Below are 56,375 nucleotides of genomic sequence, written 5' to 3' on the forward strand. Positions count from 1 at the left end.
TCCCACTGGTCGTCCCGAAGCGCGTCGCAGTTCATCACTGATCCCCAAAAATCAGCGTTGAATCTGATTTGCCGGCCCGTGGGAATCCCAATTCCTTAAATCGTCACTACGGCCTAGTCCTTCAGGAATTCCGGTCCCTCGCCGATGATCTTCTTGTCGGGCTTGCCGATGGCATCGAGGTCGCGGCCGTCATAGGGCAGGGAAAGCAGGATACGTTGCATCACCGCGAGCCGGGCGCGGCGCTTGTCGTTGGCCCGCACGACGATCCAGGGCGAGAACTCCTTGTGCGTGCGCTCGATCATCTGGTCGCGCGCCTTGGTGTAGTCGTCCCACTTGCCGACGCCGGCGATGTCGATCGGCGAGAATTTCCAGTTCTTCAGCGGCGACCAGCGGCGGTCATGGAACCGTTCGAGCTGGGTCTCGCGGCCGATGTTCAGCCAGAATTTGAAGAAATGGATGCCCTCGTTGGAGATCATCCGCTCGAAATGCGGCGTCTCGTCGAGGAATTTCTCGTGCTGCTCCGGCGTGCAGAACCCCATGACCGGCTCGACGCCGGCGCGGTTGTACCACGAGCGGTCGAAGGTGACGAACTCGCCCGAGGTCGGGAAATGGTCGACATAGCGCTGGTAATACCATTGCCCCGCCTCGGTCGGCGTCGGCTTGGTCAGGGCGACGTTGCGCGCCGTGCGCGGGTTCAAATATTGCCGCAGCACGAAGATCGTGCCGCCCTTGCCGGCCGCGTCGCGCCCTTCGAAAAGCGCCATCACCCGCTTGTCGGTGGCCTGCAGCCAGGCCTGGGCCTTGACCAGTTCGATCTGCAGAGTCTCGAGTTCCTTTTCGTACTCCTCGCCTTTCATCTTCTTGTCGTAAGGATAGCCGCCGGCGGTGAGCTTGTTGTCCTCGATCCAGTCCGGGAGCACCGGATTGTCGATGTCGAACTCGCGCTCCTTGCCGCCGATCTTGATCTTGATCGGTGTCGTGACCGGCACCGCTTCAGCCGTTTCCTTGGCCTTTTTCATCCAGACGAACCTTTCCAGTTTGCGGACTCATGCTATGGAGCCCGTGCAGCGCAGCGCGCATTCGGGCGCAAAAACGCTGTAGCATTTTGATTTTGCGCATGAACCTTCGCGAAAATCGATCCTGATTTTCACGGTCCCATGCGTCAGGCCGGTCCAGCGAGCCGCTGGCCGGTCGAACGGGATGCGGGGTGGCGCGGGGCCTATGGCAGAGACGGGCGCGGGACAAAACAACAGGGGGCAGGCATTGGCGGCGCGGCTGTCACGCAACCGCTGGCTGCTTGGCGCGGGTGTTCTCGCGGTCCTTGCCGTTTATTTTTTCGCCGGCGTCTCCGTCTATGTGCTGATGCTGGCCCTGGCCGCGCTGGCGGCCGCCGCGATGCTGCCGGCAAATGCCGAACGCCAGCCAGCCGATACGGGAGCAGCGATCGAGGCAAGCGGGCTGCAGCGGCTCTCCGGCGAGTATCTGGCGGCCGCGGTCGCCGATCCGCTCATCATATTCGATCGCTCCGCCGCCATGGTTCACGCCAACGCCGCCGCCTTCGCCGCCTTCGGCGGGCTGGCTCCGGGGATGTCGCTGGCATTGAAGTTTCGCGCGCCGGAAATGCAGGCGCTGCTCGACGGCATTCTGTCGGGGCAGGTCGCCGCCGATGCGGTCGACTATACCGAGAAGCTGCCGGTGGAGCGGACATATCGGGTCAGCGCGTCCACGGTCGGCCATGCCACCGGCCTTTACGTGCTGGTGTTCAAGGATCAGAGCGAGACGCGTCGCATCGATCGCATGCGAGCCGATTTCATCGCCAATGCCAGCCATGAGCTGCGCACGCCGCTCGCCTCCATCGCCGGCTTCATCGAGACGCTGCGTGGGCCGGCCCGCAACGATCCGGCGGCGCGCGACCAGTTCCTGCAGATCATGCAGAACCAGACCGGCCGCATGGCCCGTCTGATCGACGATCTGCTCTCGCTGTCGCGGTTGGAGATGAAACCCTATCTGAGGCCGGGCACGGAGGTCGATCTTCGCCAGACGATCGATAGCGTCATCGATTCGCTCGGGCCGCTGGCCGGTGAGAACGGCGTCGTCATCGAGCGGGAGTTCGCCAACGGGCCGCTCGTCGTTCCCGGCGATCGCGACGAACTGTTCCAGGTCTTCGAGAATCTCCTAGAGAACGCCTGCAAATACGGCCAGTCAGGCGGGCACGTCACCGTATCGATCGCCGGCGGCGAGGATAGCCAACAGCCGGGCTTCGACGTCACGATAAGGGACTATGGTCCGGGCATTGCCGAAGAACACATCCCGCGCATCACCGAGCGCTTCTACCGCGTCGATGTCGAAAACAGCCGCACCCAGAAAGGCACCGGGCTTGGCCTTTCGATCGTCAAGCATATATTGACCCGTCATAACGCAAGATTGTCGATCAAGTCGGAAGTCGGCAAGGGCGCGGCGTTCACGGTTCATTTGCCGGCTCGCTGATCGTGTATCGGTTGCCAACCGGGATTTTCTTCTTTCTGTCATGCGGTTCGCGTATCAGCGACGGATTGAGGGAACGCACCAGCCGGCACAAACCGGGAAGGCATATCCATGCAGTCCGTCCATATCGCCAGTGCCTATGATGAAGAGCTGAAGTTCCTGTCGAAGCGCATCGCTGCGATGGGCGGCCATGCCGAGCGCATGGTCGAACAGGCGGTCGCGGCCCTGGTGAACGTCGACCATGGCCTCGCGCAGAAGGTCATCCAGGACGATCTCGTCCTCGACGAAGGACAGCGCGAGATCGACGACAAGGCCATCATCATCATCGCCAGGCGCCAGCCGATGGCGACGGACCTGCGCGAGATCGTCGGCGCGATCCGCATCTCGGCCGATATCGAGCGCGTCGGCGATCTGGGCAAGAACGTCGCCAAGCGCGTGGCCTCGGTCGACGGCCGCCAGCCGAATAGCCTTTTCCGCGGCCTGGAGGCCCTTGCCAATCTGGCGCTGACGCAGCTCAAGGAAGTACTCGACGTCTATGCCTCGCGCTCGGTCGAGAGGATCGGCCTCGTGCGCGACCGGGACGACCAGATCGACGCCATGTACACCTCGCTGTTCCGCGAGCTTTTAACCTACATGATGGAAGATCCGCGCAACATCACGCCTTGCACGCATCTTCTGTTCTGCGCCAAGAACATCGAGCGCATCGGCGACCATGCGACCAACATCGCCGAGACGATCTATTACATCGTCACGGGCGACCAGATGCCGGCCGATCGGCCGAAGGGGGACAAGACCGACAAGGTCGTGCTTCCCGCCACGGTGCCGGCTAAGTGAACCGGCGCCTCTCGAACGGCTTCCTGATTTAGGATAAGCTCCTCCAGGGACAGCGATTTTGTCAGTCGCAGTCTCGGGAGGTTTGCGATGGAACAAGTTCGGAACCTGACCCCGGCCCCAACGTCGGGCATCATTGCATCCAGCGTCTATTCGGGCGGCAAGCGCGTCGCCGACATCGCCGTCGAACAAGCCGGCGAATGGGCGGCAAAACCTGGCCATGTCGTCTGGATCGGCCTGCTCGAGCCCGATCGCAACCTTCTGCTCCGTGTGCAGGCGCAATTCCACCTGCATGATTTGGCGATCGAGGATGCCGAGCATCCGCATGCACGCCCGAAGATCGAGCAATATGGCGACGCCCTCTTCATCGTCGCCCGCACCGCGCAATTGATCGACGGCCGCGTCACGTTCGGCGAGACTCATCTGTTCGTCGGCGCCGGCTACATCGTCAGCGTCCGGCACGGCCCGTCGACCTCCTACGCCGCCGTGCGCCAGCACTGGGAGAGCTGCCCGCATTCGCTCGCCAAGGGCGAGGACTTCGTCCTCTACGCCATCCTCGATTTCATCGTCGACAATTACATGCCGGTGCTGGAGCAGATCGAGGACGAGGTCGAGGCGATCGAGGACAAGGTGCTTTTGAAGCCGATGACCGGTTCCGATATCGAGCGGCTCTACATGCTGCGCCGCGATCTGCTGCGCCTGCGCAATGCGGCGCTGCCGCTGGTCGAGGTCTGCCGTCGGCTGACCAGTGCCGAACTGCCGCAGATCCATGCGGCCATGCATCCGCTGTTTCGCGACGTGACCGACCACATCCGCACCGTGCAGGAAAAGATCGACTCACTGCGCGAGGTTCTGGCCTTCGCCTTCGAAGCCAGTCTGCTGGTCGGGCAGAGCCAGGAAACCGCAATATCCAAGAAGCTCGCCTCATGGGCCGCCATTCTGGCGGTGCCCACGGCCTTCGCAGGCATCTACGGCATGAACTTCTCCGACATGCCGGAACTGAAGATGGAATACGGTTATCCAATCATCCTGCTGGTGATGGCCGCGATCTGCTCGTTCCTGTACTGGCGGTTCAAGAAGAATGGGTGGCTGTGAAGAGAGCGAATAGCGAATAGGGAACAGCGCAAAAAACGGCTTGCTCCCTGTTACAGAAGCCAAGCCGTTCTATTCGCTATTCGCTATTCGCTATTCGCTATTCGCTATTCGCTATTACCTTGCCCGCCGCCGCTCCCCCGCCGGCTGGAACGCCACCCGGGAATGATACTTGCAATAGGGTCCCGTTTCGGCGGCGTCGTTGCCGCAGAAGTTGAAGTCTTCCGACAGCGGATCGCCGTTCGGCCATTTGCAGGTGCGTTCGGTCAGTTCGACGAGCTGCAGATGCCGCGAGATCGGCACGACCACGTTCTCGACCGGTCGGATATAATGGCGCGTGACCGGCTCTGCGTCGAACTGCACCTGCAGCGCGGTGGCGCCGATGGTGGCCGTCACGTGACGCGTAGCACTTGCGGCGCGGGTCACCGATTTCTGCATCGTGGCGCCTTGCGTCGCCTTTTTCTGTCGCGCCGGGGCGGCCGTCGCGCGGCCGCGGCCCGACAGCTTCAGGCGATGCACCTTGCCGATGACGGCGTTGCGGCTCACTCCGCCAAGCTGTGCGGCAATCTGGCTGGCGCTCAGGCCCTCCGACCACAGTTTCCTGAGAAGTTCTACCCGCTCGTCAGTCCAGTTCATGGGGCCGCGCTCCTGCTGAGGCGTGCGGTAGTCAGAATCCGTTCCCGACCCGGCTCCCGCCGGGCAAACGACACCACATATACCGGGTGATTAGGTCCGCCGCACGAAATCTAGTTATTTCTCGACTACAAATACCTTATGCGCTGACTCGGTGACAAGAGTCCCCAGGGCAACACGATTCGGTTTTCCCCAACTTGCCGGTCTACTTATGAGCCGGCGTGGCGTCGGAGCTTCGCCACGCGCTTCTGCGTGACGTTTTCGTTGACTTCATGGCCGAAAAACATGATAAGCCGCAAAGGCCGCCGCATTGGCGGCTTTTTTGATTTCCGGTTCCGGAGACGCATATAATGAGCGGTTCGGCGCTTTACGAGACCTTTGCTCGCGCCCCCCTGGCTTTCGACCGCGGGGAGGGGACCTGGCTGGTCACCGACAAGGGCGAGCGATATCTCGACTTCGCGGGCGGCATCGCGGTGAATTCGTTGGGCCACAGCCACCCGCATCTGGTGGCGGCGCTCACCGAGCAGGCCGCCAAGCTGTGGCACGTCTCCAACCTCTATGAGATCCCGGAACAGCGCCGGCTGGGCGAGCGGCTGGCCGAAGCGACCTTTGCCGACAAGGTGTTCTTCACCAATTCGGGCGCCGAGGCGCTGGAATGCGCCATCAAGTCGGCCAGGCGCTATCAATTCGTCAAGGGCCATCCCGAGCGTTTCCGCATCATCACGTTCGAGGGCGCCTTTCACGGCCGCACGCTGGCGACGATCGCCGCCGGCGGCCAGTACAAATATCTCGAGGGCTTCGGCCCGAAGGTCGAGGGGTTCGACCAGGTGGCTTTCGACGACATCGACGCCGCGGAAAAGGCGATTACGCCGGAGACCGCGGCGATCCTGATCGAGCCGGTGCAAGGCGAGGGCGGCATACGCCCGGTGCCGACGCAGTCCTTGAAGCGGCTGCGGCAACTCTGCGACAAGCATGGCCTGCTGTTGATCTTCGACGAGGTCCAGTGCGGCATCGGCCGCACCGGCAAGCTGTTCGCGCATGAATGGACAGGCGTCACGCCCGACCTGATGGCAATCGCCAAGGGCATCGGCGGCGGCTTTCCGATGGGCGCCTGCCTTGCCACCGACGAGGCGGCGACCGGCATGACGGCCGGCGTGCACGGCACCACCTTCGGCGGCAATCCGTTGGCGATGGCCGTCGGCAACGCCGTGCTCGACATTGTCCTGGCCGACGGCTTCCTCGAGGACGTGCAGCGCAAGGCGCTGCTTCTGAAGCAGGGCCTTGCGGCGGTGGCCGATGAATTCCCCGACGTCATCGAGGGCATCAGGGGAACCGGCCTGATGCTCGGCCTGAAATGCGCCATGCCCAACACCAAGGTGAACATGGCGCTGCGCGACCAGCACCTGCTTGCCGTGCCGGCGGGCGACAACGTCATCCGCCTCCTGCCGCCGCTCACCGTCACCGACGAGGAGATCGGCGAGGCGCTGGAGCGCATTCGCGGCGGCGCCAAGAGCCTGACCGACGCAATTGCGGCCGAAGCCGCCAAATAATTTCTGGAACCTGCCGATGAGTGTTCGCCACTTCACCGATCTATCCGCCGTTTCCGCAGGCGACCTGCGCATCATGCTGGACGACGCGGTGGCGCGAAAGACCAGGCTCAAGGCGGGCGAGCGTTCAAAACCGCTCGATGGCAAGGTGCTGGCCATGATCTTCGACAAGCCGTCGACGCGCACGCGCGTTTCCTTCGATGTCGGCATGCGCCAGCTCGGCGGCGAGACCATCATGCTGACCGGCACCGAGATGCAACTCGGCCGGTCGGAGACGATCGCCGACACGGCAAAGGTGCTGTCGCGTTACGTCGACGCCATCATGATCCGCACCACCTCGCATGACCGGCTGCTGGAGCTCACCGAGAGCGCCACCGTTCCGGTGATCAACGGGCTGACCGACGACACGCACCCCTGCCAGCTCATGGCCGACATCATGACCTTTGAGGAACATCGCGGGCCGGTGGCCGGCAAGACCTTCGCCTGGACCGGCGACGGCAACAATGTGCTGCATTCGCTCCTGGAAGCCTCGGCGCGGTTCCGCTTCAATCTCAATGTCGCGGTGCCGGAAGGCAGCGAGCCGTTCGAGAAGTATGTCGACTGGTCGAAAGCCAATGGCGGCAAGGTCCGGTTTTCCAGGTCCGCCGAGGAGGCCGTCGACAAGGCCGACTGCGTCGTCACCGACAGCTGGGTCTCGATGGGCCAAGAGCATCGCGCCCGCGGCCACAACGTCTTCCTGCCCTATCAGGTCAATGCGGCGCTGATGGCAAAGGCCAAGGCCGATGCTTTGTTCATGCACTGCCTGCCGGCGCATCGCGGCGAGGAGGTCACCGACGAGGTGATCGACGGGCCGCATTCGGTGGTCTTCGACGAGGCCGAGAACCGGCTGCACGCCCAGAAGGCGGTGCTGGCCTGGTGCCTGGGCGCTTGAGAAGGGCCGACCTGACCGCTTCCGGCCCGATCGGGCTCAACTTGATCTGGGGATATGTGATGCCTATTTGCGGGCCATCACGTAAATTGAACGCGCTTCGACGCATGCGGCTCATCGGGTTGCATGGCTGCGCCCCGGAGTTTTGTCATGTTGGAAACCCAGACCTTGGCTGAGCATAAACCCCAACTCGGTGAATTTGGCTTCGCCGGCGACGATCACGTCGTGCCTTACGAGGTCGCGCCGCTCGATGTGCGCGGCCGCACCGTGCAGCTCGGGCCGATGCTCGACGCTATTCTGAGCCGCCACAATTACCCAGAGCCGGTCGCCCGCCTGCTGGCGGAAGCCTGCGTGCTCACCGTGCTGCTCGGCACCTCGCTGAAGTTCGAAGGCAAGTTCATCCTGCAGACCCGCACCGACGGTCCGGTCGACATGCTGGTGGCCGATTTCACCACGCCGCATGCGCTGCGCGCCTATGCGCGTTTCGATGCCGACCGGCTGCAGGCGCTGACCGCCGCCGGCGAGACCTCGCAGCAGACGCTGCTCGGCAACGGCGTCCTGGCTCTGACCATCGACCAGGGCGCGCATACGCAGCGCTACCAGGGCATCGTCCAGCTCGACGGCACCTCGCTCGAGGATGCCGCGCGCACCTATTTCCGGCAGTCGGAGCAGATCCCGACCGATATCAAGATGTCGGTCGCCAAGCTGGTCACGCCCGGCCCGGCGGGCGCGCACGAGCAGTGGCGCGCCGGCGGCATCCTGGCGCAATTCCTGCCGCAATCGCCGGAGCGCATGCGCGTTCCCGATATTTCCGGTGGCGACGGCGATCCGCGTGACGTTGCGGACCACCCGGCCGACAATTCCTGGCAGGAGTTGCTGGCGCTGCTCGGCACGATCGAGCCGACCGAGTTGATCGACCCGACGGTGGGCGCCGAGCGGCTGCTTTACCGGCTGTTCCACGAACACGGCGTGCGCGTCTTCCGCGGCGTGCCTGTCGCCGACCAGTGCTCCTGCTCGCGCGACAAGATCCGCGGCATTCTCGAAGGCTTCTCGGCCCAGGAGATCAAGGACTCGACCGAGGACGGCGGCATCCACGTCGCCTGCGAGTTCTGCTCGACGCAATACGACTTCGACCCGGCCGAATTCGTGAAGTAGGAACCTTTCCTTCTCCCCATTTCACGGGGAGAAGGTGTCACGAAGTGACGGATGAGGAGCGGCGCTGTCGCTGGTGAAGATGGCTTCCGCCGTGGTGTCGCTTAAGATCTCGAGAAATCGGCGCTGCCCCTCATTGCACTGCCGGGTCTTTCTCCCCGTGAACGGGAAGAAAGACGCCGACGCCTAATTCACCGTGCGCCTTGTCCCCGGCATATCGAGCGAGAAAGCCGGAATGGCGATATCGAACGTCTCGCCGCGGCCGTTGCGCATCGTGTAATGGCCGACCATGATGCCCGACGGCGTCGAGAGCGGGCAGCCCGAGGTGTACTGGTAGCTGTCGCCGGGATTGAGTTCCGGCTGGTCGCCGACGACGCCGGCGCCGCGCACCTCCTCGACCCGGCCCCGACCATCGGTGATGTGCCAGTAGCGCGACACAAGCTGCACGAACTCGTCGGAGCGGTTGTCGATCGTCACCTGATAGCCCCAGACATAGCGGTTCTCGGACGGATCGGAGCGGTCCTCCAGATAGAAGGGCCGGACCAGCACTTCGATGTTGCGCGTCACTGCGCGATACATGGACCACTCCGGTTGCCGCCGCGGAACATTCGTTGCGCTTCGCTGTTGGGCGCGCAACGCCGACCATCCTGCCAGCCTTGTAGCGCACGTGCCGAAAAACAATGTCATTTAAGTGACACATGACAATGTTGGTGTGCACAAACCGTGCCGGGCGACTCGGGCGCTCTGTAACTGATGAAATGGGCGCATGCGGCCGAGAGCAATTCCAGGAAAAGTGTGGGCAGTTTTCCGTCCGGAATTGCGTGAAAACAAAGAGATAGAGAGTGACCAGATCTCGATGGAACTGACTATCGCAGCCGGCCTGGCTTCGTCAGCCCTTCTTTTGTCCAATCTCACCAGCATCCTGCTCGCCGCGTCGCGGCTGAAATGGCGGCATGTCATTGCGCCGCCCGTCGGCGCACAGCCGGTCTCGATCATCGTGCCGTCGCGCGGCGTCGAGCCGTTCACACAGGAGACCCTGCAGCGCGCCTTCTCGCTCGATTGGCCGCGCTACGAGCTGATCTTCTGCGTCGCGCATGCCGAAGACCCGGTGGTCAAACTGATCGATGCGGCGATCGCGCGCTATCCGAAGGTGCCGGCGCGACTCCTGATCGGCGACGACCGCGTCAGCGCCAATCCCAAGCTCAACAACTGCATCAAGGGCTGGCAGGCTGCGCAGCACGATTGGGTGGTCCTCGCCGATTCCAACGTTCTGATGCCGAGGGACTATGTCCAGCACCTGATGGCGGCATGGCGCCCGGATACCGGCCTCGTCTGCTCGACGCCGATCGGCTCGCGGCCGGATGGGTTTTGGGCCGAAGTCGAATGCGCCTTCCTCAACACGCTGCAGGCGCGCTGGCAGTATGCCGGCGAGGCGCTTGGGCTCGGCTTCGCCCAAGGCAAGAGCATGCTGTGGAACAAGCCGATGCTCGATGCCAATGGCGGTATCCAGGCTTTGGCCGCCGAGATCGCCGAGGACGCCGCCGCCACCAAGCTGGTCAACAGCCTGGGCCTGCGCGTTAATCTCGTCGCTTCGCCTTTCGAGCAGCCGCTCGGCCAGCGCCGGCTCGCCGAGATCTGGTCGCGCCAGGCGCGCTGGGCGCGGCTGCGCCGCGTCACCTTCCCGCTGTTCTTCGCGCCGGAGATCCTGACCGGCGCCGCAGTGCCGCTGCTGCTGGCGCTGATTGCGGCGGCAAGCGCCGGCGTCAGCCTGCCCACGACGGCCTTGGGCGTGCTGGCGATCTCCTACCTGCCGGAATGCCTGCTGGCCTTTGCGAAGGGCTGGTACCTGTCGCCGCGCAGCGTCACCGCGATGCTCACGCGCGACGCGATGCTGCCCGCCATCTGGGCGCGCGCCTGGTTCGGCGGCGCCGTCGAATGGCGCGGCAACGCCATGACCATCCGCACCAAGGCGATGACCGAACTGGAAGAGCTTGCCTAATGCATGTCGCGCAAAAGTGTGCAGCGGTTTTGCGATAACGACATGCATGAAAACAAAGCCTTAAAGCGCGTCGCCTGAATCCGCTTCAGCGCGACGCGCTTTAAAGTCCTGTGGCGACGGTCGCCGCTACAGGTCTTATTTGGCCGCCTTCAGCGCCTGCTCGATGTCCTCCAGCAGGTCGTCGGCGTCCTCCAGGCCGACGGAGAGCCTGAGCGTGCCCGGCCCGATGCCGAGTTCGGCCCGCGCGTCGTCGCTCAGGTTCTTGTGCGTCGTCGTCGCCGGATGGGTGATCAGGCTCTTGGCGTCGCCGAGATTGTTCGAGATCAGCACGATGTCGAGCGTGTTCTGAAAGGCGAAGGCCGCCTGCTTGCCGCCCTTGACGTCGAGGCAGATCAGCGTCGAGCCGCCCGACATCTGCTTCTTGACGATATCCGCCTGCGGGTGGTCGGCCCGGCCCGGATAGATGACGCGGGCGATCTCCGATCGGCCAGCGAGGAAATCCGCGATCTTGCCGGCGCTTTCGGTCTGCTGGCGCACGCGCAGCGGCAGCGTCTCCAGGCCTTTCAACAGCGTCCAGGCGTTGAACGGCGACAGGCTGGGACCGGTGTGGCGGAAATAGTCGTGCAGGTTCTCGTCGATCCATTTCTTGTCGGACAGGATGACGCCGCCGAGGCAGCGGCCCTGGCCGTCTATGTGCTTGGTCGCCGAATAGACGACGATATGGGCGCCGAGCTGCAGCGGCTTCTGCTGCAGCGGCGTGGCGAAGACATTGTCGACGATCACGCGCGCGCCGATGGAATTGGCGAGCTTGGCAACCGCGGCGATGTCGACCACTTCCAGCGTCGGATTGGTCGGGCTTTCGAGGAAAAACAGCTTGGTGTTCGGCCTTATCGCCTTTTCCCAATTGGCGATGTCGGTGCCGTCGACCAGTGTCGCCTGGATGCCGTAGCGCGGCGCCAGCGTCTCGACCACCCAGCGACAGGAGCCGAACAGGGCGCGCGCTGCAACGATATGGTCGCCGGCCTTGGCGCTGCAGAGCAACGCGGCTGAGACGGCCGCCATGCCGGAAGCGGTGGCGCGGGCATCCTCGGCGCCTTCGAGCGCGCACATGCGCTTTTCGAACATGTCGACCGTCGGGTTGGCGTAGCGCGAATAGATGAAACCGGGCTCCTCGCCCTTGAAGCGGGCTTCCGCGGCTTGCGCGGTCTCATAGACATAGCCCTGGGTGAGATACATCGCCTCGGATGTCTCGCCGAAGCCGGAACGCAGCGTTCCGCCATGCACGAGTGCCGTCTGAGGTTTCCAGTTGCGCTTCTTGGTGCTCATAGCCCTGCTTCCAGACACAAAAAAACCGGCCGCGAAGTCGCAACCGGTCCATATAGCCTTGCGGCTCGACGGTCCTTTAGCGACTTGTTTAACGTGGCTGCAAGCCGACCGGCCAAATCACCACGGGATAACGACGCTTTAAACCCGCGCCGCGCTTGCGTCAATTGCCGGCTTCATTAAGAGGTTTGTACCAGCAGAGCGGAGTTAAGACTTTGCGGCAGACAGGCATTCTTCCCGACCAGGATATTTCCGCGCTGTTCCAGTCCGGTGCGCTGAAGTCGCCGCGCGCGCTGGACACCAACCAGATCCAGCCGGCCAGCCTTGACCTGAGGCTCGGCGACACGGCCTTCCGCGTGCGAGCCTCCTTCCTGCCCGGCCCCGATCATCGGGTAGCCGACAAGCTCGAGCGGCTGAAGTTGCATGAATTCAGCCTCGCCGAGGGCGCGGTGCTGGAGACGGGTTGCGTCTACATCGTGCCGCTGCTCGAAAGCCTGGCGCTGCCCTCGAATGTGTCCGCTTCCGCCAATCCCAAGAGCTCGACCGGGCGCCTCGACATCTTCACCCGGGTGATGACCGATCGTGGCCACGAGTTCGACAAGATTGCCGCCGGCTATCACGGGCCGCTGTATCTCGAAGTCAGTCCGCGCACCTTCCCGATCGTCGTGCGGGCCGGCTCGCGGCTGTCGCAGATCCGTTTCCGCACCGGCAACGCGGTGCTTTCGGAGAGCGAGCTGCGCGACCTCCATCGCGCCGAGATGCTGGTCGCCACCGAGCCGCCCAATATTTCAGGCGGCGGCATCGCGCTCTCCATCGACCTCGACGGGGACAAGGACGGCCTTGTCGGCTATCGCGGCAAGCACCACACCGGCCTCGTCGATGTCGACAAGCGCGCCGCGCAGGATGTCGTCGATTTCTGGGAGCCGATTTACAAGAGCGGCGCCGGCGAACTCGTGCTCGACCCCGACGAATTCTACATCCTGGTCTCGCGCGAAGCGGTGCACGTGCCGCCGCTCTACGCCGCCGAGATGACGCCTTTCGATCCGCTGGTCGGCGAGTTCCGCGTCCATTATGCCGGCTTCTTCGACCCGGGCTTCGGCCACTCCGCCGCCGGCGGCAGCGGCAGCCGGGCGGTGCTGGAAGTGCGCAGCCACGAGGTGCCGTTCATCCTCGACCACGGCCAGATCGTCGGCCGTCTCGTCTACGAGCACATGCTGCAGCGCCCGCAGGCTCTTTACGGTACCGATCTCGGCTCGAACTACCAGGCGCAGGGCCTGAAGCTCTCCAAGCATTTTCGCGCCGCGCGCTAAGGTCTGAGCTGCTGATCTCCCCCTTGGGGGAGATCACGCTCTCACAGCGCCTTCACCGCCACCTTGACCGGCTTCTCGATCTCCAGCGGGTTGCGCAGCGGCAGGCCGAAATCCTGCGCTTCGATCTCGAACGTATCGCCGGCCTCGGTCCTGATGCCATCGGCGAAGGAGAGCGTCGCCGTGCCGAACATATGCACATGCACGTCGCCCGGCTGGCGGAAGGCCGAATATTTGAAATGATGGTGCTCGAGATTGGCGATGGTGTGCGACATGTTCGCTTCGCCGGACAGGAACGGCTTTTCCCACAAAAGCTTGCCGTCGCGCCAGATGCGCGATCCGCCGCGGATGTCGGCCGGCAGGTCGCCGATCAGGATCTCCGGACCGAACGAAGCGTTGCGCAGCTTGGAGTGGGCGAGGAACAGGTAGTTCACCCGCTCCGTCACGTGGTCGGAGAATTCGTTCGACAGCGTGAAGCCGACACGGAACGGCGCGCCGTCGTCGCCGATCACATAGATGCCGGCGATCTCCGGCTCCTCGCCGCCGTCCTGCGCAAAGGCCGGCGACATCAGGGGCGCGCCGGGAGCCACCGCCATCGTGCCGTTGCCTTTGTAGAACCATTCAGGCTGCACGCCGACCTGTCCCTTGGCGGGCTTACCGCCTTCGAGCCCCATGCGGAACATCTTCATGGAATCGGTGAGCTCCTCCTCGCCGCCCTCGCTGAGCTTCTTGTGCATGGAATCGCGCGTCGCCGCGGAGCCGAGATGCGTCAGGCCGGTGCCGGTGAGATGCAGATGCGCGGGATCGGGGTGGTTGATCGGCGACACCAGCCTGCCCCTCTTGTAGGCGGCATCGAGATCGACCGTCTCGCCATAGCCCTTGCGCTCGATCAGCGCTTCGAGCCCGGTGCCGGTGCGCGCGGCCTCCATCGCCAGCGAATAGACGCTGCGCGCGCCGTTGATGATCCTTGTCTTGCCGCCGCCGTTGCGGGCGACGACGCGGATCGTCTCGGCGTCGTCGAGGATCTGGGAGATCAGCATGTTGAAATCCTCTCTCATTTTGCCGGCCGCCCGCGGGCAAGCCTTGACTGGCGCGGCGCGGAGCAATCCCCGCCACGGTTGAAACGCTTCGTCCGGATTGCGTTCGCGAGCCCGGGTCCTTGCTGGACTCTCGGCGCCGACGGGTTGCCGGCAGCTTCGCGATCTGAAACCCGTATGCCTCCTTAAATCCGCTTCCGGCCTTCAGGCCTTGTTCTTGTTGTAGACGTCGAAGATGACGGCGCCGAGCAGCACCAGGCCCTTGACCACCTGCTGCCAGTCGACATTGACGCCCATGATCGACATGCCGTTGTTCATCACGCCCATGATGAAGCCGCCGACGACGGCGCCGATCACCTGTCCGACGCCGCCCATCGCCGAGGCGCCGCCGATGAAGACGGCCGCGATGACGTCGAGCTCGCTGCCGAGACCCGCCGCCGGCACCGCCTGGCCGAGGCGCGCCGCGATGATCAGGCCGCCCAGCGCCGACAGCACGCCCATGTTGATGAAGACCAGCAGCGTCAGCCTCTCGGTGTTGATGCCCGAAAGTTGCGCGGCCTTGGCGTTGCCGCCCATGGCGTAGATGCGGCGGCCGATGGTCATGCGCTTGGTGACGAAGACGAACAGCGAGATCAGCACGCCCATCACCAGCAGCACGACCGGCAGGCCCCTGTAGCTCGCGAACTGGAAGACCAGGAACAGCGCCAGCGCGCTGCCGACCAGCGTCTTGACGACGAACAGCGGGAAGGGCTCCGCCTCGTAGCCATGCCGCTCGCGCTTGCGCCGCGTCCTGAAGCCGAAATAGGCGTAGGCGAGCACCGCGACCAGACCCAGCACGATCGTCGTCATGTGCAGCGTCAAGCCGCTGCCGACGATGGTCTTGCCGGCGGCATTGACCGTCGGCGGGATCAGCGTCAGCGGACCGATCACGTCCGGGATGAAGCCCGAGCTCAGCGCCTTGAAGTCGGGCGGAAGCGGGCCGACCGAAGAGCCGCCGCCGAGCAGCGCCTGGCAGATGCCGCGGAAGATCAGCATGCCCGCCAATGTCACGATGAAGCTCGGTATCCGGTGATAGGCGATCCAGTAGCCTTGCGCGGCGCCGATGAGGCCGCCGACGATCAGGCAGATGATCGAAACCACCAGCGGATTCGAGAATATCCCGAGCGGCCAGATCACCATCATCATCGCGGCGAGCGCGCCGATGAAACCGGCGACCGATCCCACGCTGAGATCGATATAGCCGGAGACGATGACCAGTAGCATGCCCAGCGCCATCACGATGATGAACGAGTTCTGCTGCACCAGATTGCTGAGGTTGACCGGTTTGAACAGCGTTCCCGACGTCGTGTACTGGAAGAACAGCATGATGACGATCAGTGCGATGATCAGGCCGTATTCGCGCAGATTCGTCGTCAGCGCCGAGACGGCGACGCGCTGTCCCTGCTTGACGTCCTCGGCGACGCCGCTTTGCGGCGCGGGAGCGCTGTCTGTGCTCATGATGCTTTTCCTTCTCCGCGAACGATGGCGCGCATGATTTTTTCCTGGCTTGCGTCGCTTGCCGCCATTTCGCCGACGATACGCCCTTCATTCATGACATAGATGCGGTCGGAGATACCGAGCAGTTCAGGCATTTCCGACGAGATGACGATGATCGCTTTGCCCTCGGCGGCGAGGCGCGCGATGATCGTATAGATTTCGTACTTCGCGCCGACGTCAATGCCGCGGGTCGGCTCGTCCATGATCAAAACCTCCGGATCGGCGAACAGCCATTTGGACAGCACGACCTTCTGCTGGTTGCCGCCCGAAAGGTTGCCGGTGAGCTGGTAGACGCTGGAGGCGCGGATATTGGTCTTCTTGCGATAGTCGTTGGCGACGCTCATCTCGCGCATGTCGTCGATGACGCCGCGGCTCGAAACGCCGCCCAGATTGGCCAAAGTCACATTGTGCTTGATGTGGTCGATGAGGTTGAGGCCGTAGGTCTTGCGGTCCTCGGTGACATAGGCGATGCGGTTCTCCACCGCCTTGCTCACTGTCGAAAGATCGAGCGGCTTGCCCCTGAGCAGCACCTCGCCGCTGATGCGCCGACCGTAGGTGCGACCGAACAGGCTCATAGCGAATTCGGTACGGCCGGCGCCCATCAGCCCGGCGATGCCGACAACCTCGCCCTTGCGCACATTGATATTGATGTTCTTGATCACCTGCCGCTCGGCATGGATCGGGTGGTAGACCGACCAGTCCTTGACCTCGAAGATGACCTCGCCGATCTTCGGCTCGCGCGGCGGGTAGCGGTCGTCGAGCGAGCGGCCGACCATCGAGGTGATGATGCGGTCTTCCGAGATGTCCTTCCTCGGCAGGGTCTCGATGGTGCGCCCGTCGCGGATCACCGTCACCTTGTCGGCGACGCGGTTCACCTCGTTGAGCTTGTGCGAGATCAGGATTGAGGTCATGCCCTGGCGCTTGAACTCGAGCAGGAGGTCGAGCAGCGCCTGGCTGTCCTTTTCGCTGAGCGACGCCGTCGGCTCGTCGAGGATCAGAAGCTTCACTTCCTTGCTCAGCGCCTTGGCGATCTCGACCAGCTGCTGCTTGCCGACGCCGATGTTGGTGATCAGCGTCTTGGGGTCTTCCTTGAGGCCGACCTTCTTGAGCAGGGCGCTGGTGCGCGTCTCGTTGGCGTCCCAGTCGATGACGCCGTAGCTGGCGTGCTCGTTGCCGAGGAAGATGTTTTCCGCGATCGACAGCATCGGCACCAGGGCAAGCTCCTGGTGGATGATGACGATGCCGATATGCTCGCTGTCGTGAATGCCTTTGAAATTGCATTCCTGGCCGCGGAAGATGATCTGGCCGTCATAGGTGCCGGACGGATAGACGCCCGACAGCACCTTCATCAGCGTCGACTTGCCGGCGCCGTTCTCGCCGACGATGGCGTGAATCTCACCTTCCTCGACGCTGAGATTGACGTTCGACAACGCCTTCACGCCGGGAAACGTCTTGGTGATGTCGCGCATCTCCAAAATCGTCGAGGCCATCAGGATCTGCTCCCTGGCGCACGGCTCCCAAATCGGTATCGATCGTGGAAAGGCCTGTGCGCAAAATCAACATGCTGCGGCGGCTTCGCGTTGCGGATCGGCGCGTGACGCTGCGGAAGCCGGCAAAAACAATACCGGGGTCGGCTCTGAACGAAAAGGGGCCCTGCGTTGCGCAGGACCCCTCCCTTCGAGGCTGGATTACTTCAGCTCGTCGGCCTTGATGTAGCCGGAGTCGACGACCTGCGCCTGATAGTTCGACTTGTCGACCTCATGCGGCGTCAACAGGATCGAGGGAACGACCTTGACGTCGTTGTTGTAGGTCTTTTCGTCGAGGCCGTCCGGCTTGCCGCCGGAGAGCACCTTGTCGACCAGCTGCACGGTGGCCTTGGCCAGTTCGCGGGTGTCCTTGAACACGGTCGAATACTGCTCGCCCGAGATGATCAGCTTGACCGAGGCGGTTTCGGCGTCCTGGCCGGTCACGATCGGCCAAGGCTGCGCTTCCGTGCCGTAGCCGACGGCGCGCAGCGAGGCGGTGATGCCGCGCGACAGGCCGTCATAGGGCGACAGAACGCCATCGACGCGGCTGCCGTCCGAATAGTTGGCCGAAAGCAGGTTGTCCATGCGCGCCTGGGCGGTGGCGGCGAGCCAGCGCAGCGTGCCGACCTTGTCCATGCCCGTCTGGCCGGACTTGATCTTGATCGAGCCGTCATCGATCAGCGGCTGCAGGACCGACATGGCGCCGTTGTAGAAGAAGAAGGCGTTGTTGTCGTCCGGCGAGCCGCCGAACAGCTCGACGTTCCACGGCTTGGTGTTCGGGAAACGCTCCTTGAGGCCCTTGACCAGCGAGTTCGCCTGGATGACGCCGACGCCGAAATTGTCGAAGGTGGTGTAGTAGTCGACATTGCCCGTCTTCTTGATCAGCCGGTCGTACGCGACGACGACGACGCCTGCGTCATTGGCCTTCTGCAGCGCGTCGGCCATGGTGGTGCCGTCGATCGAAGCGATGATCAGCGCCTTCGGGCCCTTGGTGATTTCGTTTTCCAGCTGGCTGAGCTGGTTCGGGATATCGTCCTGCGCATATTGCAGGTCGACGGTGTAGCCGAGCGCTTCGAGCTGGGACTTGACGGCGTCGCCGTCATTGATCCAGCGCTGCGAGGTCTTGGTCGGCATCAGCACGCCGACGAGACCCTTGTCGGCGGCATGCGCCGAATAGGTCATGGCGGCGATGCCAAGGGCCGCGACGGCGGCCAGCGTCTTGATGATCTTCACGATTACTCTCCCTGGTTGATGGACGCGACACCTCGGGGCTTCGCGGGCCGCGCAACCGAACAGGTGCGCTGGCGCGCCACTGTCGGCTTTATCGATCTCCGGTATCCTCCCAATCGGCCCCGCGGCGCAGTTTAAATCGATACGAATTTGCTCGTTGCCGACCGTTGCGCCTCGGAACGCGCGAAGGGTGGGTCCCTTTGACATAACTGTCAAATGCGATCTTTGCTGGTTGCTATATCGAAACTGATATAGCTTAAGGAGCTGATAGAACCCGGATAAGAGACCGAAAACCATGGCGGCATTGCGCGATCCCGATGGGATTTCAGGGAGTTACGAGAAGTTGCCGGGAGATGGCGAGACGCTGCTGCGCAGCGGCCTCAGTCTTCGCCATATGCGCATGATCACCGCCCTGGACGATCACGGACGGGTGAGCGCCGCCGCCCAGGTCATGAACATCTCCCAGCCGGCCGCCTCGCGCATGATCGCCGAGATGGAGGCGGTGCTCGACGTGAAGTTGTGCGAACGGCTGCCGCGCGGCGTGACGCTGACCCCTTTTGGCCAGGCGCTCGCCCGCCGTGCCCGCTCCATTTTGCTCGAGATGCGGGAGGCCGACCGAGAGATTTCCGAGCTCAAGGCCGGCAAGGGCGGCTCGGTCTTCCTCGGCGCGGTGACGGCGCCGGCGATCGAATTGGCCGTGCCGGCGATCCGTGAGATCCGCCGCATCTATCCGCGCATCGAGATTACCATGCAGGTCGAGACCTCGAACGTGCTTGCCCGCGAGCTGATCGCGTCGCGTCACGACTTCATCATCGCCCGCATCCCCGACGACCTCAATCCGCGGCTCTTCGAATCGCGCGTCATTGGCGTCGAGAAGGCCTGCCTCATCGTGCGCCGCGGCCACCCCTTGGCGAGCGGCCGGATCGTGCGGCTGGAGGAGACGGCGGGCTATGACTGGGTGTTCCAGTCCGGCGGCTCGCCGCTTCGCCAGGCCATGGAAAGCAACTTCTTGAACCGCGACATTCCGCTGCCCGACCGCATCCTCAACACCTCTTCGCTGTTGCTCACCTTGGTGATGGTGGCGCAGTCCGACGCCATCGCGCCGGTCTCGATCCAGGTCGCCAAGTTCATCCAGGGCGGCGACGGGCTGGCCGGCGCCATCGATGTCGTGCAGACCGAGTTCGACATCGAGGTCCGGCCCTACAGCCTGATCACGGTCAAGAATCGCGTGCTCTCGCCCGCCGCCAAAATGCTGCACGACTTCATCCTGCGCGAAGTGGGGTAATGGAACGAGAATGCTACTTGTGCGTTCAAACCGATCGGCCGCTCGCTGGAGCCCGTTGCGGGTGAGGGAAGGCTGCCGATGCTCAACAGCTCGGGAGGTTTCGATGGAACGTCGGTTGTTTCTGACTGGAATGCTTGGGGTTGCGGGGGCGGCAGCGCTTGCAAGCCTGGCCGGACCAGCCAAGGCGGTTGCCGGCATCCCCAAAGGCAACGGGATTCTCGATGAATTGGACAAGCCGGATCCGGCCATCTACGAGGAGGATGACCAGGCCGATCTGCTGCAGCCAGCTCAGTATTACCGCCGTCGGTATTACCGTGACCGGTACTACCGCCGCCGCCGTCGGCGCGTTTGGAGACGGGTCTGCCGCCGCTACTGGCGCTATGGCCGGCGTCATGTCCGCTGCTGGCGCCGCCGCGTCTGGATCGGCTTCCGGCTCTAGGTCGATAGCAACTACCTTCCCCGGGGCCTACCGGGTGAATCGCTGACTGGGTCTTGCATGGGTGTGCAAGGCCCAAACGTTCGCTTACAAACAGCCGAAATCACCCTCGCGCAAACTGCTCGGCCTGAGGGTCGACCCAATGCAATTGCGCCCCGCGATCCCCGGCAGGCGATCCGAATTGGTCGCGCAATTTGGTCCCTTGGTGAGGTCTGACTCAAACCCTTGCGCCGCAAGGTGGAGCGGGTAGCGGGAATCGAACCCGCGCGTTCAGCTTGGGAAGCTGACAAGCTACCATTACATCATACCCGCGTCGGCCACCTCGTTAACATGAGGCCCGGGCTGCAAGCAATCGGCAAAGCAGTGCTGCCAATGAAGGCACCCCCTTGACCTCCAGCAGCGCCGCTTGATGGCGGACAAGCGAATGCGTATTTCTGGGCCACGCTGCCGAATCGGGCGGCTCGAACCGGAGAATGGCCTTGTCCGCACTGACGCGCTTTCTTGGCGACACGCCGCTCAGGGTGTTCCTGAAGCTGCTGGTGGTCTCCTTCCTCGTCGGCCTCGTCATGCATGCCTTCGGCTGGTCGCCGATGGACGTCTTCTATGGCATCCGCCAGTTCTTCGTCGATCTGTGGAATCTCGGCTTCCACGCCATCGACCGCTTCCTGGGCTATATCCTGCTCGGCGCGGCGATCGTGGTGCCTGTGTTCATCCTGCTCAGGATCGCCAGCTACAGGAAATAGCTCGGCGGGGCATCACGCATATCGGGAGGCGACCTCGAACAGGATGGCGTGCCGCGCGGCCAGCGCCGGTACGTCGGTCGAGTAGCCGCCGCCGATGACGCCGCAAAACGGCACGCCCTGCTCACGGAAATGGCCGATGACCATGTCTTCGCGAGCGCTGAGGCCATCGTCGCTTAGTGCCAGCCGGCCCAGCCTGTCCTCGGCATGGACATCCACGCCGGCATTGTAGAAGACGAGGTCCCAGCGCCTTTGCCGGGATAGGTCCGGCAGAATGGCGGCGAGCCGCTCGAGATAAGCGCCGTCGCCGGTGCCGTCCGGCAAGGCGACGTCGAGGTCTGAGGCGATCTTGCGCACCGGGTAATTGCGCTCGCCATGCATGGAAAAGGTGAAGGCGCGAGGCTCGTCCTTCAGGATGTCGGCGGTGCCGTCGCCCTGATGCACGTCGAGGTCGACAACCAGCACATTTTCGACGGCGCCTTCGGCCAGCAGCGCCAGCGAGGCGACGGCGACATCGTTGAAGGTGCAGAAGCCGGCGCCTTGCGCGCGCCTGGCATGATGGCTGCCGCCGGCCGCGTTGCAGGCGATGCCGTGTCTCAGCGCCAGCCTGGCGGCCAGCACCGTGCCCGCGGTGGCAAGCTGCGCCCTCAGCGACACGCGCGGACCGACCGGAAAGCCGATCTCGCGCTCTATTGTCTCCGGCACCTGGCAGGCGATTACCTGATCGACATACTCGGCCGCGTGCGCGAGCTTCAGCCGCGCGGCCGGCGCCGGTTCCGGCATCGAGAGCGCGCCCGGTGCGGCCAGCCCGCGCACATGCAAGGCCTCCATCAAAAGCGGATATTTGCTCATCGGAAAGCGGTGGTTGACGGCGAAGCCGGCGTCATAGTCGGGGTGATGGACGATCTGCAGCGGCATGGATCGGGAGGCCTGCGCCAGCTCTGAGCAATTCCAGGAAAAGTGTGAGACGGTTTTCCGTCCGGAATTGCGTAAGACCAGCAGAAAATTCGGTTGGCAGTTCGGCGGATGGTGGTTGCGTGGCGCCGGCAAACTGAGGCACATCGGGTTCTCGATCAAGCCGCAATCAGCCAGGCAGCAATGGACGCAACCCAAGCCAGCGCCAGATCCTTCGCCGTCACCAACCGCTCGGTGCTGGCGATCGCCGTGCCGATGACGCTTGCCTATCTGACGACGCCTCTGCTCGGCATCGTCGACACGGCGGTGGTCGGCCAGTTCGGCGACGCGGCCCTGCTTGGCGGCCTGGCGGCGGGATCGCTGGTCTTCGACGTCGTCTTCACCACGTTCAATTTCCTGCGCTCCGGCACCACCGGCCTCGTCGCCCAGGCGTTCGGGCGCGGCGATCCGCTGGAGGAACAGGCGGTGCTGTGGCGCGCCGTGCTGATCGCGGTCGTCGCGGGCGTCATACTTGCCGCTCTTTCGCCGCTCTTTGCCGTCGCCGGCCAATGGTTCATGGGCGCCGAGCCGCGCGTCAGCGCTGCGATGTCGGTCTACATCCGCATCAGGCTGCTGGCAGCGCCTTTCTCGCTCATCAACTACGCCATACTGGGATACGTGCTGGGGCGCGGCGAGGGCGGGCTCGGGCTGATGCTGCAGGCCGTGCTCAACGGCATCAACATCGCGCTCTGCTTCCTGCTCGGCCTCGAGCTTGGCTGGGGCGTTGCCGGCGTCGCCTGGGCGACCGTCACCGGCGAGTTCCTGGCCATGCTGCTTGGCCTTGCCATCGTGCTCAACCGTTTCCGCAAGCTCGAGCGGCCGTCACGCCGCCGCATCCTCGACCTCCCGGCCTACCGGCGCATGCTGTCGCTCAACCGCGACATCATGATCCGCTCCTTCTCGCTGCTTGCCGCCTTCGCGCTGTTCACCAGGCAGGGCGCGCAATTCGGCACCGTGACGCTCGCCGCCAACGCCGTGCTGATGAACTTCTTCCTCATCGCCGGCTATTTCCTCGACGGTTTCGCCACCGCCGCGGAGCAACTGGCCGGTCGCGCCATCGGCGCGCATGCGCCTGCTCCGTTCCGGCAGGCCGTCCGGCTGACGCTGATCTGGGGTTTTTGTCTCGCCGGCATCGCCACGCTCATCCTATTGACCGCCGGCACCAGTCTGGTGGCACTGGTGACGACGTCTCCAGAAGTCCGCGCGGTCGCTGACACCTATTTGCCCTGGGCGGCCTTCACGGCGCTGAGTGGCGTGCTGGCCTTCCAGATGGACGGCGTCTTCATCGGCGCTACCTGGTCGCGCGACATGCGCAACATGATGCTGTTGTCGTTCCTCGTCTTCAGCGCCGCGCTCATCACCCTGGCGCCGGCCTTCGGCAACAACGGCCTATGGGCATCGCTGCATGTCTTCCTGCTGGTAAGGGGGGTGAGTTTGCTTGCGGTGCTGAGGCTCAGGGTGCGAACGGCATTTTAGGGCCGATTGTTCAGCTTCGGCTGGGCGCCGGCGTTTCTCAGCTCCAGAGATCGGTCGAGAGGTACTTCAGGCCGGAGTCGCAAATCACGACAGCGATCGTCTTGCCTGATTGATCGCCGCGCAGGAGACGCAGCGCGGCGGCCACATTCGCTCCCGAGGAGAAGCCGCCAAAGATACCTTCGCTGCGCACGAGCAGGCGCGTGGCCTCGCGTGCTTCATCGCCGGAAATCTGAAGATAACCATCGACGGGCGCGTTGTTCAGGAATGCCAGGTCTGGCATGGCGTAGCCGCCGCCTTGAATGGGGTGCTCGGGCTGGGTGACCGTCTCTCCCGCGGCGGCCGCGGCGCCCTCGGGCTCGACGATGAAGCACTTGATCAGAGGGTTGCGTTCCTTCAGCGCCCTTGCCACCCCGGCATATGTGCCGCCCGAGCCGATGAAGTCGACGAATGCATCGACGGCGCCATGGCTGGCGTCCCAGATTTCCGGCCCGGTTCCGTGATAATGCGCAAGCCAGTTCCCGTCGCGATGGAACTGGTCGGCGCGGTACGCGCCACGTTCCGCCGCAACCGCTTTGGCGGCCTGCTCGACGAGCGCGAGATCGCCACCCGAGACCTGCCCCGGCACCGACCCCGGCAGCTGGTCCACGAGGAAGACTTCCGCGCCGAGCGCCGTCATCATGCGTGCACGCTCTTCGGAATTGCCCTTCGACATCACCGCGACGAAGGGGTAGCCCCTGACGGCGCAAATGATGGCGAGCCCCGTGCCCATGTTTCCGGAGGTAAGCTCGACCACCGTTTGACCCGGCTTGATGGCGCCGGATCTCTCAGCCTCCTCGATTATTCCAAGTGCCGCTCGGTCCTTCTTGGAAAAGCCCGGATTGAGATATTCCAGCTTGGCCAGGATTGCGCCGTCGACGCCCGCCTGCGCCGTCAGCCTGTCGAGCCGGACCAATGGCGTTCCACCGATCGAGTCCACGACGGAGTCCAGAATTTCGGCCATCGTTTGTCCTCCTGATTTGGTGGGAACTATCAGAGTCGTTCGGACCAGCTTGCGCAGCCGGTGTCGCGCAGCTCTCCGATGGATTTGAGGTGTTCCCTCTCCGCAAAGCGCGCCATGCCGGCAACGATGCGCCCCGGCAGCGCCGGGCCGGCATAGATCATGCCGGTGTAGAGCTGGACGAGGTCGGCGCCGGCGCGGATCTTTTCCAATGCGGCCTCGGTGGAATCGACGCCGCCGACACCGATAATGGCCATGTCGGGTCCGAGCAGCTTGCGCATGCGGGCCAGCACAGCGGTGGAACGCCCGAACAGCGGCTTGCCCGAAAGGCCGCCGGTTTCGCCGGCCGCGGTCGCGCTCCGCAACCCCGTCCGCGCCAGCGTCGTGTTGGAGACGATGACGCCGTCGATTTTCTTCTCGGCGACCTCGGCGGCGATGTCTTCAAGTTCCGCCTCGACGAGATCCGGCGCGATCTTGAGGAAAACCGGCGGCTGTGCCGGCGCGGCCGCACGCGCGGCCATCACCCGCGACAGCAATTCGCCGAGCTGCTCGCGCGCCTGCATGTTGCGCAGGCCTGGCGTGTTGGGCGAGGAGATGTTGACCGTCAGATAGGAGGCATGTTGCGCGAAGCGGGCGACGCCGCACTCGTAGTCGGCGATGCGGTCGGCGCTGTCCTTGTTGGCGCCGATGTTGACGCCGACGATCCCCGGTCGCCCCTTGCGCGCGGCAAGCCGTTTTTCGGCCGCCGCGTGGCCTTCATTGTTGAAGCCCAGCCGGTTGATCACGGCCTCGTCCGCCGTCAGCCGGAAGATGCGCGGCTTCGGGTTGCCGGGTTGCGGCAGCGGCGTGACGGTGCCGACCTCGGCAAAGCCGAAGCCAAGCCCCAGCAGCGCGTCCGGCACTTCGGCGTTCTTGTCGTAGCCGGCGGCCATGCCGAGCGGGTTCGGGAAATCGAGGCCGCAAAGGCTCAGCTTGAGCCGCGCGTCGCGCGGCGTCGTCGCCCCAACCGGAAGCCCGCAGCGCAGCGCCGCGATCGACAGGCCGTGAGCGGTTTCCGGATCGAAGGAGAAAAGCAGTTTCTGGCCGATCCGGTCGAGCACGCTCATTCGCCCTCCAGCGCCGGGAATTCGTGGCCGCCGGCGCCGTGCGGCAGCGGTTTCACCCAGAGAACGGCATCGAGAGCGAACGCGGCGTAGAGATGCGGGAACAAGGCACCGCCGCGCGACACCTCGTATTTCAGCGCCTCGCCCAGTTTGGTCCCGTCGATGGCGATCAACAGCAGGTCCGTCTGTCCGGCGAAATGCTTGGCCGCCGTCTCGCGCACCTGGCCGGCGGTGGAGAAATGGATGAAGCCGTCGGCGATGTCGATCGGCGCGCCGATGAAGCGCCCGTTCCTCTCAGCTTCGCGCCAAAGCGCCTCGGGGGCAATCTTGTAGATAATCTGAGACATTGTCGCGCTATAATCCGAACCGAAGGTGGGAGGAAGGCTCAAGCTCGACTCTTCCCCATTTCCGGCGCAAACCTGTGATATGGCGCCTTCACTGGCTCATGGAGGAACAACATGCGTCTGCAGCACATCCTGATCCCCGCGGCGCTTTGCTCGCTGGTTGCCGCTTCCGCCTATTCCGAGGAGACCGACCACTACCGCTTGGAGAAGTCCGCCGACGGTTATGTCCGCATGGACACCCGAACCGGCGCCATGTCGATCTGCGAGGAGCGCTCCGGCCAACTCGTCTGCAAGATGGCCGCCGACGAGCGCGCCGCCTACCAGGACGAGATCGACCGGCTGGACAATTCGGTCAAGGCGCTCGACGCGCGCGTCGCCAAGCTCGAGAATTCGCTCTCCGCCCGGCTGGAATCCAACCTGCCCAGTCAGGAGGATTTCAACAAGTCGCTCGGCTACATGGAGCAGTTCTTCCGGACCTTCAAGGACATCGTCAAGGACATGGACAAGGACGATGGCGACGGCGGCACCAAGCTGAATCAGAAGACCTGAACGGGGCGCGCGGCCGAGCCGTCCTGGGAAAAACCCCGCGCGCGGCCTTTGCCGCTTGAAAACGCGCCGCGTCGCCGCATAATCGGTCCGGTCCCCGCAAGAAGCACACAATGATGATGGGATCGGGGGAGGAATATTTGCCGTCGGGCCACACTTTCGTCATTGCCGACGACCATCCGCTTTTTCGCGGCGCGCTGAAGGAGGCGCTGGCCGGCATCGGCGACGTTGCCGCCATCCATGAGGCCGGCGATTTCGAAAGCGCCAAGGCGCTGGTGCTCGCCAACGAGGATGTCGACATGGTGCTGCTCGACCTGTCGATGCCGGGCGCCAGCGGCCTGTCCGGCCTGATTGCGCTGCGCGGCATCCATCCGGCGGTGCCGCTGGTGGTGGTATCGGCGCATGACGATCCCGTCACCATTCGCCGCGCGCTTGATCTCGGCGCTTCCGGCTTCATCTCCAAATCGGCGAGCATGGAAGAAATACGCGGCGCCGTGCAGGCGGTGCTTGCCGGCGATATCGCCGCGCCCACCGGCGTCGAGCTGGGCGTCGAGCGCGATCCGGAAATCTCCGACCTGATCAAGCGGCTGCAGGCGCTGACGCCACAGCAGACGCGGGTGCTCGGCATGCTGGCGGAGGGCCTGCTCAACAAGCAGATCGCCTATGAGCTCGGCGTTTCCGAAGCCACCATCAAGGCGCATGTCTCGGCCATCCTGCAGAAGCTCGGCGTCGACAGCCGCACCCAGGCCGTCATCCAGCTTTCGAAGATCGGCGGCGACCCGCTGCAGCCGGTTGGCTGATCATTCCGCCGCCGGCGCCAGCGGCCTGACGCGCGCCATCATCGAGCGCAGCACCGCCGGCTTCAGCGGCTTGTTGATGAGCGGAATGTCGAGCCGGCCGGCAGCCGCGCGCACCTCGCTGGAGCGGTCGGCGGTGACCAGCACGCAGGCAAGGTCCCGTCCGTAGGCGGCGCGCAATGTGGCGATCGCATCGAGCCCGGTGCCGCCGTCGAGATGATAGTCGGCAAGCACCAGGTCCGGCTTCGGCGCGCCGGGTTTCAGCAGATCGCCTGAGCCCGAAGCCGTCTCGACATGGCATCCCCAGCCTTCGAGCAGCAGCCGCATGCCGTCGAGGATGCGTGCGTCATTGTCGATGCACAGCACATTGAGCCCGGCAAGCGTCGAGGCGGAGCGGGCCGGCGCCTTGCCGGCCTCGCGCGGCGGCGCGGCGACCGCCGCGACCGGCAGAATGACGGAAAAACGCGTGCCCCTGCCGGGGTTGGAGTGGATGCGGATCTCGAGCCTCAGCACCCTGGCGATACGGTCGACGATGGAGAGCCCCAGGCCAAGGCCTTCGGCCTCTCGCACGCCCTCGTCGAGGCGCGTGAACTCGTGGAAGACCGTGTTGAGCTTGTCGCCGGCAATGCCGATGCCGGTGTCGATCACCTGGATCTCGGCCAGTTCGCCACGCCGTCGCACGCCGACCAGGATGCGGCCCTGGCGCGTGTATTTGATGGCGTTGGAAACGAGGTTCTGGATCAGCCGGCGCAAAAGGTTCCGGTCGGTCATGACGCTGAGCGAGGATGGGATGATCGTCAGCTCGAGCTTCTTTTCAGCGGCAAGCGGACGGAAATCATTGCCGATCTGGCCGAGCAGTCCGCCGAGGTTGAAGGCGGCGTTCTCGGGCTTCATGGCGCCGGCGTCGAGCCGCGAGATGTCGAGCACGGCGCCGAGGATGGTCTCGACCGATTCCAGCGAGGATTCGATATTGACCGCGGCCTTGCCGGCCGGTCCCTTGCCCGCCTTCTCGATCAGCGACGAGCAATAGAGCCGGGCGGCGTTGAGCGGCTGCAGGATGTCGTGACCGGCGGCGGCCAGGAAGCGCGTCTTGCCGAGATTGGCTTCCTCGGCCAGCATCTGCGCCTGCGCCAGCTCCTCGTTGACGCGCGTGAGCTCGATGGTGCGGGTCTTGACCCGCTGCTCCAGCGATTCATTGGCCCGCTTCAGCGCCAGGTCCTGCTCGACACGGCCGGAAATGTCGGCATAGGTGGCGACGATGCCGCCGTCGGGCATCGGGTTGGAGCGCAGCTCCAGGATGCGGCCGCTGGTCCTCAGCTCCATTTGCCACGGGCCGTCGAAACTGGTCAGCCGGTTGAGCGTCGTCACGCGCTGGTCGGCGGGGATATCGCCGCGCTCGGCGAGATGGCGAAGGATACGGTCGAGCGAGACGCCGACCTGGCCCATTTCGTCCGGCAGGTCGAACAGCAGCCGGTATTGCCGGTTCCAGCAGATCAACCGGAAATCGCGATCGAAGACGGTGATGCCTTGCTCCATCTGGTCGAGCGCGATCTGAAGCAAGTCGCGATTGTGCTGCAGCGCCTCGGTGGCGTCGTCGAGCAGCTTGAAGGCATCCTTGGAGTCGCGGTCGTTGCGGCGGAAGAGCAGCGACAGGATCAGCCGCGCCGAGGAAGAGCCGACAGCGCTTGCCAGCAGCTGCTCCGAGAAGCGGATGACATCCATGCTGGCCTGTTCGGTGCCGTGCAGGGAGACTTTCGCGTCCCTTTCGAAGGATTGGAACGAGCGCTCCGTGCGCTCGACGCCGAGATAGCGCGAGATCGTATCCTTCAGGTCGTTGACGGTAACGGCAGTGCGGAAGCGTCTGAGGCTCGGCATCGGGCCGGCCTCGCGCGGCACGAAGATCGCCGCCTGGATGCGCTCCAGCGGCACGGATGCGCGGGAGAGGGAGCCGAGGACAAAAAACAGCGCGTTGACCGAGAGGCTCCACAGCACGCCATGGTTCAGCGGCTCGCCGACGGTGCCGAACAGCGCCTGCGGCCTCAGCGCCTCGAAGCCGAACAGGCCGTGGGCCACGATGTCGGAAGCGGGACCGACGAGCGAGGGGAGCAGCAGCGTGTAACCCCAGACGGCGATGCCGGCGACCATGCCGAGCGCGGCGCCCCGGCCATTGGCGCGGCGCCAGATCAGGCCGCCGATCAGCGCGGGCGAGAATTGGGCGATCGCGGCAAAAGACATCAGGCCGATCGAGGACAGCCGCGCGCTGTTGGTGCTCTCGCGATAATAGAGGAAGGCGATGAACAGCATGATGAAGATCGAGGCGCGGCGCACATTGAGGATGAGCGTCGACCAGTCCTCGTTCTCCGAGGAACTGGTCTTGAGCACGCGCCGCACGAACAGCGGGATGACGAGATCGTTGGAGATCATGATCGACAGCGCGACGCTCTCGACGATCACCATGGCGGTCGCCGCCGACAGGCCGCCGACAAAGGCGGCCATCGCCAGCAGGTCATGCCCGCTGAGCAGCGGCAGCGACAGCACGTAAAGGTCGCTGCTGGTCCTGGCGCCGACCAGCGACAGGCCGGCAAAGGCGATCGGCAGCACGAAGAGGTTGATCGCCACCAGGTAGAGCGGGAACACCCAGGTCGCCGTGCGCAACTCCGCCTCGCTGCGGTTTTCGACGATGGTGACGTAGAACTGTCGCGGCAGCATCAGCACGGCAAAGCCGCTCAGGCCGGTCAGCACCAGCCAGGTGGCCAAAGAGGTGCTGTAGCTCATGGCCTGGCGCACCTGGCCGTTTCCGGCGAGCTTGGCGAACATGTCGCCGGGCCCGCCGAAGATCAGGAACGTCACCATCAGGCCGATGGCGAGAAAGGCGGCGAGCTTGACCACGGTCTCGACCGCCACCGCGAGCACCAGGCCGTCCTGATGTTCCGTGGCGTCGGCATGGCGGGTGCCGAACAGCACCGCGAACAGCGCCAAAAGCATCGCCACCACGAGCGAGATATCGCTGACGAACGGATCGAAGGAGGGCGGCGAGCCGGTATAGTGCTCGATCATCAGGCTGACGGAGCCCGAGATCGCCTTCAGCTGCAGCGCGATATAGGGCACCGCGCCGATGGTCGCGATCAGTGTCGCGATCGCCGCGACGGTGAAGCTCTTGCCGTAGCGGGCGCCGAGGAAGTCGGCGATCGAGGTGATCTTCTCGCTTTTTGCCAGCCGGATCATGCGGCTGAGCAGCGGGAAGCCGAACACGAAGACCAGCACCGGGCCGGTATAGATGCCGAGGAATTCAAGACCGCGTTCGGAGGATAGGCCAACCGAGCCGAAAAAGGTCCAGGACGTGCAGTAGATGGCAAGGCTGAGCGCATAGATGAAAGGCCGTGCCCGGCCCAGGCCGATGGTTGCCGCACGCCGGTCGCCGACGCTGGCGATGGCGAAAAGCAGCGTCACATAGGCGATCGCGATGATGACGACGAACCAGCCTAACACGGTCCGCACTTCCTCCCTGGCCGTTTGCCTCCTCCGGCAATCACGCAACCACAGCCTGGCGCCTGAGTCCATCGCGGCTTTCGGCGCATATGTGCTTGATGACGCTGCGTAAACACAAAGCGGTGCTTTGGCCTATTTTCCGGTTTTGCAACTGGGGGTTTTTGTTATGGTGGCCTGGGGCCGGCGCCGAAGGACATTGGTGAGGCGGCAGCGCGGTCCGTCACGGAGGGTCGAATGCTGAAAGAATTCCAGGAATTCATTTCCAAGGGCAATGTGATGGACTTGGCCGTGGGCGTCATCATCGGCGCCGCCTTCGGCAAGATTGTCGATTCCTTGGTCAACGACATCATCATGCCGATCGTCGGCGCGATCTTCGGCGGGCTGGACTTCAACAATTACTTCTTCGGACTGTCCTCGAACGTTCATTCGACCGCGCTGGTCGATGCCAAGAAAGAGGGCGCGGTCTTCGCCTATGGCAGCTTCATCACCGTGGTGCTGAACTTCCTGATCCTTGCCTTCATCATCTTCCTGATGGTCAAGGCCGTGAACAATATGCGCAAGCGTCTGGAGCGCGAAAAGCCCGCGCCTGCCGCTGCGCCGCCGCCGGCCGACGTACAGTTGCTGACCGAAATCCGCGACCTGCTCGCGAAACGGTAACTCCGCAACGAGCGCCCTGGACCAAAACCCCGGCCGCTTGCGGCCGGGTTTTCTGTTTGCGGCTGTCGTAAAAGAGGCTAGCAGTCACGAAAAACCGGACGGATTCTTGCATGACCCTGATCCAGACCTTGCGCACCGAAGCCCGAGCCGCACCCGAAAGCGGCATAGTCGCCGTCGTCAATCACGGCCGCTTGCGTGAAGGCCTGATCCCGCTCTGGGCCGGTGAGGGCGATCTGCCGACGCCTTCCTTCATCAGCGATGCCGCCGCCAAAGGGCTGGCCGACGGCGAGACGTTCTACACCTGGCAGAAGGGTATTCCCGCGCTCAGGCAGGCGCTCGCCCGCTACTACGCCAGGCACTTCGGCGGGACCTTCGCCGAGGAAGAGTTCATCGTCACCGGATCCGGCATGCATGCCATCCAGCTGGCCATCGACGCGATCGCCGGCAGCGGCGACGAGGTGATCTACCTCTCGCCCGCCTGGCCGAACTTCGCCGCGGCCGCCGGCGTGGCGGGCGCCGTGCCGGTGCCGGTCACCCTCGACCAGTCCGGCAATGGCTGGTCCTGCGACGTCGACAAGATCGCCTCCGCGATCACGCCGCGCACGAAGCTGTTGTTCATCAACACGCCGTCCAACCCGACCGGCTGGACCGCCGACAAGGAGACGCTCCAGGCGATCCTCGATCTCGCCCGCCAAAAGGGCCTGTGGATCATTGCCGACGAGATCTATTCGTTGTTCCACTATGGCCATGGCCGCGCGCCCTCCTTCCTCGACGTCGCCACGCCTGAGGACCGCATCCTGTTCGTCAACAGTTTTTCCAAGAACTGGGCGATGACCGGCTGGCGCGTCGGCTGGATCAAGACCCATCCCGCCTTGCAGCAGGTGTTCGAAAACCTGATCCAGTACTCGACCTCGGGCGTCGCCCAGTTCATGCAGCGCGGCGCGGTCGCCGCCCTTGACGAGGGCGACGGCTTCATCGCCGAACAGGTGGAGCGCGCGCGTGCCGCCCGCGATCTCGTCTGCGGCATCCTGGGCGAAACCGGCAAGGCGCGTTTCACCGTGCCGCAAGGCGCCTTCTACCTGTTCTTCAGGGTCGACGGCCTCACCGATGCCCGAAAAGCCGCCTTCGACATCGTCGACAATGCCAATGTCGGCCTGGCGCCCGGCACCGCCTTCGGCCCCGGCGGCGAAGCCTTCCTCAGGCTATGCTTCCACCGTCGCCTCGATCAGCTCGAGGAAGCGGCGCATCGTTTGGCGAGGTGGATGAAGACGGTGTGAACTGCACTGAAGCCGGATTGAAACTCGCGGCGGATGACCGCCGGAGTACGTTTCAAACGGCTTCAGCCGCCTGACTTCGGCACGAGGAGGGGAATGATCCGATCGGTCTTGGCGACGGCGGGACGGCCGGAGCTGGCATAGGGAATGCCCAGCGCATCCCAGGTCTCGACCAGCGCGTCCTGCAATTCGGCGATCAGCGCGTCCGAATGGAACGGCGTCGGCGTGATGCGCAGCCGCTCGGTGCCGCGCGGCACCGTCGGATAGTTGATCGGCTGGATGTAGATGCCATGCACGCCGAGCAGGCGGTCGCTGGCCATCTTGCAAAGCTCGGGGTCGCCGACCAGCACCGGCACGATATGGGTGGCCGATTCCATCACCGGCAAGCCGGCCGCCGCAAGCACCTGCTTGGTGCGCGCCGCCTGGCGTTGCTGTGCGTCGCGCTCGACCTGCGAGCGTTTGAGGTGGCGGATAGAGGCGGTAGTGGCGGCGGCGATGGCCGGCGGCAGCGCGGTGGTGAAGATGAAGCCCGGCGCATAGGAACGCACAGCGTCGATCACCGCGCTGGTGCCGGTGATGTAGCCGCCCAGCGTGCCGAAGGCCTTGGCCAGCGTGCCCTGGATGATGTCGATGCGGTCGGCCAGGCCTTCGCGCTCGGTGATGCCGCCACCGCGTGGTCCGTACATGCCGACGGCATGGACCTCATCGATATAGGTCATGGCGTTGTAGCGTTCGGCGAGCTCGACGATCTGCTTGATCGGCGCGATGTCGCCGTCCATCGAATAGACGCTTTCGAAGACGATCAGCTTGGCGCGTTCGCGCCCGGCCGCCTGCAGCAGGCTTTCCAGATGCGCGACGTCGTTGTGGCGGAAGATCTTCTTTTCCGCGCCCGAGCGCCGCACGCCTTCGATCATCGAGGCATGGTTCAGCTCGTCCGAGATGATCAGGCAGTTGGGGAGCAGCCGCGCGATGGTCGAGATCGAGGCCTCGTTGGACACAAAGCCCGAGGTGAAGACAAGGGCTGCTTCCTTGTCGTGCAGGTCGGCGAGCTCATGCTCCAGCTCGACCAGCGGGTTGGACGTGCCGGAGATGTTGCGGGTGCCACCGGCGCCCGAACCCATCCGGCCGGCCGCGTTCTGGAAGGCGGCGATGACATCTTCGTTCTGGCCCATGCCGAGATAGTCGTTGGAGCACCAAACGGTGATTTCCTGGGCACGGCCGTTGGAACGCCAGATGGCGCGCGGGAACTTGCCCACCATGCGCTCGAGGTCGGCGAAAACGCGATAGCGACGCTCGGCGTGGAGCTGATCGATCGCATCTTCGAAGAACCGCTGGTAATTCATGTCGGCTTCCCAATTTTGCGGCGGATCATAGTCACTGCCCCATGCCACGTCCACCGGACCCAACCGGTCAAAATGCCACGCCTTTACCCTGTTCCTAACGATGCCGGATCGTGGCCTATTCCCGGCTGTTTGAAGCAGCTTTGTTTCAGTACGATGCCTCGGGCGGGAGGAACTGTTACGGATTTAACACTGTAGGGAGGCCAATGCATATCGCCCAAAAGTGCGCAGCGGTTTGGGCGAACGACATAGGCTTTAACGGGCTTGCGGCGGGGTTTCCAGCACGGTGGCTGTTGAGACAGTTTCCGATAAATCTTGATCAGCGAGGTAGATGATGACGGTTTTGGTGACGGGCGGTGCCGGCTATATCGGCAGCCACATGGTCTGGGAGCTGCTGGACGCCGGCGAGAGCGTCGTGGTGCTCGACCGGCTTTCCACCGGCTTCGAATGGGCGGTGGCCCCGGAAGCAAGGTTGGTCGTCGGCGATGTCGCCGATCGTGACCTGGTCGGCCGGATCATCCGCGACAACAAGGTCGATGCCATCATCCACTTCGCCGGTTCGATCGTCGTGCCGGAATCGGTCGCCGACCCGCTCGGTTACTACGAGAACAACACCTGCAAGACCCGCACGCTGATCGAAACCGCGGTGCGCGAAGGCGTGCCGCATTTCATCTTCTCCTCCACCGCCGCCGTCTATGGCGGCGCCGGGCTGGAGCCGGTGCGCGAGGATGCCCGCCTTGCGCCGGAATCGCCCTATGGCCTTTCCAAGTTGATGAGCGAGTGGATGCTGCGCGATGCCGCCCTGGCGCACGACATCCGCTACACGGCGCTGCGCTATTTCAACGTCGCCGGCGCCGATCCAAAGGGCCGCACCGGACAGTCGACGCCCGGCGCCACGCATCTGATCAAGGTCGCCTGCGAGACCGCGCTCGGCAAGCGCCCCTTCATGCAGGTCTTCGGCAATGATTATCCAACGCCGGACGGCACCTGCATGCGCGATTACATCCATGTCAGCGATCTCGCCGCCGCGCACCGGCTGGCGCTGCAGCGGCTGCGCGCCGGTGGCGAGAGCCTCGTCGCCAATTGCGGCTACAGCCACGGCTATTCCGTGCTCGAGGTGATAGACAGCGTGCGCCGCGCCTTCGGCCATGACTTCGATGTGCGCATGGGGGACCGCCGGCCGGGCGACGCCGCCGCCGTGGTCGCCAATTCCGAGCTTGCCCGCAAGGAACTCGGGTGGACGCCGCAGCGTGACGATCTCGACTTGATCGTCAACGATGCGCTGGCCTGGGAACGCATCCTGACGACCAAGAACTCCGTTCGAACCTGAGCAATTCCGGGAAAAGTGTGTAGCGGTTGGGTTCGGCGACTTCGCCGTAGCCTTCCCTCCGGAATTGCGTAATGAAACTGAGCTGTTGGGCCAAGGGCTCGTCCGGCGTCTTTAGACGCGGTATTGAGCCTCATGCAGCGGTGCGCGGAGGCGCGCTGCCCTGTTCGATCCTGAGGGGACGGCATGAAGGTCTTGGTTCTCGGCGCCGGCGTGGTTGGCACGGCGGCCGCCTATTATTTGGCAAAGGACGGTCATGAGGTGACGGTGATCGAGCGCCACGAGGCGGCGGCGCGCGGCACCAGCCAGTCGAATGCCGGCCTGGTCTCGCCGGGCGACGCAACCGCCTGGGCCTCGCCCGCCGCGCTGAAGACCTTCCTGCGCGCGCTCTGGAACCACGACCTCGGCATCAAGGTCAGGCTGCGCCTCGATCCCTATTTCTATCTCTGGAGCCTGCGTTTCCTGCGCGAATGCACGGTGAAGCGCCTGCGCGCCAACACCGATATCAAGCTCAGGCTGGCACTCCACTCCCGCGATTGCATCAACGCGCTCTCGGAGGAAACCGGCATCCATTACGACGAGCGCAGGAAGGGCATTCTCTACTTCTTCCGATCGCAAAAGAGCCTCGACACCAGCACCGACAATTACCGCTATCTCGGCGAGCACGGCCTGCCGATCGAGATCGTCGGCCGCGAGCGCCTGGTCGAGCTGGAGCCAGGGCTTGCTGGCGTGAAGGAAAAGATCGCCGGCGGCATCTATTCGCCGATCGACCAGACCGGCGATTCCAAGCAGTTCACCGACAGGCTCGCCACCTATGCCGCCGAGAAGCTCGGCGTCAAATTCCTGTTCGGCACGACGGTCCAGGGCCTCGACATCGAGGGCGACCGGGTGCGCGCCGTCATGACTTCGGCCGGCCCGCTCGCCGGCGACGCCATCGTCATCTCCATGGGGCCGGAAAGCGGCCTGCTCGGCCGCCGCTACGGCATCGACCTGCCGGTCTATCCGGTGAAAGGCTACACCGCGACGATTCCCCTCGAAGACGAAAGCAGGGGCCCGACCATGGGCGGCGCCGACGAGGACCGGCTGATCGGCTATTCCAGGCTTGGCAACCGCCTGCGCATGTCCTCGACGGCCGAATTCACCGGCTTCGACCGCAGCTTCAAGCCCGGCGATTTCAGGACCATCCTCGAAACCGGCAAGGATCTTTTCCCAGGCGCCTTCGACGAGAAGAAGGCCGTGCTCTGGGCCGGCTTGCGGCCGATGATGCCGAACTCGGTTCCCGTGATTGGCCGAGCGAAATACCGCAACCTCTATCTCGATACCGGCCACGGCCATGTTGGCTGGACCATGGCCTGCGGCTCCGGCCAGTTTCTGGCCGACGTCGTCGCCGGCCGCAAGCCGCAGATCGATCCCAAAGGATTGCTGTACGGAACGGCGCGCTGAGCCGGCTTAGAGCTTCACCGCCTGATGCCAAGCCGACGCATACACGCGCCAGGCGTGCTCGATTGGCGGTGCGGTTCGCTCGCCCTTGCTCGTAACCTTGAGACCATCCGACGCCAGCAGCGCCGCCCCGATGCTCGTTCCGGTCGAGGTCTCCGACGCAATGACCGGCCGTCCCGTCGCTGCCGCCAGCATGCGGATGAAAAGCGGGTTTTGCGCGAACGGTCCCTCGACGGTCGTCGGCCCGTCGCCGCCGATCAGCTCCAGGCAGGTCGCGGTCATCAGCGCCAGATAGAATGAGATGGTGGCGAAGCGCTGGCCGGAGCTCAGGTCGTCGGCGTTACACCATTGCGCGGCGCGATGCGGAAACGGTCCGGAGCCCTGTTGGGTGGAAGGCAGCAGCAAGACCTGGCGCGCCAGAACGGCGGCAACATCGGCTTCGTTCCATTCCTGTGGCTGCCCCCCGGTCAACAGCGAAAACTCGCGTCCGCCCATGAACCGCGCCGACGGCACGGGATCGCCGAGCGCATTGACGTTGACGAGTGTATCCCGCGCCGCATCGAGCTCGACCTTCCGGCCGCCTACCGCCATCGATATCACCCATGTGCCGGTCGAGACGACCGAGAAGGGCGGTGCGTCGGACAACAGATGCGGCAGCAGCGAAGCGTTGGAATCGTGCAGCCCGCAAAACACCGGAGTCCGCGGGTCGAGCCCTGTGCGTTGCGCCAGCTCCGGCAGGATCGGGCCGAGCCGGTCCTTGGCCGGGCGCACCGGCGCCATCAACTGGCGCCAGCCCATCCTGTCGACCAGCGAGGAATAGTCGGACGTCCAGGGATTCCACAGATCGGTGTGGCAGCCGAGCGACGTCACCTCATTGGCGGCGACGCCGGTCAGCCGCAGCGCCCAGTATTGCGGATACATCAGCATCGCGGCGGCCTTGGCGAATTCCGCCGGGAATTGTCTGTGCTGCCAGAAGAATTGCGCGCCGAGATTGAGGCCGATCGGCAACCGCGGCGTACCGGTTTCGGCAAAGGGCGGACGCACGGCGTCGTAGTCGGACGCAAGCTGGTCGGGGCCGTCGAATTCATAGTCGAGCACCGGCAGTACCAGTTCGCCGGAGCGGTCGACCAGCGCGCCGGTCGCGCCATGCGTGGTGATCGATATCGCATCGATCCGCTGTTCGCGGTTGAGATCGGCCAGGCTGTCGAGGATGAACGTCCACAGCGCCTCGACATCGTGATGCGGGTAGGGCGCCTGCCGCACAGGAGCATTGGCGATACGGCGCAGTGCAATCTCGCTCAGCGTCGCGAGATCGACCAGCGCTACCTTGGCGTTGGTCTTGCCGATATCGATGACGGCGACGATCATGCCATATGGAACATTGTTTCCAGCGGCACCGCCACCGGCTCGTTGTCGGTTTTGGTTTCCATGAGGTCGGCCATATGCGCCCACCAGCGCTGCATCACGGGGTGCTTCGGAAGGTCCGCCATGCCGTGGTCGTCACGCCGCCGCAGCACCCCGAACAGGATGTTGGTTTCCTCGTCGAGATGGATCGAATAATCGGAGACGCCGGCCAGCTTCAGCAGATCAACTAGCTCGGGCCAGATCTCGTCATGGCGCCGCTGGTACTCGGCCTTCATGCCGGGATTGAGCTTCATCTTGAAGGCGTATTTCTCCATCAGGCGAAGCGTCCCACGCGCAGGCGGCGCCAGATAATGGGCAGCGCGATGACGATGATCAGCAACAGGCCGATGAAGATCGACATGACGATGCCGGGCACGTTGAGCAGTCCGAGGCCGAACGTCACCAGCCCCATGATGAAGGCGGCGAGCACGACGCCCAGAATGCTGCCGGCGCCGCCGAGAATCGAGACGCCACCCAGCACCACCATGGTGATCGCTTCGAGCTCGTAGCCCTGCGCGATCGACGGCCGCGTCGAGCCGAGCCGCGAGGTGATCAGCACCGAGGCGATGCCCGACATCAGCCCGGTCAGGCAGAACAGGATGAACTTGATGCGGTTGACGCGCACGCCGGAGAATTGGCAGGCCACCGGGTTGTTGCCGATGGCGAAGACCCGGCGGCCGAAGCTCGTGCGGTGCAGGACGAACCAGTAGATCAGCGCCGCGACCAGGAACAGCGCCAGCTCGAACGAGAAGACCCACCAGACATAGCCTTGGCCGAAGAAGGCGAAGCTTTCCGGATAGCCTTTGTAGGCCTGGTCGCCGAGGATGATGAAGGCGATGCCGCGGAACAGGCTCATCGTGCCGATGGTGACGACGATGGAAGGCAGGCCGAGGCGGGTGACCAGCAACCCATTGAAGGCCCCACAGCCAAGGCCGACGACGATGCCGATCGCCACCAGCACTGGGGTGCCGGCGCCGGCCTGCACGGCCATGCCCATCATGGTCGAAGCCAAAGCCACGATCGCGGCAACCGAGAGATCGATCTCGCCGGAGATGATCAGCAGCGCCATGGCTAGAGCGATCAGCCCCTTTTCGGTGAAGTTGAAGGTCAGGTCCGACAGCGACCACGGATCGAGGAAATAGGGCGAAGCAAAACTGTTGACCGCAAAGATGGCGACCGCGATGACGACCAGCAGCGCTTCCCAGGAGAAGATCGCCGAGGACAGCGGCTTGTCGAGCCGGTCGGGGATATGGCGCGGGGCAGGGGTGTTGGTCATGCCGCTTCCGCCTTTCTCAGGATGATGCGGCCCTGCCGGCGCTCGCCACGCGCGTTGAGCACCACGGCCAGGATGATGGCGCTGCCCGAGATCGCCATCTGCCAGAAGGGCGAGATGTTGATGACCGGCAGCGCGTTGGAGATGATGCCGAGGAACAGCGCCCCCAGCACCGCGCCGCCGACCGAGCCGATGCCGCCGGCGATCGAGATGCCGCCGATGACGCAGGCGGCGATGATGTTGAGCTCATAGCCGTTGGCGACCTCGACCGAGGCGATCACATAGCGCGAGATCCACAGATAGCCGGCAAGCCCGCCGATCATGCCGGAAATGCAAAAGACGATGAATTTGGTGCGGCCGACATCGATGCCGGCATAGACCGAGGCGGTCGGATTGACGCCGATGGCGTAGATCGAGCGGCCGATCGCGGTCCGCGTCATCACCAGGAAGAACAGCGCGATCACGACGATCGCGATCCAGGACAGCACCGGCAGGCCGAGGAAGGCAACGCGCTGGAAGTTGATGAAGTCCGGGCTCATCTGGTCGGCATTGACCCAGGCGCCGCCGGAGACGACGAAGGTGGCGCCCCGATAGATGGTGAGCGTGCCCAGCGTCACCACGATCGACGGGATGTTCAGCCGCCACACCAGAAGGCCGTTGATGGCGCCGAGCACCAGGCCGACGAGAAGCGCGATGAGGATCAGCATCGGGATCGGGATCGCCGGATGCGCGGCGTTGAGCATGGCCACCACCATGCCGGTGAAGCAGAGGTTGGAGGCCATAGACAGATCGATCGAGCGCGTCAGGATCACCACCATCTGCCCCAGCGCCAGGATTATCAGGATCGAGGTGTCGTTGAACACCTGGCGCAGATTGGCCGGGTCGGCGAAGCCGGGGAAGCGCGTCGAGATCAGGCCGATCAGCACGACGATGCCGGCAAGCAGCCAGATCTCGCGATATTTGAGGAAGCTCTTCATGCCGCGATCCCCGCTGCCGTCCGAACCAGCGTTTCGGCGTCGAGACCCTTGTTGTCGTAGGTCGCCGCGATACGGCCTTCGCGCATAACCACGACGCGGTCCGACATGCCGAGGATTTCGGGCAGCTCGGACGACACCATGATCACCGACAGGCCTTGCGCGACCAGCTCGGCCATGAAGCCGTGCACGGCCGCCTTGGAGCCGATGTCGATGCCCTTGGTCGGCTCGTCGAGGATGATCACCTTGGGCGCGGTCGCCAGCCATTTGGCGATGACCACCTTCTGCTGGTTGCCGCCGGAAAGGGTGCCGACGTCCTGGCTGAGCGAGGAGGCGCGCAGGTCGAGACGCTCGGTGTAGGAGCGGGCGAGTGCGAACTCCTCCGCCAGCCGCAGCACGCCGGATTTCGAGGTGCGCGCCAGCGACGGCAGCGACACGTTCTGGAAGATCGGCAGGCCGATGACCACGCCCTGCTTGCCGCGTTCTTCGGGCACATAGACGATGCCGGCCTCGATCGAATCCGCCGCCGATTTCGGCGCGATCGTCCGGCCGTCGAGTGAGATGGCGCCTCGGCTGGTGCGGGTGATGCCGGCGATCGCCTGCATCACCTCGCTGCGCCCGGCGCCGACAAGGCCGTAGAAGCCGAGGATCTCGCCCTTGCGCAATTCGAAGCCGATGTCGTCGAACTCGGTCGGATGCGAGAGGCCGGAGACAGACAGCACCGGCGCGCCGATTTTCGGCTCGCGTTGCGGAAAGATGTGGTCGACGTTGCGGCCGACCATCATGCGTACGATCTCGTTCTGGCTGGCGTCCTTGAGCAGGCCTTCGCCGACCATCTCGCCGTCGCGAAACACCGTATAGCGATCGGCGATGCGGTAGATCTCGTCGAACTTGTGGCTGATGAAGAGCACCGCCTTGCCTTCGCTCTTCAGGAATTCGATCAGCAGGAAGAGCTCCTCGATCTCCTTCATCGAAAGGGCTGCGGTCGGCTCGTCCATGATGACGATGCGCGCATCGATCGACATGGCGCGGGCAACGGCTACAAGATGCTTGTTGGCGATGCCGAGGTCCTTCAGTCGCGCGTCGGCATCGATATGGCCGGCGCGCATCGTCTCCAGCACCTCGCGCGCGTTTTTGCGCATGGTGCGCCAGTCGATGGTGCCGAAGCGGGTGCGCGGCGCATGGCCGAGGAAGATGTTTTCGGCCACCGAAAGATCGTCGAACAGCACGGTTTCCTGATGGATGGCGGTGATGCCGTGGCCGAAGGCGGCATGCGCGCTGGGCAGCGTCGTGGCCTGGCCGTCGATGCCGATCTCGCCGGAGTCGGGCTGGTAGATGCCGGTCATGATCTTGACCAATGTCGACTTGCCGGCGCCGTTCTCGCCGATCAGCGCCGTCACCTGTCCCGGATAGAGCGACAGGCTGACATTGTGCAGGGCACGCACGCCCGGGAAACTTTTCGAGATGCCCGCGAGCGTCAGGCGAGGAGCCGAGGCCGGCGGCCGTTCGTCTACTTTGCCGTGATGGGCCGTCGTATCCATAGTCGTATCAAGCCCGTCTATATTCCGTGTTGACTCCCCCTCACCCGACCTCCGCTTCGCTCGGTCGACCTCTCCCCGAGGGGAGAGGAGGTTTGCGAGCTTGGCTCCAGGCTCTTCTCCCCACCGGGGAGAAGGTGGCCGCGAAGCGGCCGGATGAGGGGGCAGCGCCGTTGGTTCTCAGGATCAATAGATCTTGGAGAACTTCTCGATGTTGGTCTTGTCGAACTGGAAGGGCGGAGCCATCGCGGCCGAGTTGGTGTCGTCGAGCGTCACCTTGCCGACACGGCCGATCGATAGCGTAGCGCCGGGCTTGGCTTCTTCCTTCTTCACCGCCAGGTCATGGGCGAGGTAGATCGCCGAGTAGCCGAGATCGATCGGGTTCCACAGCGCGACAGCCTGCGAAGCGCCGTTGTCGATGAACTTCTTGAACTCGGACGGCAGCGCCAGGCCGGTGACGTTGACCTTGCCGATCAGGTTCTCGTCGGTGACGACCTGCGCGGCGGCGACGACGCCGACGGTGGTCGGCGCGATGATCGCCTTGAGGTTCGGATAAGACTTCAAGAGGCCCTTGGCTTCATCGGTGCTCTTGGCCGAGTCGTCATCGCCATAGACGGTGGCGACCAGCTTGATCTTCGGGAACTTCTCCGGCAGTACCTTCTTGGCCGCCTCGATCCAGGCATTCTGGTTGGTCGCCGTCGAGGACGCCGAGAGGATCGCGACGTCGCCGCCTTCCGGCAGGTAGTCGGCGGCGAGCTTGATGATCGTCTCGCCGATCAGGCCGGTGTCGGACGGGTTGAGGTGGAGCTGGCGGCCTTCCTTGGCGACGCCGGAGTCCCACGAGATGACGGTGATGCCGCGCTCCATCGCCTTCTTCAGCACAGGCACCAGCGCGTCGGCGTCATTGGCCGAAACGGCGATCGCGTTGACCTTCTGCGCGATCAGCGAATTGATCACTTCGATCTGCGCTTCGGCGGTCGCCTTGGTCGGGCCGGTGTAGATGACATCGACATCGCCCAGTTCCTTGGCCGCTTCCTCGGCGCCCTTGTTGGCGGCGTCGAAGAAGCCGTTGCCGAGCGACTTCACCACCAGCGCGATCTTGACGTTCTCGGCATAGGCGGCATTCACGAACATGGCGGCGGAAAAGGCCGCCGTAACCAGCAGTTTCTTCAAAAAGCTCATCGAACATCCTCCCTTGAGCGTTGCATTCCATCGCCGCTGCGGGCGTGAGTTTCCCTCAGGCCTGCAGTGAAGATTCTTCCTTGTCGCTTGACTGTCTGCGGGCGACGATCAGCGCCACGCCCGCCGTTTCCAGCATTTTGGCCTCGCGGTCCTCGATGCCGTCGTCGGTGATTACGGTCGCGATGCGCGACAGCCCGCACAGGATCAGGCTGGAGCGCATGCGGAATTTCGAGGAATCGACCAGCACCACCAACTCGTCGGCCTGGTCGATCAACTTCTGTTCCGCCTGGATCAGCAGCGGATCGCCTTCCATCAGTCCGAGCGGCCCCAGCCCCTGCGCACCCATGAACATGCGCCGCGCATAGAAGTTGCGCGTCACGTCATTGTCGAAGGGCGACAGGATGATGTTCTGCTCGCGGTAGATCGTGCCGCCCGACAGCATCACCGTGTTCTTCGAGTGCTTGAGCAGATGCTCGGCGATCGGGAAGGAATTGGTGAAGATCGGCATCCGGCGGCCGGTCAGGAAATGCACCATCTGGAAGGTTGTGGTGCCGCCATTGATGATGATCGGCTCGCCGTCCGTGCACAGGTTCACGGCTTCCCGCGCGATCGCCCGCTTCTGCGCGGCGTTCAGCGTCTCGTTGACCGAGAAGGGCCGGCCGGCAAGGCCGATGAACTGCGGCGGCGAGATCGCCTCGGCGCCGCCGCGCACCCGGCGCAAGCGTTTCTGGACATGGAGGGCCGCGATGTCGCGCCGGATCGTCGCTTCGGAGGAGTCCGTCAGCTCGACCATTTCCTGCACCGTCACCACAGGCTTTTCCTGGACGGCGGACAGAATGATCCTGTGGCGCTCTTTCTCGTGCATGGTTCCTCCCTGCCCAAGCATCAGGCCTTAGAAAACGCGCAGTGTCAATCATTTCCGATCAAATATTTTCATTGTGCAGTGCAATATGATCGATATTGATCGTTTGTGATTGACAAGCGAGGCGCTTGCGTAGACATTCCCGGCGAGAAATGAGGGGTGCGGCGTTCGCGCTCCAAGGGAGGATACCTATGCTCGACAAGCGCTCCGGCTCGCGCCTCGCCAACCTTTGGGACGATGCAAAAGCCGAAGGGATGAGCGGTCCCGAGCTCCTGGTCTATCGCTCGAACACGTTGGGTTCCGACAAGCGCGTCACCAATTACGGCGGCGGCAACACCTCGTCCAAGGTCCGGCAGAAGGACCCGCTCACCGGCGAGGAGGTGGAAGTCCTCTGGGTCAAGGGCTCTGGTGGCGACAGCGCCTCGATCAAGCTTGACGGTTTCGCCACGCTTTACATGGACAAGCTGCGTGCCATCAAAGGTCTTTATCGCGGCGTCGAGCACGAGGACGAGATGGTGGGCTACCTGCCCCACTGCACCTTCAACCTCAATCCGCGCGCGGCCTCGATCGATACGCCGCTGCACGCTTACGTGCCGAAGGCTTGCGTCGACCACATGCATCCCGACGCCATCATCGCCATTGCCGCGGCCAAGGACTCCAAGGCGATCACCAAGGAAATCTTCGGCGACGCCATCGGCTGGCTGCCGTGGAAGCGGCCGGGCTTCGAGCTGGGCCTGTGGCTGGAGAAATTCTGCCTCGAAAACCCCGAGGCCAAGGGTGTCGTGCTGGAAAGCCACGGCCTGTTCACCTGGGGGGACACGCCGAAGGAGTGCTACGAGACGACGATCTCGGTGATCAACCAGGCGATCGACTGGTTCGAGCGGAAATCCGAGGGCAAGGCGATCTTCGGCGGCGAGGCGGTCCAGTCGCTCGACGTGCCGGCACGCCGCGCCATCGCCGCCAAGCTGATGCCGAGGATCCGCGGCCTGATCTCCGAAACGAGCCACAAGCTCGGCCATTTCGACGATCAGCCGGCCGTGCTCGAATTCGTCAATTCGAGGGACCTGCGGCCGCTGGCGGCGCTCGGCACATCATGTCCCGATCACTTCCTGCGCACCAAGATCCGGCCGCTGGTCATCGAGTTCGATCCGGCCAAGCCCGATATCGACGCCGTCATTGCGCGGCTCGCCGACGACATCGCCGCCTATCGCGTCGGCTATCAGGCCTATTACGACAGCTGCAAGCATCCGGACTCGCCGGCCATCCGCGATCCCAATGCCGTGGTCTATCTGATGCCCGGCGTCGGCATGTTCACCTTCGCCGGCGACAAGGCGACGGCGCGCATATCCGGCGAGTTCTACGTCAACGCCATCAACGTCATGCGCGGCGCCTCGACGGTCTCGTCCTATGTCGGCCTGCCGGCGCAGGAAGCCTTCGACATCGAATACTGGCAGCTCGAGGAAGCCAAGCTCCAGCGCCTGCCGAAGCCGAAGGCGCTGGCCGGCCAGATCGCGCTGGTCACCGGCGGCGCCGGCGGCATCGGCCGTGCCACCGCCAACCGGCTGCTGCGCGAAGGCGCTTGCGTTGTGCTCGCCGATATAGACGAAGCGGCTTTGGCCAGCGCCAATGACGAGCTCTCGAAGGCCTACGGAAAAGACTTCGTCCGTCCGGTGCGCATCGATGTCACCTCCGAGGATCAAGTGCTTTCCGGCTTCGCCGAAACTGCGGTCGAATTCGGCGGCGTCGACATCCTGGTCTCGAATGCCGGCCTGGCCTCTTCGGCACCGATCGAGGAGACGACGCTGGCGTTGTGGAACAAGAACATGGACATCCTGTCCACCGGCTATTTCCTCGTCTCGCGCGAGGCTTTCCGCCTGTTCCGCGCCCAGAAGATCGGCGGCAACGTCGTCTTCGTCGCCTCCAAGAACGGCCTCGCCGCATCGCCGAATGCGTCCGCCTATTGCACGGCCAAGGCGGCCGAGATCCATCTTGCCCGCTGCCTGGCGCTGGAGGGCGCGGAAGCCCAGATCAGGGTCAATGTCGTCAATCCGGACGCCGTGCTGCGCGGCTCGAAAATCTGGACCGGCGAGTGGAAGGAACAGCGCGCCGCCGCCTACAAGATGTCGACCGACGATCTCGAGGAGCATTACCGCTCGCGCTCGATGCTGAAGCGCTCGGTCTTCCCGGAAGACATTGCCGAGGCGATCTACTTCTTCGCCTCCGACATGTCAGCCAAATCGACCGGCAATATCGTCAACATCGACGCCGGCAACGCGCAAAGTTTTACGCGATAAGCTTCCTTCTCCCCGTTCAACGGGGAGAAGGTGCCGGCAGGCGGATGAGGGGCAGCGCCGGCCGACGAATACTGGGAGGAAATGCAGTGTCCGAAACGATAATCTCGACTGATGTCGTCGAAAAAAGCAACGCCGCGCGCAAACCCGACCTCGAGCGCGATTACGCCTCGCTCGGCGAGCGCCTCGACCGGCGCGGCATCGCCATCGACGCGATCCGCGACAAGGTCGAGAAATTCGGCGTGGCTATCCCGTCCTGGGGCGTCGGCACCGGCGGCACGCGCTTCGCCCGCTTTCCGGGTGCCGGCGAGCCGCGCGACATCTTCGACAAGATCGAGGACTGCGCCGTCATCAGCCAGCTGACGCAGGCGACGCCGACCGTCTCGCTGCACATTCCGTGGGACAAAGCCGATGCGAACCGGCTGAAGCAGGCGGCGTCCCGCTTCGGCCTCGGCTTCGACGCGATGAATTCCAACACCTTCTCCGACGCGAAGGACCAGAAGCTTTCCTACAAATTCGGCTCGCTCTCGCATGCCGATGCCGGCACGCGCCGCCAGGCGGTCGAGCACAATCTCGAATGCATCGAGATCGGCAGGACGCTCGGCTCCAAGGCGCTGACGGTATGGATCGGCGACGGCTCGAATTTCCCCGGCCAGGTCAATTTCGCCAAGGCGTTCGAGCGCTATCTCGACGCCATGCGCGAGATTTATGCCGGCCTGCCGGACGACTGGCGGCTGTTCACCGAGCACAAAATGTATGAGCCGGCCTTCTATTCGACGGTCGTGCAGGACTGGGGCACCAACTACATCATCGCCAAGGAGCTCGGCGACAAGGCCTTCTGCCTGGTCGATCTCGGCCACCATGCGCCCAACGTCAACATCGAGATGATCGTGTCGCGGCTGATCCAGTTCGGCAAGCTGGGCGGCTTCCACTTCAACGATTCCAAATATGGCGACGACGATCTCGACGCCGGCTCGATCGACCCCTACCGCCTGTTCCTTGTCTTCAACGAACTGGTCGATGCGGAGCTCGCCGGTGCCAAGGGCTTCGATCCCGCGCATATGCTCGACCAGAGCCACAACGTCACCGATCCGATCGAGAGTCTGATGCTGTCGGCGGTCGAGGTGCAGCGCGCCTATGCGCAGGCGCTGCTGGTCGACCGCAAGGCGCTGGATGGCTTCCAGGAGGAGAACGACGCGCTGATGGCGACGCAGACACTTAAAAGCGCCTACCGCACCGATGTCGAGCCGATCTTGGCGATGGCCAGACTGCGCATTGGCGGCGCGATCGATCCGGTCGCGGCCTATCGCGAGGCCGGCTACCGGGCCAAAGTCGCGGCCGAGCGGCCGACAGTCGCCGGCGGTGGCGGCGGCATCGTCTGACAGGCAGATATCGGATTGATCTGGTCCAGCGCCATTGGCGGTGGACAGGTCCGCCGGCAGGGTCTTTCCTAGGGGTCCCCAACGCCAGGAGCACCGCCATGCCCTTGACCCGTCGGACGCTGATCGGCGTCACCCTTTCGCTCGCAATTGCCCTCGCGCCGCCGACCATCGTCCTTGCCGCCTCGCCGCAACCGGCCAAGGGCGAGCACGGCATGGTGGTGACGGCCCAGCATCTGGCGACCGAGATCGGCGTCGACGTGCTGAAAAAGGGCGGCAATGCGGTCGATGCCGCTGTTGCCGTCGGCTATGCGCTCGCCGTCGTCTATCCCAATGCCGGCAACATCGGCGGCGGCGGGTTCATGACCGTGCGCATGAAGGACGGCCGCACGACCTTCCTCGATTTCCGCGAGCGCGCGCCGCTCGCCGCGACCAAGACCATGTATCTCGACAAGGACGGCAATCCGGTGAAAGGCGCCAGCCTCGACGGCTATCTGGCGGTCGGCGTGCCGGGCTCGGTCGCCGGCTTCGAGATGGCACGCGAGAAATACGGCACGCTCACCAGGCAGGATCTGATGGCGCCGGCGATTGCCTACGCCAAGGATGGCTTCGTGCTCAACCAGGGCGATGCCGCGTCGTTCGCAGGCGGCGCCGATCGTCTGGCCAAGGACCCGGCGGCGGCCGCCATCTTCCTGAAACCGGATGGCAAGCCTTACGGGATTGGCGAGAGGCTCGTTCAGCCGGACCTCGCCGCCTCGCTGTCGGCGATTTCGGAAAAGGGGCCGGACGCCTTCTACAAGGGCGCTATCGCCGACGCCATCGTCAAGGCGAGCGGCGCCAAGGGCGGCATCCTCGCCAAGGACGATTTCGAGCAATATGCGGTGCGCGAGCTGAAGCCGGTGACCTGCTCCTATCGCGGCTACGAGATTATCTCCTCGCCGCCGCCGAGTTCGGGCGGCGTCATTATTTGCGAAATCCTCAACGTGCTCGAATTCTACCCGCTCTCCTATCTCGGCGCCGGCTCGGCCGAGACGGTTCACGTCATGGTGGAAGCCATGCGCCACGCCTATGTCGACCGCAACTCGGCGCTCGGCGACCCTGATTTCGTCGACAATCCGGTCTCGAAGCTGGTCGACAAGGCCTATGCGAAAGACATTCGCGACAAGATCGATCCGTTCCGCGCCGGCGTGTCGAAGGGCCTGATGCCGAAGGGTTTCGGCGAGTCGAAGGAAACCACGCACTATTCGATCATCGACAATGACGGCAATGCGGTCGCCGTCACCTATACGCTGAACGGCTCCTTCGGCGCCGGGGTCGTCGCCGACGGCACCGGCATCCTGCTCAACAACGAGATGGACGATTTCACGCAGAAGCCCGGCGTGCCGAACCTCTACGGTCTGGTCCAGGGCGAGGCGAATGCCATCCAGCCGAAGAAGACGCCTTTATCCTCGATGAGCCCGACGATCGTGACCAAAGACGGCAAGCCGTTCATGGTCATCGGCAGTCCGGGCGGTTCGCGCATCATCACCATCACGCTCGAGGCGATCGTCAACGTCGTCGACCACGGCATGGACATCCAGCAGGCAATCGACGCGCCGCGCATCCATCATCAATGGCTGCCGGACACCATCTATGTCGAACCGTTCGGGCTTTCGCCGGACACGGAGAAGCTGCTTGCCGGCATGGGCTATCATCTGGACTTGAGCGACGAGACCTGGGGACAAGCCGCCGGCATTCTGGTCGGCGGCAAGAGCCTCAGCGAGATCGAGAAAGGCGGCGGCGCGCGCTACAACGGCGCCATCGACAGCCGCGCGGCAGCCGGCGAGGCTTTGGGATATTAAAGCATGATCCCAAAAAGCGTGAACGAGATCATGCTCAGATAAAATTACACGACCAGCGTGATGGTCGAGGCGATCAGCATCACGGCGGCGATGGCGACGAACAGCGCATAGATGCGTGGCCGGTCGAGCAGCAGCGCATTGCCGGAAATCCAGGCCGCCGTGGCCCCGCCAAGCGCGAACAGGAAGCCGTTGCGGTGGCCGAAGGACATGGAGGCGGCCATCAGGCCGCCGATGATCAGCGCGCCGAAGACGATGATGACGGCGACCGCGTATTTCTCGAAATCATTGCCGCCGCCCATCGCCGGCCCCATCGCATTGAGATTGGGCAGGTCGTCCGGGTCGAAAGGGTTGGTCGAGCCGTATTCGTCTTGACCGAGGGATTCGCGCATCATTCGTTCTCCGCTGAGCGGCAACAAACCATCAACGCCTGCCGAGCGCAACCCGGCAAAGCCGCCACGGCGATGCGTTCGCCGCCCGGCTGATGCCCGAGCGCCACGGTTTCCCGGTCGGTTTCAACGAGGTAGCGGCGTTGCGGTTCCACCTAAAAGCGCGTCGCGCTGAAGCGGATTCAGGCGACGCGCTTTAAGGCTTTGTTTTCATGCATGTCGTTATCGCAAAACCGCTGCACACTTTTGCGCGACATGCATTAATTGATCTACCTGGAAAAATCGCTGCGCACGATGCCGTGCCGCTGCAGCTTGTCGTAGAACGTCTTGCGCGGAATGCCGAGCGCCTCGATGGTGCGGCGGACGTCGCCGTCATTGCGACCAAGTGTCTCGCGGATAATTTCGGCTTCGTAACGATCGAGCCGTTCCGGCAAGGGAGTGGGGGTGCCGATCTCCGTTGCCGCCGGGGAAGACGCGGCGGCAACGTCGTCCAGCCCGAGCACGAAGCGTTCGGCGAAGTGGGCGAGTTCGCGCACATTGCCGGGCCAGTCATGTTCGCCGAGATGTCGCTGAACCGCGGCGGAGATCACCGGCACGGCGCGCCGAAAACGGGCGGCGGCGCGATCGGCGAAGTAACCGAACAACAGCGGCACGTCGTCCCGCCTTTCGCGCAGCGGCGGGATCGAAAGCGTCACCACATTGAGCCGGTAGTAGAGATCCTCGCGGAAATTGCCGCGCTGGCCGGCGTCGCCGAGATCGACCTTGGCGGCGGCGACGACGCGCAGGTCGACCGGGCGCACCTCATTGGTGCCGAGCGGCGTCACCTCGCGCATTTCCAAGACGCGCAGCATCTGCACCTGCGTCGAGGCCGGCATGCTCTCGATCTCGTCGAGGAACAGCGTGCCGCCGCTCGAATGCTCGATGCGGCCGACGCGCTTCTTCTGCGCACCGGTGAAGGCGCCGGCCTCGTGTCCGAACAACTCGCTTTCGATGACCGTCTCCGGCAGCGTGCCGCAGTTCAACGCGACGAAATTGCCCTTGGCGCGGCGGCTCCAGCGATGCAGCAGGCTCGCCACCACCTCCTTGCCCGAACCGGTCTCGCCGGTCACCAGAACGTCGACATCGGTGTCGGCTATCTGCCGCAATGTCCGGCGCAGCCGCTCCATGGCCGGCGTCTGGCCGATCAGCGGCAAGCCTTCCTGCGCCTGCTCGGCCGCCTCGCGCAAGGCGCGGTTTTCCATCACCAGGCGCCGTTTTTCAGCGGCCCGGGCAACGCTCTGCGCCAGCCTGTCGGCGGCGAAAGGCTTGGTGATGAAGTCGTAGGCGCCGTCCTTGATCGCCTTCACGGCCATCGCGATATCGCCATGGCCGGTGACCAGGATGACTGGGATATCGGGGTCGAGCCGCAGCACGCGGTCAAAAAGCTGCAGCCCGTCGATCTCCGGCATGCGGATGTCCGACACCACCACGCCGGCGAAATTCCTGTCGAGCGCCGCCAGCGCTTCGCTCGCCACCGAATGCGCCGACACCGCAAAGCCGGCAAGCTCCAGCGTCTGTCTTGTCGCCTTGAGCAGATCGCTATCGTCATCGATCAGGATCACCGGGGCTGGATCGTGCTTCGTCATGCAGCGCCGGCTTTCGACAGATGGATGGTGAAGCGTGTTCCCTGGCCGCTGCTCGAAACCTCGATGCGCCCGCCATAGTCGGTGACGATGTCCTTGGAGATGACGAGTCCGAGCCCCAGGCCTTTTTCCTTGGAGGTGTTGAAGGGCGTGAACAGCGATTTCAGGATCGCGGGCGGAATGCCCGGGCCGTTGTCCGAGACCATGAGCGTAACGTCATCGCCGGTCTCGGCCGCCGAAACCTCGACTTTCGCGTCGTCGCGGCCATCGAGTGCCTCCAGCGCGTTCTGGAACAGGTTGATCAGCACCTGCTCCAGTCGCAGCCGGTTGCCCATAACCTTTAGCGTCGGCGGCGGCAGCGTGATCGCTAGCGCATCCAGCTGCCCGGCGAAGCGGCTCCTGAGCAGCACGACGGCGCCTTCGATCACGCCGCGCAGTTCGACCGGCTCGGCGGCGGTGCGGCCCTTGCGGGCGAAAGCTTTCAGCTCTTCGGTGATGGAGCCGATGCGCTCGGTCAGCGCGGCGATGGCGCCAAGGTTCTCCTCGGCTGAGGCGCTCTGCTTGCGTTCGAGGAAGACACGCGCATTGTCGGCATAGGCGCGGATCGTCGCCACCGGCTGGTTGATCTCATGCGCGACCCCGGCGGCGACCTGGCCAAGCGTGGCAAGCCGGTTGGCCTGCACCAACTCCTGCTGCATCACCTGCAGCCTGGCTTCGGTGCTGCGATGGTCCGCGATCTCGGCCTGCAGCCGGTCGCGCGCCAGGCTCAGGTCCTGCGTGCGCTCGACGACCCGGCGCTCGAGCTCGGCGCGCGCGGCCTGTTCGGCGGCAATCCGCATCTGGCCGGATTGCCGGCGCCACAACAGATAGGCGGCAAAGGCAATGAGCGGCACGAGGACCCCGAGCACCAGGAGCCGCATCTCGCGCTGCGCCGCCGCGACCGGTGCTTCGGCAGGAAGGAGATAGTCGAGGCGCCAGGGTGTCGACGGCACGGCGGTGGAAAGCCGCAGATATTCCGCATCGCTGCCGCCGGGCGTGATGGCCTGGACAAGCGCGACATCGGAGCTGAGCGGTTGCGGTTTCGTGATCGGCAAGGGCACCAGCGGCGCATCGCCGAATTGCTGGCTGGCGCGGATGTCGGCCGTAACCGGAGCGGCCAGCGGCGCCGTCGTCATGAAACGCCAGGAGGGCACGCTCGTGATCAGCACCACGCCATGCGCATCGCTGACATAGGCCGGCCGGTTCGCCTCGCGCCAGTCGGACTCGAGCTGGTCGAACTCCATCTTGACCACGACGACGCCGAGCGGCCCCGCAACGCCGTCGACGCGGCGCGAGATGTAGAGGCCGGGGCGTTTGCTGACATTGCCGAACGCGAAATATTCGGCCGTGCCGGTTTCCATCGCGCCCGAGAAATAGGCTCGAAAACCATAGTCGTTGCCGACGAAGCTCACCGGCTCGCGCCAATTGCTGGAGGCGATCGCCAGGCCGTCCGTGCCGGTGACATAAAGCACCGAGGCCTTGGTGCCCGAGACCAGCCCTTCGAGCTTGCGGTTGAGCACGTCGATCGATGCGGGGTTGCGCTTGGTCAGCGCATCATGCACCTGCTGGTCTTCCGACAGGAGCAGCGGCAGCGCGCGCGGATTTTCCAGCACCGCGCGCAGCAGCGCGACTTTGAGGTTGGCGTCCGTGCGCCCTTGCGCGGCTAAAGTCTCGATCTCGGCCGAGCGACCATAAAGCCCGGCGCCGTAGAGCGCCGCGAGCACGATCAGCAGCGCCACCGCCGTAAACAGCAGCCAGGTGCGCCGCGCCCGCCCGGCAAGCAGTTCGGGCGTTAGGGCGAGGGCAGCGGCCGGGCGTTGCAGCATGCCGCATCTGTGCATGATTTCGCACAAAGCGCAATTCGACCTATGCGGATAACCGCACTAGTGTTCGCCAATACGCTTGTCGCCGGATCGAAAAATCCAACAAAATCAACAGAGCGAGATTCCGGACATCATCTGGCACGCGGGTTGCAAATGCATCCGCAGCAGCCGCGAGGCTGTGGAGGTCAACAGCCCCCTGGGAGGTCGAGCGTCTCGATCGGGGGCCGAACGGAGGACATCATGCAGACAGCAATCGCTGCCGCCGAACCGCGCGGCAAGGTTCCCTTTTACCGGCATCTCTACGTACAGGTCCTGCTGGCGATTGCCGCCGGTATCCTGCTTGGCCATTTCTACCCCGAGCTGGGCGCATCGCTGAAACCGCTTGGCGACGCCTTCATCAAGCTGGTCAAGATGGTGATCGCGCCGGTGATCTTCCTCACCGTGGCAACCGGCATTGCCGGTGTCTCCGACCTGCACAAGGTCGGCCGCGTCGCCGGCAAGGCGATGATCTATTTCCTCGTCTTCTCGACATTGGCGCTCGTCGTCGGCCTCGTCGTGTCGAACGTCATCCAGCCCGGCGCCGGCATGCACATCAATCCCGCGACCCTCGACCCATCGAAGGTGGCGACCTTCACCGAGAAGGCGCATGACTCTTCCATCGTCGGCTTCCTGATGAACATCATCCCCGACACCATCACCGGCGCCTTCGCGCAGGGCGACATCCTGCAGGTGCTGTTCTTCTCGGTGCTGTTCGGCATAGCGCTGGCGCTGGTCGGCGAGCGCGGCCGCCCCGTGGTCGATTTCCTGCAGGCGCTGACCTCGCCGGTCTTCCGCCTCGTCGCCATCCTGATGAAGGCGGCGCCCATCGGCGCCTTCGGCGCCATGGCCTTCACCGTCGGCAAATACGGCATCGGCGCGATCGCCAACCTCGCCATGCTGATCGGGACCTTCTATCTGACATCGCTGCTCTTCGTGCTCGTCGTGCTCGGCACTGTGGCATGGTACAACGGCTTCTCCATCCTGGCGCTGATCCGATACATCAAGGAAGAATTGCTCCTGGTGCTCGGCACATCGTCGTCGGAAGCAGCACTTCCCGGTCTGATGGCCAAGATGGAGCGCGCCGGCTGCAACCGCTCGGTGGTCGGCCTGGTCATCCCGACCGGCTATTCCTTCAACCTCGACGGCACCAACATCTACATGACGCTGGCAGCACTTTTCATCGCCCAGGCGACCGACACGCCGCTCACCTTCGGCGACCAGATCCTGCTCTTGCTCGTCGCCATGCTGAGCTCGAAGGGTGCCGCCGGCATCACCGGCGCCGGCTTCATCACACTGGCCGCGACGCTCTCGGTCGTGCCCTCCGTGCCGGTCGCCGGCATGGCGCTGATCCTCGGCGTCGACCGCTTCATGTCGGAATGCCGCGCGCTCACCAACTTCGTCGGCAACGCGGTCGCGACCATCGTCGTGGCGCGCTGGGAAGGTGAGCTCGACCAGACCAGGTTCGCCGCCGCCATGGCCGGCCAGTTGTCGGAAGAAGCCGACCTCGCGTTGTCGGGCGGCCTGCAGCCTGCCTAGCCAACCAGCATCCTCCCGATGCCGAACAGGTCGCGGCAATCGCCGCGGCCTGTTCTTTTTATCGGCCGCCGCATAGGCTGCGCGAGCCGGAATCCCGGCGAACCATTCAGCCGAGAGGGCGGTCGATGAGCAGTGCGTATCCCGAGATCTATCTTGTCCGTCATGGCGAGACCGAATGGAGTCTCTCGGGCAGGCATACCGGCCGCACCGACATCCCCCTGACCGCGAAAGGCGAGGAGGCCGCGCGCGGCGTCGCCGACCGGCTCAAGGGCCTGACTTTCCAGGCCGTCTGGTCGAGCCCGTCGCAGCGCGCTTTCGACACCTGCCGCCTCGCTGGCTTCGGCGAGCGCGCGGTCAAGAAGCCGGACCTGCAGGAATGGGATTACGGCGCCTATGAAGGCGTGACTACCAAGGAGATATTGTCCAAGCGGCCCGGCTGGCAGTTGTTTCGCGACGGCTGCCCGGGCGGCGAGACGGCGGCCGATGTCGGCGCCCGCGCCGACACCGTCATCGCCGGGCTGCGCGCGGTTCCCGGCAATGTGCTCATCTTCTCCAGCTCGCATTTCCTGCGTGTGTTCGCGTCGCGCTGGGTCGGCCTGCCTCCGGAAGGCGGCGAGCATTTCGTGCTCGACACAGCCAGCCTCAGCATCCTCGGCTACGAGCATGATCTGACCGAGCCGGTCATCCGGAGGTGGAACCAGAAGTAGCCCCGCTGGATGGCAGCCCAGGTGCCTCTGGCCCGTGGATGACAAAGCTGAGACGTTTCGGCTAGACTCCCACCATCGCCAGCTCCTCGCTCGTCAAATGCCGCGCCTTGCCCTTGGCGAGCTCGCCGAGCTGCAATCCGCCGATCGCCACCCTGATCAGCCGCAGCACCTCGATGTCGAAAGCGCCGAGCAGCCTGCGGATCTGCCGGTTGCGTCCCTCGTCGAGCACGATCTCCAGCCACGCCGTCCGCCCGCCGCTGCGCAACAGCACGATCGAGCTTGCGGTGAGCAACGCGCCGTTGACGACCGCCCCTTGGCGAAAGCGCTCCAGCATCGCTTCCTCGGGCACGGCCGCGATCTGCACGTGATAGGTCTTGGCGACATGCGAGGCGGGGTCGAGCAGACCGTTCGCCCAGCGCGTGTCGTTGCTCATCAAAAGCAGCCCTTCGCTCGCCTTGTCGAGGCGGCCAACGGGTGACACGAAGGGCAGGTCGAGCCCTTCCAGGCAGTCATAGACGGTGCCGCGGCCTTCGGGGTCGTCGCGGGTCGTGACAAGTCCGCGCGGCTTGTTGAGCATCAGATAGACCTTGCGCTCGGCAACGACGCGCTCGCCGTCGACGGTGATGCGGTCGCGGTCGGGATCGATGCG

General features: G+C 64.3%; 48 protein-coding genes, 1 tRNA gene and 1 riboswitch (1 of these 50 running past the window's edge). Of the genes, 23 read left to right on the forward strand and 26 right to left on the reverse strand.

Annotated features, from left to right (window positions below):
• Positions 1-113: 113 nt before the first annotated feature.
• Positions 114-1,019 carry a polyphosphate kinase 2 gene (gene ppk2, locus FJ414_RS26710; protein ID WP_140647366.1) on the reverse strand — a complete coding sequence of 302 codons (906 nt, stop codon included), beginning with the start codon at positions 1,017-1,019 and terminating at the stop codon, positions 114-116.
• A 202-nt stretch (positions 1,020-1,221) separates the two neighbouring features.
• Between ppk2 and FJ414_RS26715 the strand changes: the two genes are divergently transcribed.
• From FJ414_RS26715 to FJ414_RS26725, 3 genes are all read left to right on the forward strand, one after another.
• Complete coding sequence (locus FJ414_RS26715; RefSeq protein ID WP_140647367.1) at positions 1,222-2,487, forward strand: ATP-binding protein; 1,266 nt, start codon at positions 1,222-1,224, stop codon at positions 2,485-2,487.
• Positions 2,488-2,595: 108 nt separating this feature from the next.
• Complete coding sequence (gene phoU / locus FJ414_RS26720) at positions 2,596-3,318, forward strand: phosphate signaling complex protein PhoU (RefSeq protein WP_140647368.1); 723 nt, start codon at positions 2,596-2,598, stop codon at positions 3,316-3,318.
• A gap of 87 nt (positions 3,319-3,405) precedes the next feature.
• A complete protein-coding gene (locus FJ414_RS26725) occupies positions 3,406-4,410 on the forward strand; it encodes a magnesium and cobalt transport protein CorA (protein WP_140647369.1) in 1,005 nt (334 codons plus the stop codon).
• Positions 4,411-4,524: 114 nt separating this feature from the next.
• Here the strand turns inward: FJ414_RS26725 and FJ414_RS26730 are convergent, their stop codons facing one another.
• Entirely contained in the window at positions 4,525-5,043 is a 519-nt protein-coding gene (locus tag FJ414_RS26730; protein ID WP_140647370.1) for a GcrA family cell cycle regulator, read from the reverse strand.
• Positions 5,044-5,390: 347 nt separating this feature from the next.
• Here FJ414_RS26730 and FJ414_RS26735 point away from each other — a divergent pair, with 347 nt between their 5' ends.
• From FJ414_RS26735 to FJ414_RS26745, 3 genes are all read left to right on the forward strand, one after another.
• Positions 5,391-6,590, forward strand: a complete 1,200-nt coding sequence (locus FJ414_RS26735) for an aspartate aminotransferase family protein (RefSeq protein WP_140647371.1) — start codon at positions 5,391-5,393, stop codon at positions 6,588-6,590.
• 16 nt (positions 6,591-6,606) lie between these two features.
• Positions 6,607-7,518 (forward strand): ornithine carbamoyltransferase, encoded by a 912-nt coding sequence (gene argF / locus FJ414_RS26740; protein WP_140647372.1) that lies wholly within the window; start codon positions 6,607-6,609, stop codon positions 7,516-7,518.
• Between the two features lie 123 nt (positions 7,519-7,641).
• Entirely contained in the window at positions 7,642-8,670 is a 1,029-nt protein-coding gene (locus FJ414_RS26745) for an Hsp33 family molecular chaperone (protein WP_140647373.1), read from the forward strand.
• A 183-nt stretch (positions 8,671-8,853) separates the two neighbouring features.
• Here the strand turns inward: FJ414_RS26745 and apaG are convergent, their stop codons facing one another.
• Complete coding sequence (gene apaG, locus FJ414_RS26750; protein ID WP_140647374.1) at positions 8,854-9,246, reverse strand: Co2+/Mg2+ efflux protein ApaG; 393 nt, start codon at positions 9,244-9,246, stop codon at positions 8,854-8,856.
• Positions 9,247-9,523: 277 nt separating this feature from the next.
• On the opposite strand from apaG, the gene FJ414_RS26755 reads away from it, so the two are divergent.
• Positions 9,524-10,666, forward strand: a complete 1,143-nt coding sequence (locus FJ414_RS26755; RefSeq protein ID WP_140647375.1) for a ceramide glucosyltransferase — start codon at positions 9,524-9,526, stop codon at positions 10,664-10,666.
• Between the two features lie 135 nt (positions 10,667-10,801).
• On the opposite strand, the gene FJ414_RS26760 is transcribed toward FJ414_RS26755, so the two are convergent.
• The gene (locus tag FJ414_RS26760) at positions 10,802-11,992 is read right to left on the reverse strand and encodes an O-succinylhomoserine sulfhydrylase (protein WP_140647376.1); all 1,191 of its coding nucleotides are present in this window, start codon (positions 11,990-11,992) and stop codon (positions 10,802-10,804) included.
• 56 nt (positions 11,993-12,048) lie between these two features.
• A riboswitch (SAM riboswitch) is annotated at positions 12,049-12,126 on the reverse strand.
• A 78-nt stretch (positions 12,127-12,204) separates the two neighbouring features.
• Here FJ414_RS26760 and FJ414_RS26765 point away from each other — a divergent pair.
• A complete protein-coding gene (locus FJ414_RS26765) occupies positions 12,205-13,299 on the forward strand; it encodes a 2'-deoxycytidine 5'-triphosphate deaminase (protein ID WP_140647377.1) in 1,095 nt (364 codons plus the stop codon).
• Between the two features lie 41 nt (positions 13,300-13,340).
• Here FJ414_RS26765 and araD1 read toward each other — a convergent pair whose 3' ends face one another.
• From araD1 to chvE, 4 genes are all read right to left on the reverse strand, one after another.
• Positions 13,341-14,336, reverse strand: a complete 996-nt coding sequence (gene araD1, locus FJ414_RS26770; protein WP_140647378.1) for an AraD1 family protein — start codon at positions 14,334-14,336, stop codon at positions 13,341-13,343.
• Positions 14,337-14,537: 201 nt separating this feature from the next.
• Positions 14,538-15,830 (reverse strand): multiple monosaccharide ABC transporter permease, encoded by a 1,293-nt coding sequence (gene mmsB, locus FJ414_RS26775; RefSeq protein ID WP_140647379.1) that lies wholly within the window; start codon positions 15,828-15,830, stop codon positions 14,538-14,540.
• Positions 15,827-17,359, reverse strand: coding sequence for a multiple monosaccharide ABC transporter ATP-binding protein (gene mmsA, locus FJ414_RS26780; protein WP_140647380.1), 1,533 nt, complete (start codon positions 17,357-17,359; stop codon positions 15,827-15,829). Before mmsA ends, mmsB begins: the two co-directional genes overlap by 4 nt.
• 198 nt (positions 17,360-17,557) lie before the next feature.
• Complete coding sequence (gene chvE / locus FJ414_RS26785) at positions 17,558-18,628, reverse strand: multiple monosaccharide ABC transporter substrate-binding protein (protein WP_140647381.1); 1,071 nt, start codon at positions 18,626-18,628, stop codon at positions 17,558-17,560.
• 292 nt (positions 18,629-18,920) lie between these two features.
• On the opposite strand from chvE, the gene FJ414_RS26790 reads away from it, so the two are divergent.
• Positions 18,921-19,910: a LysR substrate-binding domain-containing protein gene (locus FJ414_RS26790; RefSeq protein WP_140647382.1), complete on the forward strand. Its 990-nt coding sequence runs from the start codon at positions 18,921-18,923 to the stop codon at positions 19,908-19,910.
• Positions 19,911-20,013: 103 nt separating this feature from the next.
• Positions 20,014-20,349: a protamine-2 (modular protein) gene (locus tag FJ414_RS26795; protein WP_140647383.1), complete on the forward strand. Its 336-nt coding sequence runs from the start codon at positions 20,014-20,016 to the stop codon at positions 20,347-20,349.
• Between the two features lie 235 nt (positions 20,350-20,584).
• Here the strand turns inward: FJ414_RS26795 and FJ414_RS26800 are convergent.
• Positions 20,585-20,658 (reverse strand) — tRNA-Gly (locus FJ414_RS26800).
• A 161-nt stretch (positions 20,659-20,819) separates the two neighbouring features.
• Here FJ414_RS26800 and FJ414_RS26805 point away from each other — a divergent pair.
• A complete protein-coding gene (locus FJ414_RS26805; protein ID WP_181166832.1) occupies positions 20,820-21,089 on the forward strand; it encodes a DUF6460 domain-containing protein in 270 nt (89 codons plus the stop codon).
• A gap of 12 nt (positions 21,090-21,101) precedes the next feature.
• Here the strand turns inward: FJ414_RS26805 and FJ414_RS26810 are convergent, their stop codons facing one another.
• Complete coding sequence (locus tag FJ414_RS26810; RefSeq protein WP_140647384.1) at positions 21,102-22,004, reverse strand: histone deacetylase; 903 nt, start codon at positions 22,002-22,004, stop codon at positions 21,102-21,104.
• Between the two features lie 180 nt (positions 22,005-22,184).
• Here FJ414_RS26810 and FJ414_RS26815 point away from each other — a divergent pair, with 180 nt between their 5' ends.
• Entirely contained in the window at positions 22,185-23,516 is a 1,332-nt protein-coding gene (locus FJ414_RS26815) for an MATE family efflux transporter (RefSeq protein WP_140647385.1), read from the forward strand.
• Between the two features lie 37 nt (positions 23,517-23,553).
• Here the strand turns inward: FJ414_RS26815 and FJ414_RS26820 are convergent, their stop codons facing one another.
• Genes FJ414_RS26820 through FJ414_RS26830 form a run of 3 tightly spaced genes read right to left on the reverse strand, consistent with a single transcriptional unit; the run spans position 23,554 to position 25,963 of the window.
• A complete protein-coding gene (locus FJ414_RS26820; protein ID WP_140647386.1) occupies positions 23,554-24,516 on the reverse strand; it encodes a cysteine synthase family protein in 963 nt (320 codons plus the stop codon).
• A 29-nt stretch (positions 24,517-24,545) separates the two neighbouring features.
• Positions 24,546-25,619: a quinone-dependent dihydroorotate dehydrogenase gene (locus FJ414_RS26825; RefSeq protein ID WP_140647387.1), complete on the reverse strand. Its 1,074-nt coding sequence runs from the start codon at positions 25,617-25,619 to the stop codon at positions 24,546-24,548.
• Positions 25,616-25,963 (reverse strand): DUF952 domain-containing protein, encoded by a 348-nt coding sequence (locus tag FJ414_RS26830; RefSeq protein WP_140647388.1) that lies wholly within the window; start codon positions 25,961-25,963, stop codon positions 25,616-25,618. Before FJ414_RS26830 ends, FJ414_RS26825 begins: the two co-directional genes overlap by 4 nt.
• 111 nt (positions 25,964-26,074) lie before the next feature.
• Between FJ414_RS26830 and FJ414_RS26835 the strand changes: the two genes are divergently transcribed.
• Together FJ414_RS26835 and FJ414_RS26840 are read left to right on the forward strand one after the other, a co-directional pair.
• Positions 26,075-26,509 carry a hypothetical protein gene (locus tag FJ414_RS26835; protein WP_140647389.1) on the forward strand — a complete coding sequence of 145 codons (435 nt, stop codon included), beginning with the start codon at positions 26,075-26,077 and terminating at the stop codon, positions 26,507-26,509.
• Positions 26,510-26,646: 137 nt separating this feature from the next.
• Positions 26,647-27,306: a response regulator transcription factor gene (locus tag FJ414_RS26840; RefSeq protein ID WP_140647413.1), complete on the forward strand. Its 660-nt coding sequence runs from the start codon at positions 26,647-26,649 to the stop codon at positions 27,304-27,306.
• On the opposite strand, the gene FJ414_RS26845 is transcribed toward FJ414_RS26840, so the two are convergent.
• On the reverse strand, positions 27,307-30,792 hold the full coding sequence (locus FJ414_RS26845; protein ID WP_181181722.1) for a PAS-domain containing protein: 3,486 nt from the start codon (positions 30,790-30,792) through the stop codon (positions 27,307-27,309).
• 234 nt (positions 30,793-31,026) lie between these two features.
• Here FJ414_RS26845 and mscL point away from each other — a divergent pair, with 234 nt between their 5' ends.
• Together mscL and FJ414_RS26855 are read left to right on the forward strand one after the other, a co-directional pair.
• Positions 31,027-31,449, forward strand: coding sequence for a large conductance mechanosensitive channel protein MscL (gene mscL / locus FJ414_RS26850; RefSeq protein ID WP_140647391.1), 423 nt, complete (start codon positions 31,027-31,029; stop codon positions 31,447-31,449).
• 110 nt (positions 31,450-31,559) lie between these two features.
• A complete protein-coding gene (locus FJ414_RS26855) occupies positions 31,560-32,726 on the forward strand; it encodes a pyridoxal phosphate-dependent aminotransferase (protein ID WP_140647392.1) in 1,167 nt (388 codons plus the stop codon).
• A gap of 62 nt (positions 32,727-32,788) precedes the next feature.
• On the opposite strand, the gene hemA is transcribed toward FJ414_RS26855, so the two are convergent.
• Positions 32,789-34,066 carry a 5-aminolevulinate synthase gene (gene hemA, locus FJ414_RS26860; RefSeq protein WP_140647393.1) on the reverse strand — a complete coding sequence of 426 codons (1,278 nt, stop codon included), beginning with the start codon at positions 34,064-34,066 and terminating at the stop codon, positions 32,789-32,791.
• Positions 34,067-34,397: 331 nt separating this feature from the next.
• Between hemA and galE the strand changes: the two genes are divergently transcribed.
• Entirely contained in the window at positions 34,398-35,393 is a 996-nt protein-coding gene (gene galE, locus FJ414_RS26865) for a UDP-glucose 4-epimerase GalE (RefSeq protein ID WP_140647394.1), read from the forward strand.
• Positions 35,394-35,576: 183 nt separating this feature from the next.
• The gene (locus FJ414_RS26870) at positions 35,577-36,833 is read left to right on the forward strand and encodes a D-amino acid dehydrogenase (protein ID WP_140647395.1); all 1,257 of its coding nucleotides are present in this window, start codon (positions 35,577-35,579) and stop codon (positions 36,831-36,833) included.
• Between the two features lie 6 nt (positions 36,834-36,839).
• Here the strand turns inward: FJ414_RS26870 and FJ414_RS26875 are convergent, their stop codons facing one another.
• From FJ414_RS26875 to FJ414_RS26905, 7 genes are all read right to left on the reverse strand, one after another.
• A complete protein-coding gene (locus FJ414_RS26875) occupies positions 36,840-38,198 on the reverse strand; it encodes an FGGY-family carbohydrate kinase (RefSeq protein ID WP_140647396.1) in 1,359 nt (452 codons plus the stop codon).
• Positions 38,195-38,509 carry an L-rhamnose mutarotase gene (rhaM, locus tag FJ414_RS26880; protein ID WP_181181723.1) on the reverse strand — a complete coding sequence of 105 codons (315 nt, stop codon included), beginning with the start codon at positions 38,507-38,509 and terminating at the stop codon, positions 38,195-38,197. Before rhaM ends, FJ414_RS26875 begins: the two co-directional genes overlap by 4 nt.
• Positions 38,509-39,510 carry an ABC transporter permease gene (locus FJ414_RS26885; RefSeq protein ID WP_140647397.1) on the reverse strand — a complete coding sequence of 334 codons (1,002 nt, stop codon included), beginning with the start codon at positions 39,508-39,510 and terminating at the stop codon, positions 38,509-38,511. The genes rhaM and FJ414_RS26885 overlap by 1 nt, the downstream gene beginning before the upstream one ends.
• A complete protein-coding gene (locus tag FJ414_RS26890) occupies positions 39,507-40,484 on the reverse strand; it encodes an ABC transporter permease (protein ID WP_140647398.1) in 978 nt (325 codons plus the stop codon). The genes FJ414_RS26885 and FJ414_RS26890 overlap by 4 nt, the downstream gene beginning before the upstream one ends.
• Positions 40,481-42,022, reverse strand: a complete 1,542-nt coding sequence (locus FJ414_RS26895) for a sugar ABC transporter ATP-binding protein (protein WP_140647399.1) — start codon at positions 42,020-42,022, stop codon at positions 40,481-40,483. The genes FJ414_RS26890 and FJ414_RS26895 overlap by 4 nt, the downstream gene beginning before the upstream one ends.
• Before the next feature lie 183 nt (positions 42,023-42,205).
• Positions 42,206-43,201, reverse strand: a complete 996-nt coding sequence (gene rhaS / locus FJ414_RS26900; protein ID WP_140647400.1) for a rhamnose ABC transporter substrate-binding protein — start codon at positions 43,199-43,201, stop codon at positions 42,206-42,208.
• A gap of 55 nt (positions 43,202-43,256) precedes the next feature.
• Positions 43,257-44,066 (reverse strand): DeoR/GlpR family DNA-binding transcription regulator, encoded by an 810-nt coding sequence (locus FJ414_RS26905; protein WP_128259638.1) that lies wholly within the window; start codon positions 44,064-44,066, stop codon positions 43,257-43,259.
• Between the two features lie 188 nt (positions 44,067-44,254).
• Here FJ414_RS26905 and FJ414_RS26910 point away from each other — a divergent pair, with 188 nt between their 5' ends.
• From FJ414_RS26910 to ggt, 3 genes are all read left to right on the forward strand, one after another.
• A complete protein-coding gene (locus FJ414_RS26910) occupies positions 44,255-46,357 on the forward strand; it encodes a bifunctional rhamnulose-1-phosphate aldolase/short-chain dehydrogenase (RefSeq protein ID WP_140647401.1) in 2,103 nt (700 codons plus the stop codon).
• A 44-nt stretch (positions 46,358-46,401) separates the two neighbouring features.
• Positions 46,402-47,736, forward strand: a complete 1,335-nt coding sequence (rhaI, locus tag FJ414_RS26915) for an L-rhamnose catabolism isomerase (RefSeq protein WP_140647402.1) — start codon at positions 46,402-46,404, stop codon at positions 47,734-47,736.
• Between the two features lie 98 nt (positions 47,737-47,834).
• The gene (ggt, locus tag FJ414_RS26920) at positions 47,835-49,574 is read left to right on the forward strand and encodes a gamma-glutamyltransferase (protein WP_140647403.1); all 1,740 of its coding nucleotides are present in this window, start codon (positions 47,835-47,837) and stop codon (positions 49,572-49,574) included.
• A gap of 44 nt (positions 49,575-49,618) precedes the next feature.
• On the opposite strand, the gene FJ414_RS26925 is transcribed toward ggt, so the two are convergent.
• From FJ414_RS26925 to FJ414_RS26935, 3 genes are all read right to left on the reverse strand, one after another.
• Positions 49,619-49,966 carry a hypothetical protein gene (locus FJ414_RS26925; protein WP_246672509.1) on the reverse strand — a complete coding sequence of 116 codons (348 nt, stop codon included), beginning with the start codon at positions 49,964-49,966 and terminating at the stop codon, positions 49,619-49,621.
• Positions 49,967-50,229: 263 nt separating this feature from the next.
• Entirely contained in the window at positions 50,230-51,585 is a 1,356-nt protein-coding gene (locus tag FJ414_RS26930; protein ID WP_140647404.1) for a sigma-54 dependent transcriptional regulator, read from the reverse strand.
• Complete coding sequence (locus FJ414_RS26935; protein WP_140647405.1) at positions 51,582-53,447, reverse strand: sensor histidine kinase; 1,866 nt, start codon at positions 53,445-53,447, stop codon at positions 51,582-51,584. The genes FJ414_RS26930 and FJ414_RS26935 overlap by 4 nt, the downstream gene beginning before the upstream one ends.
• 237 nt (positions 53,448-53,684) lie before the next feature.
• Between FJ414_RS26935 and FJ414_RS26940 the strand changes: the two genes are divergently transcribed.
• On the forward strand, positions 53,685-55,019 hold the full coding sequence (locus tag FJ414_RS26940) for a dicarboxylate/amino acid:cation symporter (RefSeq protein WP_140647406.1): 1,335 nt from the start codon (positions 53,685-53,687) through the stop codon (positions 55,017-55,019).
• A gap of 125 nt (positions 55,020-55,144) precedes the next feature.
• Positions 55,145-55,726, forward strand: coding sequence for a histidine phosphatase family protein (locus FJ414_RS26945; protein ID WP_140647407.1), 582 nt, complete (start codon positions 55,145-55,147; stop codon positions 55,724-55,726).
• Between the two features lie 61 nt (positions 55,727-55,787).
• Here FJ414_RS26945 and FJ414_RS26950 read toward each other — a convergent pair whose 3' ends face one another.
• Positions 55,788-56,375 carry the 3' portion of a pseudouridine synthase gene (locus FJ414_RS26950; RefSeq protein WP_140647408.1) on the reverse strand. It continues 156 nt past the right edge of the window, so only the last 588 of its 744 coding nucleotides appear in the window; its start codon lies off the right edge, out of view — the gene reads right to left on this strand; the stop codon is at positions 55,788-55,790.

The sequence above is a fragment of the Mesorhizobium sp. B3-1-6 genome (genome assembly GCF_006439555.1).
GTDB lineage: Bacteria > Pseudomonadota > Alphaproteobacteria > Rhizobiales > Rhizobiaceae > Mesorhizobium.

What these genes read in the sequence shown, in the direction of transcription:
- ppk2 (WP_140647366.1), bottom strand. Translation starts at nt 1,019, where the DNA reads ATGAAAAAGGCCAAGGAAACGGCTGAAGCGGTGCCGGTCACGACACCG.
- FJ414_RS26715 (WP_140647367.1), top strand. Translation starts at nt 1,222, where the DNA reads ATGGCAGAGACGGGCGCGGGACAAAACAACAGGGGGCAGGCATTGGCG.
- phoU (WP_140647368.1), top strand. Translation starts at nt 2,596, where the DNA reads ATGCAGTCCGTCCATATCGCCAGTGCCTATGATGAAGAGCTGAAGTTC.
- FJ414_RS26725 (WP_140647369.1), top strand. Translation starts at nt 3,406, where the DNA reads ATGGAACAAGTTCGGAACCTGACCCCGGCCCCAACGTCGGGCATCATT.
- FJ414_RS26730 (WP_140647370.1), bottom strand. Translation starts at nt 5,043, where the DNA reads ATGAACTGGACTGACGAGCGGGTAGAACTTCTCAGGAAACTGTGGTCG.
- FJ414_RS26735 (WP_140647371.1), top strand. Translation starts at nt 5,391, where the DNA reads ATGAGCGGTTCGGCGCTTTACGAGACCTTTGCTCGCGCCCCCCTGGCT.
- argF (WP_140647372.1), top strand. Translation starts at nt 6,607, where the DNA reads ATGAGTGTTCGCCACTTCACCGATCTATCCGCCGTTTCCGCAGGCGAC.
- FJ414_RS26745 (WP_140647373.1), top strand. Translation starts at nt 7,642, where the DNA reads ATGGCTGCGCCCCGGAGTTTTGTCATGTTGGAAACCCAGACCTTGGCT.
- apaG (WP_140647374.1), bottom strand. Translation starts at nt 9,246, where the DNA reads ATGTATCGCGCAGTGACGCGCAACATCGAAGTGCTGGTCCGGCCCTTC.
- FJ414_RS26755 (WP_140647375.1), top strand. Translation starts at nt 9,524, where the DNA reads ATGGAACTGACTATCGCAGCCGGCCTGGCTTCGTCAGCCCTTCTTTTG.
- FJ414_RS26760 (WP_140647376.1), bottom strand. Translation starts at nt 11,992, where the DNA reads ATGAGCACCAAGAAGCGCAACTGGAAACCTCAGACGGCACTCGTGCAT.
- araD1 (WP_140647378.1), bottom strand. Translation starts at nt 14,336, where the DNA reads ATGCTGATCTCCCAGATCCTCGACGACGCCGAGACGATCCGCGTCGTC.
- mmsB (WP_140647379.1), bottom strand. Translation starts at nt 15,830, where the DNA reads ATGAGCACAGACAGCGCTCCCGCGCCGCAAAGCGGCGTCGCCGAGGAC.
- mmsA (WP_140647380.1), bottom strand. Translation starts at nt 17,359, where the DNA reads ATGGCCTCGACGATTTTGGAGATGCGCGACATCACCAAGACGTTTCCC.
- FJ414_RS26790 (WP_140647382.1), top strand. Translation starts at nt 18,921, where the DNA reads ATGGCGGCATTGCGCGATCCCGATGGGATTTCAGGGAGTTACGAGAAG.
- FJ414_RS26795 (WP_140647383.1), top strand. Translation starts at nt 20,014, where the DNA reads ATGGAACGTCGGTTGTTTCTGACTGGAATGCTTGGGGTTGCGGGGGCG.
- FJ414_RS26805 (WP_181166832.1), top strand. Translation starts at nt 20,820, where the DNA reads ATGGCCTTGTCCGCACTGACGCGCTTTCTTGGCGACACGCCGCTCAGG.
- FJ414_RS26810 (WP_140647384.1), bottom strand. Translation starts at nt 22,004, where the DNA reads ATGCCGCTGCAGATCGTCCATCACCCCGACTATGACGCCGGCTTCGCC.
- FJ414_RS26815 (WP_140647385.1), top strand. Translation starts at nt 22,185, where the DNA reads ATGGACGCAACCCAAGCCAGCGCCAGATCCTTCGCCGTCACCAACCGC.
- FJ414_RS26820 (WP_140647386.1), bottom strand. Translation starts at nt 24,516, where the DNA reads ATGGCCGAAATTCTGGACTCCGTCGTGGACTCGATCGGTGGAACGCCA.
- FJ414_RS26825 (WP_140647387.1), bottom strand. Translation starts at nt 25,619, where the DNA reads ATGAGCGTGCTCGACCGGATCGGCCAGAAACTGCTTTTCTCCTTCGAT.
- FJ414_RS26830 (WP_140647388.1), bottom strand. Translation starts at nt 25,963, where the DNA reads ATGTCTCAGATTATCTACAAGATTGCCCCCGAGGCGCTTTGGCGCGAA.
- FJ414_RS26835 (WP_140647389.1), top strand. Translation starts at nt 26,075, where the DNA reads ATGCGTCTGCAGCACATCCTGATCCCCGCGGCGCTTTGCTCGCTGGTT.
- mscL (WP_140647391.1), top strand. Translation starts at nt 31,027, where the DNA reads ATGCTGAAAGAATTCCAGGAATTCATTTCCAAGGGCAATGTGATGGAC.
- FJ414_RS26855 (WP_140647392.1), top strand. Translation starts at nt 31,560, where the DNA reads ATGACCCTGATCCAGACCTTGCGCACCGAAGCCCGAGCCGCACCCGAA.
- hemA (WP_140647393.1), bottom strand. Translation starts at nt 34,066, where the DNA reads ATGAATTACCAGCGGTTCTTCGAAGATGCGATCGATCAGCTCCACGCC.
- galE (WP_140647394.1), top strand. Translation starts at nt 34,398, where the DNA reads ATGACGGTTTTGGTGACGGGCGGTGCCGGCTATATCGGCAGCCACATG.
- FJ414_RS26870 (WP_140647395.1), top strand. Translation starts at nt 35,577, where the DNA reads ATGAAGGTCTTGGTTCTCGGCGCCGGCGTGGTTGGCACGGCGGCCGCC.
- FJ414_RS26875 (WP_140647396.1), bottom strand. Translation starts at nt 38,198, where the DNA reads ATGATCGTCGCCGTCATCGATATCGGCAAGACCAACGCCAAGGTAGCG.
- rhaM (WP_181181723.1), bottom strand. Translation starts at nt 38,509, where the DNA reads ATGGAGAAATACGCCTTCAAGATGAAGCTCAATCCCGGCATGAAGGCC.
- FJ414_RS26885 (WP_140647397.1), bottom strand. Translation starts at nt 39,510, where the DNA reads ATGACCAACACCCCTGCCCCGCGCCATATCCCCGACCGGCTCGACAAG.
- FJ414_RS26890 (WP_140647398.1), bottom strand. Translation starts at nt 40,484, where the DNA reads ATGAAGAGCTTCCTCAAATATCGCGAGATCTGGCTGCTTGCCGGCATC.
- FJ414_RS26895 (WP_140647399.1), bottom strand. Translation starts at nt 42,022, where the DNA reads ATGGATACGACGGCCCATCACGGCAAAGTAGACGAACGGCCGCCGGCC.
- rhaS (WP_140647400.1), bottom strand. Translation starts at nt 43,201, where the DNA reads ATGAGCTTTTTGAAGAAACTGCTGGTTACGGCGGCCTTTTCCGCCGCC.
- FJ414_RS26905 (WP_128259638.1), bottom strand. Translation starts at nt 44,066, where the DNA reads ATGCACGAGAAAGAGCGCCACAGGATCATTCTGTCCGCCGTCCAGGAA.
- FJ414_RS26910 (WP_140647401.1), top strand. Translation starts at nt 44,255, where the DNA reads ATGCTCGACAAGCGCTCCGGCTCGCGCCTCGCCAACCTTTGGGACGAT.
- rhaI (WP_140647402.1), top strand. Translation starts at nt 46,402, where the DNA reads ATGAGGGGCAGCGCCGGCCGACGAATACTGGGAGGAAATGCAGTGTCC.
- ggt (WP_140647403.1), top strand. Translation starts at nt 47,835, where the DNA reads ATGCCCTTGACCCGTCGGACGCTGATCGGCGTCACCCTTTCGCTCGCA.
- FJ414_RS26925 (WP_246672509.1), bottom strand. Translation starts at nt 49,966, where the DNA reads ATGATGCGCGAATCCCTCGGTCAAGACGAATACGGCTCGACCAACCCT.
- FJ414_RS26930 (WP_140647404.1), bottom strand. Translation starts at nt 51,585, where the DNA reads ATGACGAAGCACGATCCAGCCCCGGTGATCCTGATCGATGACGATAGC.
- FJ414_RS26935 (WP_140647405.1), bottom strand. Translation starts at nt 53,447, where the DNA reads ATGCTGCAACGCCCGGCCGCTGCCCTCGCCCTAACGCCCGAACTGCTT.
- FJ414_RS26940 (WP_140647406.1), top strand. Translation starts at nt 53,685, where the DNA reads ATGCAGACAGCAATCGCTGCCGCCGAACCGCGCGGCAAGGTTCCCTTT.
- FJ414_RS26945 (WP_140647407.1), top strand. Translation starts at nt 55,145, where the DNA reads ATGAGCAGTGCGTATCCCGAGATCTATCTTGTCCGTCATGGCGAGACC.